Raw genomic sequence first — 49524 nt, forward strand, 5'->3', positions numbered from 1 at the left:
CAGTAGTGGTAACCAGAGTAAAGAACGGGTTAATTCCCGGCGTTGACTCTACACTGGCGAATGCAGAAGTATCCAATGCGAAGATCGCTTTAACAAGAGCGATAGATGTGGAACAGACACAAGCTAATCAACTGGCTGTACTCATGGGCGTACCTGCAACCGAATTCATACTGGATACCGTATTTATTAACCGCATTCCCGCAGCACTGACAGACAGCGTCAATGGAGCGGTACAAGGGCATCCTCTACTGAAATACTACGAAAACCGTATCAAGGTGAGTGATGAACAGACCCGTTACATACATACCCTGAACTTCCCTGCATTCTCTGTATTCGGGGTGATGCAGACCAGAGGTTCCGGTTTCGATGCCAGTTATGTAACAGATCAGACAGCATATAATAAAGGTTACTGGGATGGTGTAAAACCTAACCGCAGCAATTACCTGCTGGGGGTAGGCATAACCTGGAACATTACTTCTCCGCTGAGAGTAAAACACCAGGCAGCTTCCCAGAAATTCATATCAAAAGGCTTACAGGATGAATATGAACTGGTACGTCAGCAACTGGTGGCACAGTTAACCCTGTCGGATACAAGGATCAAAAATGCGCTGACCAACTATGCGGAAGCGCCTATACAGGTCAATGCGGCAACGGAAGCTTACCAGCAAAGGACGGTATTGTACCGGAACGGGCTAAATACGATCGTAGACGTAACACAGGTCTTTTACACACTGAACCGTGCAGAAACAGATCGTGATATTGCCTATACCAATGTATGGCAGGCGCTGTTACTGAAAGCTGCCGCTACCGGCAATTTTTCTCTATTCATCAATGAATTCTAATTAAATGAACCTGATAAGATCAGCATTACGCAAACCAATATCCATACTGGTAATAGTGGCTGCCCTCTTCTTCTTCGGCATAGGCGCCGTAAGAACGATCAAGGTGGACATCTTCCCAAAACTGGACCTGCCGGTGATGTACATCGCGCACCCATTTGGTGGATATACCCCCACTCAGATGGAGGCATATTTCGGTAAACAATATATCAACGTCCTACTTTATGTAAATGGTATCAAAACCATTGAAACTAAAAATATACAGGGGCTTACCCTCATCAAGGTAAGTTTTTATCCCGGCACGAACATGGCACAGGCACAGGCAGAGCTAAGCGCCTTCTGTAACCGTATACAGGCTATCTTCCCGCCAGGCTCACAGCCACCTTTCATTATCCGTTTCGATGCTTCTACCCTGCCCGTAGGCGAGCTGGTATTGAGCAGTGAAAAACGAAATAATAACGAACTGCTGGACCTCGCCAACACTTATGTACGTTCTTCTTTTACGGCTATTCCGGGTCTGGTGTCTGCACCTCCCTTTGGTGGTAACTTACGTACCGTGGTGATCAAGGCAGATCCTGAGCTGCTCCGTTCTCACAATATGACACCGGACCAGCTGGTGGAAGCCCTGCGTATCAACAACCAGACTTCTCCTTCCGGTAACGTACGTATCGGTGATATTAACTTCATCACACCCGCCAATACTGCAATCCGCACCGTAAAAGATTTTGAGAACATTCCCCTTTACAAGGGCGGCGTACAAAACCTCTACCTGCGTGATGTAGCTACTGTAGAAGATGGTGCGGACATTACAGCCGGTTACGCACTGGTAAACGGACGCCGTTCTGTATACCTCAGTGTGGCCAAATCTGGTGATGCATCTACCTGGGAAGTTGTACAGAAACTGAAAAAAGCCTTGCCCAAGTTCCAGGCACTGCTTCCGGAAGATGTAAAACTTACATACGAATTTGACCAGTCAGTATATGTGATCAACGCTGTGAAGAGCCTGATCAGTGAGGGTACCATTGGTGCGATCCTCACAGGGCTGATGGTACTGTTATTCCTTGGTGACCCCAGAGGTGCGCTGATCGTGATACTAACCATTCCAACCTCTATCATTGCCGCGGTACTTTGTCTGAAGGTAGCAGGACAGACCATCAACATTATGACATTAAGCGGTCTGGCACTGGCGATTGGTATCCTGGTGGATGAGAGTACGGTGACGATTGAGAATATACACCAGCACCTCGACATGGGTAAACCGAAAGGCCTGGCCATCTGGGACGCGTGTAAGGAGATCGCTTTCCCTAAACTGCTCATCCTGTTCTGTATCCTGGCAGTATTTGCGCCGGCGTTCACCATGGGTGGTATCCCGGGATCATTATTCCTGCCGCTGGCATTAGCGATAGGCTTTGCGATGATCGTCTCCTACTTCCTGGCACAGACTTTCGTACCTATCATGGCCAACTGGCTGATGAAGGCACATCCACATACAGGTCATGAGCCAGATCATATCCTCAGTAAGAAGGAACTGGCGGAAAGAGCAGACTTAAACAGTAATGGTAAGCTTTCTTTCTTTGAGAGAATACGTAACCGCTTCATGCGTTTCATGGAGCGTGTCATGCCTGCCCGTAAAGTGATCGTATCCATTTACCTGCTGGCAGGTATCGGACTGGCGGTATTGTTGTTGAACACGATAGGAAGGGACGTACTACCCCGTGGCAACGGCAGCCAGTTCCAGTTAAGGATACGTGCACCACAGGGTACACGCGCAGAAAGGACAGAAGAGATCACTATAAAAACGGTTAACGCGATCAAAAGCATTGTAGGACCAGAGAATGTAGCTATTTCATCTTCTTATGTAGGACAACACCCCGGACAATTCTCCATCAGCCCGATTTACCTGTTCATGCCCGGACCACAGGAAGCAGTAATACAGGTTGCGCTGAAAGAGGATTACAAGGTAAACATGGATGAGCTGAAAGACAAGATCAGGGAAAGGATGAGGGCAGAATTGCCGGGTGTTACTCCTTCATTTGAGCCAATAGAACTGACGGACAAGATCCTGAGTCAGGGTTCACCTACGCCGATAGAAGTAAGGCTCTCCGGCAGGAATAAACAAGTCAACGAGCAATATGCGGCGAAAGTGATCGAAAAACTGAAAAAGATCTCCTATCTCCGGGATGTACAGCTTGGACAGTCTACCAAGTATCCTTCCCTGAAGATCACGATAGACCGTGTGCGTGCAGCACAGCTGGGGGTGGACGTGAGTGATATTTCCCGTTCACTGATCGCTTCAACATCGTCTTCCCGTTATACCGAGAAAAATATCTGGATAGATGAGAAAGCCAACCTCAGTTACAGTGTGCAGGTACAGGTACCGGAAAACAAGATGACCGCTATCGAGGATATTGCGGAAATTCCTCTGCTGAAGAATGCCAGCAGGCCGGTATTGGGAGATGTAGCGACGATCACCCGCGATACCACCTATGGTGAAGCAGACAACCTGGGCGCTATTCCCTCACTTTCTGTTACCGCCAATACAAACAATATTGACCTTGGTACAGCCACCGACGATGTGAACAAAGCACTTGCTTCCATCGGGGAACTGCCACGTGGCCTGACTGTGGAACTGATCGGTCTGAGCTCCACACTTACTGAAACGCTGGACAGTCTGCAATCAGGATTGCTGGTAGCAGTGGTAGTGATCTTCCTGATGCTGGCAGCCAACTTCCAGTCATTCAAAGTATCGGCAGTAGTACTGGCATCGGTACCGGCGGTATTAATCGGTTCACTGACCTTACTGCTTATCACCGGATCCACACTGAATCTGCAGTCATACATGGGTATCATCATGTCGGTGGGCGTATCTATATCGAACGCCGTACTGCTGATCACCAATGCAGAACAGTTACGCCAGGGCAACGGTAATGCTTTGCTTTCTGCGAAAGAAGCCGTAGCATTACGTCTCCGTCCTATCCTGATGACCAGTCTTGCGATGGTGGCAGGTATGATCCCGATGGCCAGCGGCCTGGGAGAATCCGGCGACCAGACATCTCCACTGGGACGTGCGGTAATAGGTGGTCTGATTGCTTCTACCTTCAGCACACTATTCATTTTACCACTGGTATTTGCATGGGCGCAGGGTAAGGCTACCACACGGTCGGTATCACTGGATCCGGAAGATAAAGAAAGTAAAAACTATGTACCATCCTTACACGAATAATATGAACAGTTTAAAAGCACTTGCTATCACGATAATATGCAGTTTGCCAGCTACTATGCTGCTGAGCAGCTGTGGCCATACAGAAGGTAAATCAGAAACAACCGAGGCAGCCGCACCTGAAGAAGCGGCAGTATCCGCCCTGTCCCTGCAGAAGGGAAAATTGTCTTCCTCCCTGCAGATACCTGGTGAGCTGATCGCTTACCAGCAGGTGGATATTTATGCAAAAGTGAGCAGCTTCGTTAAAAAGCTGCACGTGGATGTAGGATCTGAAGTAAGCACCGGTCAGCTACTGGCTACCATGGAAGCCCCTGAGATCACTTCTCAGCTGGCTGGCGCAGAATCCAGGCTGAAGGCGCAGGAAGCGATCTACCTGGCCAGCAAAGCGAACTACGACCGTTTGTACAACACCAGCCTGACACCAGGTACGGTATCCAAGAATGACCTGGATATTGCCCTGGCCCGTCAGAATTCAGATAAGGCACAACTGGATGCCGCGAGAGCTTCTTACAGGGAGATCACCGATAACAGGAACTACCTGGAGATCAGAGCACCATTTTCAGGCATTATAAGCGCAAAAAACGTAAGTGCGGGTGCCTATGTCGGCCCGACCGGAAAAGGCTCTGAATTCCCTTTATTTACCCTCCAGGAGCAAAAGAAACTACGTCTTGTGATCTCTGTTCCGGAAGCATATACCAGTTACCTGGCTAATAACAGCGAGGTGAAATTCAATGTCAAGGCATTCACCGGTCAGTCATTCACCGCAAAGGTAAACCGCCTTTCCGGTGCGCTGGATACCAGACTGCGTTCACAGCGTATTGAGATGGATGTGATCAACAACGATAAAAAACTGCTTCCAGGTATGATCGCAGAAGTGAACATTCCGATGAACGGTACTGACAGCACATTCCTTGTTCCAAAGACGGCAGTTGTGAATTCCACGGTGAATATATTCGTAGTAAGGGTAGTAAACGGTAAAGCTGAAAGAGTGCAGGTGCAGACCGGACGCGAGGCAGACGGAAAAATTGAAATATACGGAAGTGATCTCAACGAGGGCGACACCATTGTAGCTGCTGCCACCGAAGAGTTAAGAGATGGCGCAGAACTGAAGCATGTTAAAATAGGCAAGTAAAGAAAGGATGTACATCAACGAAAAAGGCTGTCACATGTGGACAGCCTTTTTACATATATATAGGGAGCCGAATACTATTGGATCAATACTTTCTTCGTATGAACTGCTGCTCCGTTTGTTACCACCAGGATATAGAAACCGCTGGCGATATTGCCGGTTGCAAGAGATACACGTTGTGTATTTGCTTTCTTATAAGCTGCTACTTTCTTATTCACATCCAGTAGCTGCACCTGTACCGGCTTTGACGGATCGTATTTCTCTACCTGTACGGTCAGGGTACCACCGCTGACAGATGGATTAGGGAATACACTGATACCGGTGCTTTCTTCATGTGCCAGGGATTTTTCAGCCGGAGAAAGCGCTGAAATGATCACAGAAGATACCTTGTCATTCCAGGTAGCTACATCCAGTAAAGGCACATCTGAGGTAACGGTGGTGCTTGCACCGGAAAAGTTATCATCCGCGTACAATACGATCTTATAGCCGGATGCTACTTTCAGGGAAGTAATATCATCATTGCGCGCACCATATGCCTTTAGCTGGGCCAGGTTATAAGTACCTGCCGGCAGGTATACGCCATAGCCACCATAGTTAATGTCCTGGAACAGGCTCACCGCTATAGGTGGCGGTGTGGAATAAGTAAAGGGATAGGTTTGCTGGGCCTGTACAAACTGCGATTCATACTGGCTGGTCCAGCCAAAAGCGTTTGTAGCCAGTGACTTCAGGTTCACGCCTGCAGCAGCGCTCCAGAAATGCACGAACTCACCCATGTTCATGCTGTTGTAGTCAGTACCTGATCTTGAAAAATAGAGGGACAACTGGGTAAAATAACGGTTCAGTACCTGTGCGCCACCATATTGGCTGTAGATGGGATAGAACCAGTCCCTGAACCAGGCGGTATTAGCCCTCGGGAAACCGTCACGGTTGGCAATGAACTCATTGTAGGCAGATGTTGCCCTGCTTTCCAGACCTAAGCCTTTGTACACATCATAGATGAAGATCTCCGCCCACTTGCTATCGCCCCATATGCCAAAGGCAGGGGAGTTATGCATGTTCTTTCCTCCTAACTCCACGATATGGCCCACTTCATGTGTAAGCAGGTTGTAATCGCCCTGAGTAGCGCTCGTCCACGGACCAGCGCCGGCATCGATCACATTCCTGTTGTCATGACTGGCATCAAAATAGGTGGATGGATGTCCTCCGCTATATTTGCCGGTATGCAGAATAGCGAACATGTGCGGATCGGTTCCGAAGGAACCATAGGTCTTCTTGGTGTAGCGCCATACATCACCAAGATACTGACGGGGCCAGGTGACGGAACTACTTACGTCACTGTCGAAATAAAGGGCCAGGTCATTGTCGTAAAAAACACGTGAAACAATCTGGTTGTGTTCAAACCAGTGCTCCTGCCATGTTGCAGGAGGTGTTTGTGCCTTTACCTGGATAACGGGAAATGCCAGGCTGGCCAGGAGTACCAATGCGTAGAACTTTCGCATAAAAAACGGGTTGAATGTGAGAAAAAACTGCCGGACAAGCCGTCCGGCAGCGTTATATGAATAAAAAGGACTTATTGTATAACTATTTTCCTTGTGTAATACTTCTTACCGTTTGTTACTGCTAATACATAAATGCCACCGGCTACATTACCGGTGTTAATAGAAACGCCGGAAGCATTTGCTTTCTTATAGACCACTGCGGTCCTATTGACATCCACCAGAGAAATATTCAGCGGAGCAGTAGCCTCGTACGCTGCCAGCTGCTGATGTTCACAGCAGCTGGCGGGAGATTGTGCCTCTGCTCTTTGAGGGATGAGCCCGAGGCCACCGGCGATTGTTGCCAGCATGTAGAATTTGCGCATTCTATTAATGGTTATCATGAGGGAAAATAAACAGCTTACAAAGGGAAGGACTCCCCATGAAATAGTCCTTCCTATATATTATTTTACTGGATCAGTACTTTGCTGGTATAAGTATTTTTACCATTGGTTACTGTCAGTATATAGAATCCGCTGGCCATGTTACCTGTAGGAATGTTCACAATAGCAGCATTGGCTTTCTTATAAGCCACTACCTTCTTGCTCACATCAACCACCGCTACATTTACCGGAGCAGATGCATTGTATTTTTTCACATTTACAACCAGTATGCTGCCTTTTGCAACAGGATTAGGATATACCAGGAGACTACCGTTCGCTTCAACGCTCAGGTCTGTTTTATCTGCCGGTTGTACAGCTGCCATTGTTTTAGCGGTGGCCGCACTAACAACACCGAAAGCAAATGCCTCCCATCCCTGTACAGTGGGTCTTGTACAGGTCATTGCCTGTGTACCGTTCTCAGAAGAAACGTATAAACCGTTGTTGCCCCTAAGTGCTACTTTACCATCAGCAGTTTCTATCCAGTCGAATTTCTCCCATCCCTGGATAGTGGGTCTGTTACAGGTAATAGCCTGTTCACCGTTTTCAGAAGAAACATAGTTGCCGGTATTACCTTTCAGCGCAATCTTACCGTCGCCGGCATCCACTACCTGGAAGAATTCCCATGCCTGAGGTACATTAGCATCACACCACATAGCGCCCACGCCATTCTTGGATGTAACGTATTTGCCATTGAATCCCTGCAGCCATACGGTCTTACCGATAGGCGCATTAGCAGAGCTTTTACCAGGAGCAACGGCTGCAATGGTATTAACGTTCTTTACGTTATTGGCAAATTTGATATTGTTTAGTACAGCGCTCATATTACCAGCACCATCCACCAGGTAAGGAGGAGGAATACGTAATAACGCAGCATTCTCGCCAGCATCGAAACGTTTGTAAGTCCAGTGGAACCAACCCACTCCGGCAGTATTCATGGCAGCGATATTCGCACGCAGCCAGTCAGCGCTGTTCTCACCGGTTTCACCTACTACTACGGGTACGTTATAGGTGTTACGGAAATTGTTGATGTTACCCAGTTCATTGATCTGGTTAGCATCGCCATTGGTGGTAGTAGGAGAAGTAGAAGTACCATAGCGGTGTGCATTGTACACCAGGTTACTTTTGTTGGTGAATGTAAATGGCTCCAGGTAATTATACTGGTTACCCCAGCCGTTCCCTTCGATCATGAGCAGGTGTGTGTCACCTTGTGCACGGACAGCGTTGATCAGTCTTTCGAACAGCGCATGGATCTGCTGATTCGTAGGTACATGGTTCGGCTCATTGATCAGGTCATAAAAAGCGATCCTGTCATCGTTGATATAACGGGCAGAGATACGCTGCCAAAGACGTACCGTGATGTCCTGATAGATAGACTTGTTCCAAAGGTCATTACCCACAAATGCATCAGCAATATTAGCATCAGTACCGGCAGCACCAGGAGCGGCGTGCAGGTCTAATACAACATACATCTTGTTAGCAGCAGCCCATTTCAGCAAACTGTCTGTCAGGCGGAAACCTTCCAGGTTAGCATCAGTGAACAAGGTGTTGCTGTTGTACCAGGATGTCAGTGAATTGACATAACTATTGTAGTTTGACTGGTTACGAGCAACGCCATTTCTGACTGCACGTTGCGCAGATGTAAGGAACAGATCATAATGCAGTGGCAGACGGATACTGTTGAAACCGAGGGAAGCCATGTAGTCAACATCAGCTTTGGTGATGAAGTTGTCGCGCCAGCTCTGATAAAAAGCTTCAACGGCAGCATCACTCTGTCCCTGGTCGTACAGGCCTTTTTTAATAGACCATTGGGTACCACCACCATCGGGCCTCATCATATAACCTTCCTGCAATAACCAACCACCAACGTTGATCCCTTTAAGGATCACTTCCTGGTTACTGGCATTGACAATACGTTTCCCATCGGCCCGCAGGCGGGTCAGCTGGGCATATGCCTGCCCGGCCCCAAGACACAGGGCGAGCAATAGCAGTGAGCAAAATAATCTTAGTTGACGCAAATTTCGTGGAATTACGCACAACCGGCTTGTGTAATGGATCTTCATAGAGGGTATTTAAGGTTTTCATATAAAACATAGAAATGGCTTGGCTACCGGCTACGTACAGCCAGGTTAACATAGTTGTCGCACAAGAAAGGATTAGGTACTACCCAAACGATTGCTTTTTTTAACAGGCAGGAATAATTAACTGATGATCAACGTATAATCATCAGGGCAAAACACGAGTGTTGCAACGGGTATTGAGGGAGGGAAACACCTCGTTCGGGAGTTCTGTTAGAAGGCGGATCTACAAATGAAACAGCTCCTCCAATCGGGCATGGAAGAGCTGTTTCATTTAATGAGATAATTTCAGCAACAACTAATCTTCATCAATCAACTTAATACCTGTCTGTGTGAAGATGATCTTACGTTGTTTATACAGGGCACCGGTAGTCATTTTAAAGGTTTTCTTACTCATGCTGAAGAAGTTGTAGATCTCTTCCGGATCTGACTTGTCATGGTAAGGCAGGTAACCATCATTTTCTTTCAGTAAGCGCAGTATCTTATCTGCTTCACTCTCTACCCTGTCATAACCGGGCTTGCCGGTCACTACATCTATTTTATCACCTTTAATGGATTTGATAAAGCCTTTTAGTTTATCTCCTATATCTACAGGACCAAATACTTCACTGTAATGCAGGATACCTGTATGCTGATTATTGATGATCACAACAAAACCTATCTCGGAACGGCGGTATACGATCATATCTACAACATCCAGCTCTTTTACCGTCAGGTTTTCATTGCTCAGATAGGGATCTATTTTCTCTGTCGCGGCCACCCTGTTGGTCAGTTCATCCAGGTAGATCTTTACCAGGTAATCCTGCCCGGGATGCATTTTGCTGATCTGTTTGGAAGCAGGGACAAACAGGTCTTTCATTAGTCCCCAGTCCAGGAAGGCGCCCTGTTCAGTTACACCAGTTGCTTTCAGGTTGACGATATCGCCTACTATGCCATATGGTTCCTGGTTGGTAGCCGTCAGCCGGTTCTCTGAATCGTGATAAATGAATACTCTCAATTCGTCTCCCTTTTTTGCATCCGCAGGCACGAAGCGTTTAGGCATCAGGATCTCCTGTTCGCCTCCATCCAGGAACAAACCATACTCACTCTCCTTCTTAACCCGCAACAGGTTGTATTCACCTACTTTATACATGTAATCTCTTATTTAACCGCAAATGTACAACTACTTTCCCTTGTTCGCTCTCATCATAGTGGGGTAATCCTGCTTTCGCGCGAGGGCAGTTACCGCCTGTGCAATACGTTTGGCTTTTGTAGGCTCAGTTTTAGCACTTTCGATCCACTTCATAAAATAGTTCCTGTGCCCTTTCGCAAGGCTATTAAAGAACGCAAGTGCATCCGGCTCATCCTCCAGACATTCCATCAGTTCCGGCGAGGAAACCGGGTCCGGATTATCATCCTCTTCGATCTGCACTACCAGCTGGGCCCCTGCCCTTTTGGCAATAGCTTTGCGCATCTCTGCATTCACAGCCATGATAAACGAGCCATCCCCCATAGGCATCAATGCAATCGCCTCAACCGGGTGTTTATCCAGTTTTCCTTTTACCCTGAAAGATTTCCTGTTCCCAGGTTTTAGCTGTTGGGCAATATCCTCAGGAATAACAATATATGTCCACCCTGTTTTCTCCCCCTGCTTGTCAAATTTCAACATGGTAGCAGTATACTTAACCATCTTGCTTTTTTTTGCTAACTTACTTAATCGCTCCGAATTTTAATAACTATAGAAATCACCTTATGCTTGTCTGTGAAACATCCAGATTGATTATCCGCCAGTTTACCATTGACGATGCCCCTTTTATTTTCCGGTTATTAAACACAGAAATCTGGCTCACCTATATTGGTGACAGGAACATCCGGGGATTGGATGACGCCCGCAACTACCTGGTAAATGGCCCATTGGCTAGTTACGACCGTTTTGGCTTTGGGCTGTATCTCGTAGCACTGAAAGGTGAACATACTCCAGTTGGGATGACAGGATTGATCAAAAGGAATGGATTGGAAGAAGTAGACATCGGGTTTGCGTTTCTTCCCGAATACACCGGCAAGGGATATGCTTTCGAGGCAGCCAGTGCTATAAAGGACCATGCTTTAGCAACACTGAAACTGCCCCGTGTAGCAGCTATTACAACAGAGAAAAATATTCATGCAATCAACCTTCTTGAAAAGATAGGCCTTCATCATGAGAAGATGGTACTGTTACCCGGAAATAACACCGAGTTTATGTACTTCGTTAACTAGGCTCAGTGCTTAAGTTTATGCTGTAGCACAACTACCGACCGGGCATCGACATTTATCACTCCCTCGCCGGCATATACTTCTTCTCCGGCTTTTACCTGCAGATCTTTTGTATCCAGCATCTTCTTCCAGTTATGACCATATTTTTCATGTGGTAACCTGAAGTCAAGTGGTTCATAATGTGCATTGAAAATAATATAGAAGCTATCATCCACTATCTGCTCTCCTTTCGGACCGGAAACATGCAGTCCTTTTCCGTTAAAGAATACGGCCATAGACTTTGCGAAATCGTGACTCCAGTGTTCATCAGACATTTCAGCTCCATCCGGCAGGAACCAGGCAATATCCTCCAGGCCGATCCCCTTAATAGGCTGCCCCTGGAACCAACGCCGGCGACAGAAGGCAGGATGTGCTTTCCGCAGTGCGATCAGCTGACGGGTAAACTGCAACAGATCATTATCCCTCTCTTTCCAGTTAAGCCATGACAGCTCATTATCCTGACAATACCCGTTATTGTTACCCTGCTGGGTACGGCCAAATTCATCACCCGCCAGGATCATGGGAACACCTTGTGACAATAACAGTGTGGCGAAGAAATTGCGTTGTTGCCTGCGTCTCAGGGTCAGCACGGCCTCATCCTGCGTAGGCCCTTCTGCTCCACAATTCCAGGACCGGTTATGGTCCTCTCCATCTCTATTGTCATCGAGGTTAGCCTCATTATGTTTATCATTGTAAGAGACCAGGTCGTGTAGTGTAAAACCATCGTGTGCTGTGACGAAGTTGATACTGGCGGTTGGACTACGGTAATCATTCTTGTAAAGGTCAGAACTGCCGGTAAACCTTTCGGCAAACTCACCCAGCATACTGTCAGCCCCTCTCCAGTAGTCCCGGATACAGTCCCTGTACTTGCCATTCCATTCAGCCCATCCTGGCGGGAATTTACCTACCTGGTAACCATCTTCGCCAATGTCCCAGGGCTCTGCTATCAGTTTCACCTGTGAGATAATGGGATCCTGGTAGATAATATCAAAGAAGGCACTCAGGCGGTTCACCTCATGCAGTTCCCGGGCCAGGGCAGCTGCCAGGTCAAAACGGAATCCATCCACATGCATATCCAGTACCCAGTAGCGCAAGCTGTCCATCATCAACCTTAACACGTTAGGCAGGTAGGCATTTAATGTGTTACCGGTGCCTGTGTAGTCCATATAGAAGCGTTTGTCTTCCGTAAGCCGGTAATAAGATGCATTGTCAATCCCCCGGAAGGATAAAGTAGGCCCAAGGTGATTGCCCTCTCCTGTATGATTATACACCACATCCAGGATCACCTCTATGCCAGCCCGATGTAGTGCTTTTACCAGCTGCTTGAATTCGGTCACCTGTTGCCCCAGTACTCCGCTTGCCGCATATCTGGCGTCAGGCGCAAAGAAGCCAATAGTATTATATCCCCAGTAATTGGTCAATCCCTTATCCACCAGGTGCCTGTCTGCTACAAAGTGGTGTACCGGCATCAGTTCAACAGCTGTAATACCCAATTCTTTCAGATAATTGATAGTAACAGGATGCGCCATTCCGGCATAGGTACCTCTTATCTCTTCCGGTATATCCGGATGTTGTTTGGTAAACCCTTTCACATGTGCTTCGTAGATGATGGATTCGTTATAAGGTATCCTGGGCGGCTCATCTCCTTCCCAATCGAAATGATCATCTATTACGACACACTTGGGAATGAACGGTACGCTATCTACATCACTGAAGCTCAGGTCTTCCTCCGGATCGCCCATTTTATAGCCAAATAAAGCATCACTCCAGTTGATCGTACCGGCAATAGCTTTGGCATAAGGATCTATCAATAATTTCTTCGGATTGAAACGATGTCCGTTCTGTGGTTCATATGGACCATGTACACGGTATCCATACAGCTGCCCTGGTTTTACGTCCGGCAGATAACAATGCCATACCTGGTGAGACCGCTCTTTGATCATTACCTTCACCGCTTCCACCTCATCATCAGTGGAATTAAATAAACATAATTCTACTCCTGTAGCATTATCCGCATACAGGGCAAAATTCACTCCTTTACCGTCCCAGGTAGCGCCTAATGGATAAGGACTTCCAGGATAAACAACAGTTTGGTTCATAATGGATGATTGGCCTCCCACTTTCTCTTCCCGCTGTCAGGAAGAGAAAGCCAGGAGTGTTATTTACTTAATCAAATTTTCAGATAGCGAGTTCATTTGATTCCATGCTTGAGTTTTCTTCTTTTATTTTCCTGGCAGGCAGTTCTTCACTATTAGCCTGCGCTTCGTCTGCCAGTGGAGGCAGATCTGTTGGCAGCGGACCAAATATCAGCGCCTGATAAGGCGACAGTGTTACTTCGTTATTCTCAAGCCTGAATGAGAGCATATTATTTACCAGAGGTTCGGTACCGATGTCCAGCACGAATGGTATTTTGTACAACACTTCCTCTTTTGAAAAGTTGAGTACGACGAGCAGCTTTTCTTCATCCAGTGTACGGGTATAAGTATATACCTGCGGATGATCCGGATCCAATAGTTCATATACACCATATGTGAGCACTGGCTTGTGTTTCCGTAGCAACACCAGTTGACGAAAATACTGAAGGACGGATCGTTCATCTTTCTCCTGGAGGGCAGCATTGATGAATTTATAGTTATCATTGATCTTCAGCCAGGGCTTTCCGGTAGTAAAACCAGCATTGGAAGATTCATCCCATTGAAAGGGTGTCCTGCCATTGTCCCTGCCCGTTATCTGAGCATCTTTTAGAAAATGTTCAGTATCTCCTCCCTGACTTTTCACATACTTGTACATATTGATCGTCTCAATATCCTTGTAGTCTTCGATTTTCTCAAAGCGGATATTGGTCATGCCCAATTCATCACCGTAATAGAAAATAGGAGTAGCTCTCATCGTGAGCAGGAAAGTAATCAGCAGCTTCGCAGAAATCTCACGGTATTGCTCCTCATCATTACCCCAACGGCTTACCATACGTGGCTGATCATGATTACCGAGATAGATTGTTCCCCAGCCCTCCTCTTCGAATACTTTATCCCAGTCTGTATATAGTTGCTTGAATTTTTTCAGGTTCAGTCCTCCGGGTTCCAGCCGTTTATACCCTTCCTTTGCAAAGCCCAGTTGCACACCTTCAAAGTGGTACAACATATGTAACTCTTTACGATCTTCTTTTACAAACTGTAATGCTTCGTCTTTGCTGATACCGGAGGCTTCTGCAAGTGTTACTACATCGGGTCTTTCAAGTGTCTCACGGTGCATTTCCTGCAGATACTCATGCAGATGGGGCCCATGTGCGTAATAGTTGGCCCAGTCTGATTTATATTTCTCCTTTACGAGTTTGTCCACCTCAGGCCAGGAAGTATCTTTTGAGATATAGCAGATGGCGTCCATTCTGAATCCATCTACTCCTTTATCAAACCAGAAACGCATTACATCATAGATGGCTTTACGCACATCCGGATTCTCCCAGTTGAGATCCGGCATTTTTTCTGAGAAATAATGAAGATAATAAGAGTCGGTAGCCTTATTATAGGTCCATGCATCACCTCTTGGATCAAAGTGACTATACCTGTGAGGTGGCTTCCCTTTTTCGGCCGGCCACCAGTGATAATATTTATAGTAAGGGTTTTTCCTTGATTTCCTCGCCTCAGTGAACCAGGGGTGTTCATCACTGGTATGGTTCACGATAAGATCCAGCATCAGACGGATCTTCCGATCGTGCAATCCTTTTATCAGTGTATCCAAATCCTCCATTGTACCCATCTCCTTCATGACATCGTAAAAATCACTGATATCATATCCATTATCATCATTGGGTGATTTATAGATAGGATTTATCCAGACCATATCTATACCCAGACTTTTTATATAGTCCAGTTTTGATATGATGCCCTGCAGATCTCCAATACCATCACCATTGCTATCTTTAAAACTCCATGGATAGATCTGATAAATGATAGATTCCTTCCACCAGTTTTTATCCCTGACTACTTTATTTGACATAGATCTACATTTCGGGTTAATGCTTTTCTTTTCTGCAAAAATCCTGCACAGGTCAAATCTGCCACATGAATATTGAAAGAGATCAGTTTTTACCTCCAGACTGTAGAAATTCCGTCGCATTCTTTCCACATTATAGGCGATACCTATCTGGGCGTTCAGGTGCTGTTTATGCTGGCATATTATTTTCACTTTACCTGCAAAAAATTACATTGACAAGTAACTATACTTTTGCCGGGGCTGCTTTGCTGCCTGGTGGCATATGTAAATTCAGTGTTTGGGCGCCCTTCAGGAAACAAATGGTATTATCTGTTTTACAGCCTCAACAGGCATCGTATCCTATGGTACGTGATGATCATGGCTACTGGCATGTAGAGGTAGATAATGTACAGGCAGGCACACATTATAAATATATACCTGACGATGGGCATCCACTTCCTGACCCTGCTTCCCGCTCTCAACCCGAGGGAGTGCACGGTCCATCCGAAGTAATAGATACCCATTTTGAATGGACAGACCATTCATGGACAGGGCTGGCTTTGCATGAGCTGGTTATTTATGAACTTCATACAGGGACCTTCTCTCCGACTCATGATTTCCAAGGTATCATTGATCGCCTGGAATATCTGCGTTCTCTGGGCATTACAGCCATTGAGATCATGCCCGTTGCACAATTCCCTGGTAGTCGTAACTGGGGATATGATGGCGTGTATCCATTCGCTGTACAGCATTCATATGGTGGTGTAAATGGGTTAAAGCGACTTGTTAATACAGCACATCAGCATGGCATTGCTGTGATACTGGATGTAGTGTATAATCATCTGGGACCAGAGGGTAATTATTTCTCACAATATGGTCCATGGTTCACAGAGAAATACAAAACACCCTGGGGGCCGGCGCTCAACTTTGACGACGCCTGGTGCGATGCCGTGAGAGGCTATTACATACAGAATGCCTTAATGTGGTTGGACGAGTTTCATATAGATGGATTAAGAATGGATGCAGTACATGCCATCTGGGATTGTAGCGCAAAACACTTTACGGCCGAGTTATCTGAAAAAGTGGACGAACTGCAAGCCATCCTGAACAAAAAGAAACTGCTTATTGCAGAAATAGATCTGAATAGTCCGCGGTATATCACTCCCCGCCAGGAAGGTGGCTATGGCATGCATGCGCAGTGGATAGATGAGTTTCACCATGCATTACGTAGCATGTTAACAGGTGATTTAAATGGCTATTATGCAGACTTCGGCGGGCTGGCCCCATTAGCGAAGTCATTTCGTGATTCATATGTATACACCGGACAATATTCCACCGTACGTAAAAGGAACTTCGGCGTTTATCCTACAGAAAGGGATTACCACCAATTTATTGTTTTTGCGCAGAACCATGACCAAATCGGTAACCGTATGCTGGGTGAGCGGTTGAACACCCTGATATCTTTCGAGGCACAAAAGCTGGCAGCAGCTGTTTTACTGCTATCGCCCCATGTCCCTATGCTGTTCATGGGAGAGGAATATGGAGAAACAAAGCCTTTTCAGTTCTTCACCAGCCACAGTGATAAAGATCTGATAGCAGCAGTCACAGAGGGCCGCAGAAAAGAGTTTGCTTCCTTTGCCTGGGAAGGCGAAGTACCTGATCCACAATCCGCCGACACTTTCAACAGCTGTCTACTCAATTGGGAAGCGGCGTCTGAAATAGCTAATCCATTAACGGAGCTATACCGTTTTCTGATTGCTTTCAGAAGAACAAGGCAGGCAATGCAGTATACTTCCCGCAACAGTGTAAAGGTGTATACACCGTCAACACATTTATTGGTAGTAAAACGTTCCGGCCCAAAAGATACACTGCTATTGCTTTTCAATTTCAGCGAACAATCAGCGCAATACGTATATCACCAGGAAGGATCACTGGAGAAAAAATTCGACTCCGCAGCAGCTGTGTGGAATGGGCCAGGCAGTGAAGCTCCAGATCAGGTAACATCACCAATAACCATTTCATTACAACCATACTCAGCTATTGTATATGAAGTCAAATAATCCGCCTTCTGCTACTTACCGTTTGCAATTACACGCAGGCTTTACATTTGAGGCGTTAAAAGATATCCTGGATTATCTCCATCTGCTTGGCATTTCTACTGTGTATGCCTCGCCTATATTTACAGCTACACCTGGCAGTATGCATGGTTATGATGTAACGGAGCCTCACCAGATCAATCCTGCTATTGGTACCATCGATCAGTTGCGTGAGATAAAGAAGATATTACAGCAGAAGGGCATGAGCTGGCTGCAGGATATAGTACCTAATCATATGGCTTTTCATCCATTCAATACCCGTTTGTATGATGTAATGGAGAGAGGTCCGTTGTCGCCATATTATGAGTATTTCGATATAGACTGGCAGCATCCCTCACCTGAACTATCGGGTAAGGTGATGGCCCCGTTCTTAGGGAAGCCATTGGAAACGTGTATCGCCGATGATGAAATCAAACTGGTATTAACGGATCAGGGATATGCTATCAGCTATTTTGAACAGGTATATCCGCTGTCTATCTCTGCCTATGATGTACTTCAATCTGTATTGGCAGATAGCGATGCCATACCGGCACATACTTTACTGGATGCACTTTACCAGCAAGCCACTTCAGGAGCAAGCCTGAAAAACTGGCAGCAGGCGAAACATCAATTATATGCACAAACTAATCGGGCCTTGCTGGAAGGAATTGTCTCCCGGGTGAATAATGATAAAGCACTGCTGACAACACTTATGACAGAGCAGTACTACTATTTATTCAACTGGCAGGAAGCTGACAAACGAATCAATTACCGTCGCTTCTTTACTGTCAATGAGCTGATTACGCTTAGGATGGAATTGCCCGCTGTTTTTGACGAATATCATACATTCCTGCACGGTCTTTACAGGGAGGAACTGATACAGGGACTCCGTATTGATCATATAGACGGCCTACGTGACCCCGCTGCTTATATTGAACGTCTGCGAATGTTGTTCGGAAGTAATTGTTATATCATTGCTGAAAAGATCCTGGAAAATCAGGAAACACTGCCATCCGACTGGGCATTGCAGGGCACAAGTGGATATGAATTCCTATCCCTTACGAATCATTTACTGGCCAATTCCACAGGTGAGCAGCAGCTGGTATCATTCTACAACGAGCTACTGCCTGATATGGCTAATTATAATGACCTTGTTTACGAGAAAAAAAGGCTGATTTTAGAGCGATATATGGGTGGCGAATGGGACAACCTCGTCCGTTACTGTTATACCTTAAAATTGGCAGATGCACGCACTAATCGCGAACAACTGAAAGAAGCGCTTGCCCTGTTTATTGCCTGTCTGCCGGTTTACCGCCTCTACCCTTCCCAATGGCCGCTAAACGATTATACGCAGGAGGTTCTCAAAGACACCTTTGCAAAAATCCGGTCCTTTAACCGCATCGCAGAAGCGGAGATAGCATTACTGGAATCCCTCTGGGATGATATTACTGAAACAGAGAAAGCACACAATAGGGTGCTTTACCTACAGCGGTTAATGCAATTTACAGGTGCTATAATGGCCAAAGGCGTAGAGGATACCACTTTCTATGTATACAATGCCCTGCTTTCGCATAATGAGGTAGGCGACAGTCCGGCGACAGAAGGTTTTTCCGTGAATACCTTTCACCAGCAATTGCTTGCCCGGCAACAGCATACTGCCTGTTCCCTGAATGCCACCTCTACTCATGATACCAAACGCGGTGAAGACGCGCGTATACGTCTGAATATGCTCTCTCTTATGCCACATGACTGGCGACTACAGGTTCAAGAATGGAGGGAATTAAACCGGCCTTATATCAATACCCTTACACCAGACGATGAGTATTTCATTTATCAGTCCATTATTGCAGGTTTTCCTGCGGATGGTATTGTGACACCAGTCTACATTGAGCGGTTACAGCAGTACTTCATCAAAGCTGTCCGGGAAGGGAAACTAACCTCGTCCTGGGCTTCTCCAGAAGATGCATATGAAAACGATGGTACCGCCTTTATTCGGCAAATACTGACAGATGAAGCTGGCTTCCTGGCAACTGTCCGCAGTCTCCTTGACAGGATCAATCATTATGCTTTTACCAGCTCCCTGGCCCAGGTGCTGATCAAAATAACCGCTCCCGGTATTCCGGACATTTACCAGGGTTGCGAACTTTGGGATTACAGCTATGTAGATCCGGATAATCGCCTACCCGTAGATTATACTATTCGTAAACAATGTCTCGAAACGATCATTGCAAAAGAAAAGACACCAGGGTTCTTTGACTACTTATCAGAACACCGGCAAGAGGGATTGGAAAAATTATTTGTGACATGGAAGGCACTGAACTTCCGCCGCGCACATGCTGACCTCTTCCTGGAAGGAGATTATCTTCCCTTACAATCCAGTTCGGGGAAGATCGTGGCATATGCCAGGGTACAAAAGCAACAATGGGTGATCGTCATTGTCCCGCTTCCCGGAGAACCGGATACGACAGCGTTTGTATTTTTACCAACAGGCGCACCTATAGTATGGCAGAACATTTTCACCCGTGAAATGTTAGAAAATAAGGGACAGATATTAGTGGCAGATGTGTTTAAAACTTTTCCAATAGGACTGCTGACAAATGAAATTTGAAAAAAAATTTGTTGGTTTTAAAAAAGTTTCTACATTTGCACTCCCTGACACGGAAAACAGATGCCCAGATGGCGAAATTGGTAGACGCACTGTGTTCAGGTCGCAGCGCTCGCAAGGGTGTGCTGGTTCGAATCCAGTTCTGGGCACAAAAGCGGAAAGGTCGGAGAAATCTCCGACCTTTTGCTTTTTAAGGTGGTCAAGATCTGCTCTGGGCCTGCTTATCAGCTCAAGGATGACGTTGGGTTCCGTGGTTCGAAATTTATTATCTGAAAAAATCAGCTTTTCTGCGAAGATCGAACCAATGATTTGTTTTTTGCCGATTGGGGAAGCGGTAATATAGCGATTGGCAATGTTCTTCATGATTTCGCCGCCTTGGGAAAGGTATTCCTGGTAGTTGTCGTTGATGGATAATAGCTTTGTCTTCTTCTTTTCTAATTCTTCGATCTTCTTGGTCAAGTCTGTCTTAATTTCTTTAAACTCTTCTGCTGTAAATTCATCGTCTAAGCGTAAAGAACGAGCATTTTGTATTCTTATATATAGCTTGTCTATTTCAGCCTGTGTTTCCTTTAGCTCCTGCTCCTTTCCCTGGTTATCCTTCTTCAATGACTGACTAATGATCTGGCAGTAATAGTCTATGATAGGTGCATTGACGGCTATCTGACCTAACTGCCTTACAAATGCCTCATTTGCCGTATCTGCCCGGAAACGCTCTTTACATAGCTTTACTGATTGACAATGGTAATAATAATAGATGCCCCCATTACCCTTTGATCCACTCCCGCTTAATAATCTTCCACACCTCGGACAGATTAGGAAGCCTCTTAATGGGAGTTGTTGATCAATTTCCGTGAAAGTGTTGACTCTGACGTTTCGTTTCTTGCCTTTTAGAACGTCCTGAACATCGTCAAATAGACTTTCAGGAATTATCGCCTCATGGATACCCTTTACGCAATGGGCAGGTTCGTTTTTATAGGCAGCTATAAAGACCTTCCCGCAATAGACTGGATTACGGACAAGACTCCAGAACTGGCTACGGCCTATTTTTAGTCCCTTTCTATTTGCCATACGCCGGAGCGTATCAATATCCCATACGCCTCTGGATAGCTCTTCGAATGCCCAACGGACTATTTCTGCCTTCTCATTAGGAATAAGGAATGGCTTATTCTGAGCATCACGCCCGTTCTTATAGCCAATTGGGGCAATTCCCAGGTATCTCCCCTCTTTCTTGGCTCGCCGCATACCATGAAGCGTATTTAAGGCTCTCCGGTCATTTTCTACCTCCGGTGTAGTAAGATAGATAGCCAGCATGATCTTGCTCTCTGGTATATCCATGTCCAAAGGCTGTTCGATGGACTGAGGTTCTACAGAAAGCCTTTTCAGTTTCCCGATCATTTCATAAGCAGCAGCGACATTACGCGAGAAGCGATCCCATTTAGAAAACAGAATCAGGTCAACAATTCCCTTGTTCTTATTGATTACATGTAACATCTTTTGGAACTCTGGCCGGTCAAATGTCTTGGCAGAATGGTCTTCCCTGTAAATGCCGACCACCTGGATATTCTCCTTCTCACAATACCGTATTAAGACTTCTTCCTGATGGGCCAAGCTATAACCGTCAACCTGCTCGTCTGTACTTACTCTTGGATATAGAAATGCTTTTCTTTGCGTGATCATTGTTGTAGTCTTTAATGTGATGGATTTGTGGATTTGATTGTTCATAGATATTCAAATCAATAGCAGCCAGACGATGTATAAAGTCTATTATTATGGTAACTTCCTCATCTGTATAAGCGTATTGATCTGCCTGGAGGATTCTCTTTGCATCCTCAATTGAGGGCTTTGCGGGTAACTGGCGTTGGACTTCATGTTTCATATGATTAAATAAGAAGCCAATGTACAACCACTCGAAAATTCACTTTCCCTCTTTCGCACAGAATGTCATGTTTCGTAACCAAATTGTTCGAATTTGTTCAGATTATTTTCCGTCATTCAATCGTAAATCAATTTCAGGATCATTGAAATCTTTGCAAACTTATTCCCGGTCGATTACAAACCTTGTTGAATAATAGTCGACTTCCATTTGACCGCGAGTTGAATTCCATTTGACTTTTAGTTAAAAAAGATTGAAACAAGTTTAAAAAGAGTCGGGAAATGGTAGATATCGAACCAATCGGATAGTGAATCGTTAGATATTTTGCTCTCCATATCTCCGCTTTAATATTATACCACATGCTTCCACTAATCGAACAATGTCCTCACACAGAATAATATTGAATGATGCATTACAATCCTGATCACTACATGCCATTAAAAGAAGTGATCTCAAATGCTCCCTAAATTCCGGCAACGGATAGGAATGAAAGAAATCTGAAACGACCGACATCGGATCAGCAATCTCTTCCACTGTTAGCTCTAATGGTTTCTCATGCCAATCAGGTAAATTTCTCATATGGATATAGTTATTTTTATGGTTGGTAATAGAAGCCGGCGGAGGAAGAATCCATTGCCGGTGTTTCCTTTAAGATAAACCCTATGTATATTTCATTTATCGATTATTCACAAACATTCACATCAGTCCTCTTTCATAATATGGGTTTGACTTCAATCCCTTCTTGGAAGCATTATTGAGTTAACTTGTGCTTGTCCCATTTGAACGCCCGATCATGTATGTGGCACATAACAAGGGATTCATAGATTGGAATGATGATGCTTACCTGCTTTTTGTTAAAAACAGTATATGTATCATGATCGTTGGCTATAGGCGCCTGCCGATACGAGTCGAATTTATTAGGTTGCCACTTCAAGTTCGAACAAACACATTCTTTGAACAAGGCCGGTGCATTCTCCAACGCGATTGCCAAATCTTTTATTATTGTACTTGAACATGTCTCCGAGGGCTTCAACGTATTCTGAATAGGCCTTTGCGATGTGTTAAACCTTTTCTTCCAGTTGAGGGATCGCTTCAACAGTAACTGAAAGACAATAGAATGCTGATATACTCTTAAAACATGCTCGCCCTCCCTTGGGGAAATTATATCAATCTCCTCTTCCGTATTCGATTTAAACCTTGTTTTGCTCCATCTAAGTCCCTTACAAACGGCACTAGTGAATTCATCCGGTGCATTTTCGAGCGATGTCATCAGGTCATTTAAAAAATTGTTAGAATAGTGTTGTATTTCAGTCATTTTCTTCTGCATTTTTATGTCTTATGTAATTGGTTAGCATTTCTTTGAGATCTTTTCTATTGACAGGCTTGGTTAGTGTACCAATGATGTCTATGTCATGTTGTGGTTTAACTGATTTGATCCTATTTGCATCCGTTAGGATAATTATCGGAATTGTAGCTAGTGGACTATCACTGAAGATGATCAGGAAATCAGGATCAGAAAAGTCTTTGTACCATTCCGAGATAATAAAATTGGGCGGCCCTTTTTGTGTATAACATAAATATTCATCTATCAACTCATAGTAATCGGAACAAACGATTGGTATATAGATGTCCATATTGTCCAGAACATTCCCTAAGTCCCGCCTGGCTAATCGGTCATCATCAACCAAACAAATTGATAGCTTCTTTCTAGCTCTTACGAGAATCATAGTGGGATTTTTACTCCTTGGCTGTACTAAGAATAATGCCTAGGAATTATTAAACAATAGTTTGTACGTCAGCATTAAGCTCTATTTCAGTGGAACATTTTATCTATCCGGTGCACAGAGCGTACATTACAGCCACAGCTATCTCAAAAGGCATGGTAGGCTTGCTTGAATGACTGTTTCATATTTCTCACTAAGTACTCGTATCACGCCACCTAATACGTCAAAACATTTCTTAGCCATATATAAGTTCGCGCCCCAATTATTGGCCAATGTTATCGAACCATTAAGCGGCTTAAACAGATTTTCAACCTCGGCATTAGACATTTGCTTTCCCTCACTTTTGAGGCTAATTGAAAGCCGTTCAGCCGCTGCTTCGACTAATATGAATACCCTTGTCGATTTTCTACTGTGGGCATATGCAACATGTATAAGACTGGAAATTATAATGTCCAGCATGACCTTATCCGTTAGTAGGTTCTGACTTGATTCAACTGTGTTCCTTATTTCAATCACCTTGCCTGTCGCATCTTCGTATAATTTAAATGGAGCTGTAATCTCGTCAACAAAGATTGCCAGATCGAACTTGGTCATATTGGGATTTAACTTGAAGTCACCTCCACCAAACCTTACTTTATGATTAATATCCTGTAATAAATGTCTGCTCCGGGCCACAATCAGGCGAAATGTGCTTATGTAACAGGCTACTTCTGGCCTGGTTGCAAATAGATGAAATTCGTGTTCCTCCATCAGCCTGTTCATCGCGACTTCAGCAAGCCCTAATTGAGCATCAATCATATCTACTATTACTAACAACAGCTTCGCATATATGCAGTTGGTACATTCTTCATCTGTCCGATGCTCTTGTGATGAACATGCCAGAATATGCCCAGCCTAAATTATTCTTTGAAGATCAACATTGAATGATGCCGTAAAAATGCCCTTGATACTATGCAGAATTGACTCTAATCCATACTTTGCGAAAACCTTATTGAATACCTGTAATGGATATTCTGTTTCACTTTTAGTAAGCAATGACTGGCTAGTCCCACTCTTTTCAGAGAAAGTCATTTGTTTCTTCATTTTTAAGATTTACAGCTTTAGGTAATAAAATCCTGGACCAAGATGGATATCCTGGCTACCGTTTGGTTAATCTTGTAAGTTTCGAATGATTTCGGAAGTATATAGGCGTAAGAGGGCTGTACCTTTTCTAAAAGAAAAAGGCGCAAGCACATCTTGCCGCCGTGGAGCCAGTCGAAGGGCTGTATGCAGACAAGAAGGCCCACGCCAATAACGTGAGCACTCTCCTTATCATCCTAGCATACCTGAGAATTTCGACTTTCCACGGGCTGGATTAAGTAAGAAGCGAGCTTCAATAAAATATTTTTGAGGATGTAAATGTACAAAACTATCCTGTATCCGTATTAGTTATACGTATATACTGTTTCATATAGTTAATTTGATAATTGTGAGTCTAAGATAAGAAATAAAAAATACATGGACAAGTACATGTGTAAAATACCTTTAGAATACTTTTATTCGCCGGCAAAAAGATGAACATTAAGTCCCCGCTAGACCAATATGTGATTGAAAAGGTAAAGGAAATGAGAACTGCTAGGAAAGTAAGTCAGATCGATTTGTCGCAGGGGGCTGGATTTAATGATGCGTTTGTCGGTCATTGTGAAAATCCTAAAAGAAGAGAAAAGTATAATCTGCAGCATTTAAATTCTATTGCTAAATTCTTCAACTGTTCAATAAAAGATTTTATTCCTGAAAGACCGATATAACTATGATGCCACAATCACAAACTACTGGCATTAAGGCGACCAATATTGTTTGCATAATGATCAAATCTACGGATAGTTGAAACCCGACAGGCCTAGCTAAGGAGGCGGAATATATTGGATTCTCCCCAAAAAAAAATAATCATACCAGCATCTGACGGTGCGCATAAATTACCTGACAACGATGCAAATCACAAAACCGATTTTAAAAATTTAGTTTGGGAACTAGAAAAGTGTAAACAGAAAAGTATTACATAAGAAGCAAAACTTCATGTTTACCGCTAAATATATCAAAACGACAATTTGATAACAATGGCATCACCTAGAGAATTTATGAAATCGAGAAGGCCAGAGAGCTTTTCCGATACCACAACAATAACAAAAGCCCTCCTTAATAGATCGCTTCTCGAATACAAACTTGATGTAATTACTAATAACAATCAGGAACAGAGCTTTCAGACTTTTTGTTGCAAATTAGCGCAACTAGAGATCGCTCCAAATTTACGGATGCAGACAGGTCCTACGGGGGGAGGTGATAGCAAAGCTGACTCAGAAACATACCCCGTATCCGAATTCAATACACTCTATTTTTGGGAAGGTCTTGCAAATGATAAGGGAGAGAGATGGGCTTTTGCAATCAGTGCCAAAAAGGATTGGGCAACGAAAGTAAAAAGTGACGTGAAGGGAATAATCAATACAAACAGAGATTACAAGCGCATTTTCTTTGTTACCAATCAGTTTGCAAGGGATAAACGCAGGGCGCAAATCGAAGATGAGCTGACAAGGGAATATAACGTTGCTATAACTATTTTAGACAGAACGTGGATCCTAGATAAAGTTTTTGATAATAAGAGAGAAAAATTAGCAATTGATGAATTAGAATTAGGGGATGGACTTGAAGAGACAGTAGTAGTTGGGCCAAATGACAAGGAACGAGAAGAAGCTTTTAAAGAAATAAACTCTGAAATTGAATCATCACTGAGTAATGGATTGATATCAGTTCCTCTCGTTAATAAGGCACTGAATTCTGCGCTATTGGCACGCGGTATGGGAAAACCCAAAGTGCGGGTTAATGGGCTTTTCGATCGAGCAATAAGGCTTGCGGAAAAAATAGGATCTGACGAGCTAATTTACTCGGTAAAATACAACCAGGCCTGGACTCAATTTTTCTGGTTTGAAGACTACAAGAGCTTTCTTGATCTTTTTGAAGAACTTGAATTAATAGCAGAAAGAACGATTAACATAGCTACATTAGAGCGACAGCATAACTTGACTACGCTTTTTCCAATGGCTGCAAAGCTTTACAATGTTTCAGAAGCCATTGTAGAACAAAAGGAACGGCGGATACAACAATGGTTGCAACGATTTGTTGATGATGATACAAAACCTTCAGCGTCAGCTCAAGCTAAAATCCTGCTCACTATTCACAATATGTTCAAAAAATTAGCGCAGGAAAAGGATATTGCAGACGATTTAATCGCAATCGCTAAGATTCTCAAAGTCTCCACCCATTTACTTGGCTTCCCATATGATCAAGTTATCAAAATACTACTAGAAAATGGCGATATATTAAGCGATCAGCCGGAGTATGAAAATCTTGTGAATGATATAGTAGAACTTGAAACGGAGCGTAAAGGCGATTTAGCAGCGGCACACACCCTCCAAAATTTTGGAATAAGTCACCTAGAATCAGAGCGATACCATAAGTCAATTGAATATTTAGGACGCAGCCTTTTCGGATTATATAAGCAGGAGAGCAAAAAAGAGTTCATTTACAGTTTATACTTTATCGCTTATGCATATGAAGCAATCGGATTACGTTGGGCTGCACGGGGTTCATTAATTCACGCGTCATCATATGCATTTAGTGATTTTAAACAACATCAAAAAATTGATTCCCTCCAATACAAATGTTGCAGGAGGCTTAAATGGTTGGAATTATTGCTAGGACGAATAAGCTATGCACTTGAATGGCACCAAACTGACTTGACAATATTACAACAATTAGTAAAAACTCAGGATGAATGGGATTCAGCACTTTTGGATGCGTCCGAAAATTTTGCTGGTGTCATGGGTTGCCTTTTATTAAAAACTGCCCCCAATGAATTAGGAAGACTAGAGAAACTTCCCGATGTCCTCGATAGGCTTCACCTATGGTCAGCGGAAACGGCTATTCTCTACTTGTTGGGCGGAGATAAGTATCTACCCAATGACCTTCTGCAACATATTGGTCGAGATTCAGTCTCAATGTTCTTCAATAAATGGTTGGATCAACCGGCCCAACAAAAGCTTCCTGAACTACCTGAATATAACTTAGGCAATGATGTTACAATTACAACGAGAGTCTTAGGGACAGAATATATTTTCTACGCTGATAACTCTTCACCAGCCGTCGAATTGTGCGAAACTATAGCAGGAGCGTTGGAGGCATTTTTAGCCACAGCCATACAATTAGATGCATTTGGAAAAGTACAAACATTTAAGATAAATGTCAAAGAAGATTCAACACTATCAGAAACAATTATATCCGAAAAAGTAAATCCACTAGAAAATGAGATAACTATTTACTACAGAACCTTCAATCCACACCAATTATCGGTAATAATTCAACAATCCATAAATGAGCAAGTCCAAAACATTGTTATTACAATCATTGCTGAAACTATAGGATTTGCCGATGCACAAAAAACCTTTCAACAGTTAATAGTAAAACAAGAAGTATACAAAAGAGCGTTTAACTTCCTAAGCCCATTTGTGATGCTAGGAAATGTATTAGGTCATAATCCAAGAAGTTCAATAACCCAATGGTATGAGGATAATGATAAACAGTACCAATTTGATGGTATTGTGGATAGAGTAAAAAAGTACTTAACGCCCAATGGCAGTGATGATAGTTATAACAGTACACCAGAATTGAGAGGACATCAAAATATCAAAACTTTGTCAGTCATTAATGAAAAACTTTGGTCGGGACATGCATGGCGAGGCTTTGCATTCTCAATTGATCCTCGGCACGTTCCGCAAATCGCCCCTACCCTTTACTTGATTTTTGACAATGAACAAAAGGTTAAACGAATATTTCAAGAGTGGAAAGAAACATTCGGTTCCAAATTAAGTGACGCCATAAGAATTTCCATAATTAAAGGGATAGATGTGAATGAACCATTTTGGTACAAGGGAATTATAAGCTCCAACATTGAGAACGAAAAAATAGCAAATAACAATTTCGTTCAAGTAATGTCCCAAGTATCAACCATGACCCCTAAAAACCCAATGAATCTAGAGGGTTTCTTAAAAAGTCTGTCGGTTTTTGGGTCATTTGTATTAGCCCCCTGTTGCCTTGATGTAACCACTAACAAACCTGTAATGTATGACGATCTAGGATTTATTATGAAGTCTTTAACTGTGCGTGACGCATGGCAGATAGGACTTAACGACTTGGACATGGTTGCTATCTCAGAGTCAGATAACCCAATTATTCCTATAACCGAAAAAGATCCGCCAGTGATCGAACTTATCAAGTGGAAGAAGTCTAGACAAGGTTAAGATTAGTTATTCTATCTCTTTAGACACAATACACATTATATAAATCTTATAATATTTGACATACTAGGGATCTGCTCTAAAGTTCAACTTCTTGGAATATCACTTCAAAAACAAATACTTAATATCATAACCTTATATTTTGACGATCTTCAATCAGATTTAAACAATTCAAACTCCAAGTTGTTAACCTGTTTTTTAGAGATCTAAATATTAATTTACGAATTATAAATTGTTCATATAAATAAATTTTAAAGATGAATAATGATAACTAAAATAGAAGTAAACGGGTTTAAATCCCTTAAGAGTTTTGATTTGAAATTGAAACAGGGATTAAATATTCTGGTTGGCCCGAACGGTGCGGGAAAAACGAATATTATTATATTTTTTGAATTCTTATCAAATATTGCCAGGCAACAAGTTGGCACCGCAATAAGTAATGTTGGCGGAGCTGGAAGCATTTTTCAAAAAATTGGTAGGGATGACTATGCTGACGAAATTGTTTCAAAAATATATGGAGCTTTTCAAATAGACTCAAGAAAGTTCATTGTTTACGAATATCAATTTACAATTAAGATTTCTTTTGAAAAAGATAATGTTTACTATTCTAATCAGGATTTAAAACTTAGGACTGCAACAAAGTTTTGGGATGACCCTGATAGCAGCAACTACCAAAAGGAATGGGATTTGGACATATTGTATAAAACAACCGATGAGTCGAAGGTTTTAATTGAAGTCGCGAAGTATAATAAGAAAAAATTCAATTCAAGATTTGTTGGAGATGATAACTCAGATATGATTAAAGATTTTCTGAAGAGGCAAAACCCTATGTACTATTCAATAGTTAAGTGTTTAGTTCCAATTAATGACTTCTTGCATAAAATATTTACAGATCTAGTAGGCGGTGAAACCTTTAATGTTGTTCCTAGCAAGGTGAGAGAGTTAGAAGATTCAGCGACCCCTCCTGGTATCAAAAAGGACGGATCAGGGCTAGCCACTACATTATACGCGATGAAAAAAAGTAAAACGAAGCAAAATGAAAGAGTACCTAGATTCTGGTTCTATTACGAGGAAAATGAACGTGAGTATAGTCCAAGCACGCTAGATAAAATAGTCAAATTTTTACGGGCAGCTAACTCTACGATTAAGAGTCTAGACGTTGATAATGATCCATTTAATAATAAATTAATAGTAAAAATTACGATTAGCACAGGTAATTACGAAGCAGTGTTACCGCTGTCCTCAATGTCAGATGGAACCATAAAGTGGTTAACGCTAATTACGGCAATTTTGACATCTAAAACAATATTCTCAATTGAAGAACCTGAAAATTTTCTTCACCCTTGGATGCAGGCAGAAATCGCGAAAATAATGCGGAATCATCTTTCAGAAAAAGCATCACAATCATTTGTGTTGATGACTACTCACAGCGAATCCTTATTGAATCATTCAAATCCAGAAGAGATAATCATTGTAGACCTAAATGATGGCAGGACAAAAGGTCAGCGTATATCGAACCTAAGTATAATAAGAGATGAAATCGCGAATTCAGGCTGTGGTCTAGGTCACTTTTATTTTTCTAATGCGTTATCAAATGAATAATCCAGCATTTATTGTTGACGGATATACTGAATTAAAAATAGTTCAGCAGTTGTGTCCCGGGCGCCCAATTAAACGAACCGATTGTAATGGAAAGGACGTGTCAATTTCCGTAATGGCGAAGAAAATCGCGTCGCATATTAGATTACTAAACAATAGGTACTATCCAATAATTATTTTGGTCGATAAAGAAAATAGAAATATTGAACATGAGGAAATGGTGGAACAAATAAGAGAGGAACTTGTGAGAGAAGGGGTGACAACCCAAGATTTAAGAATAGGTGTTGCTGATAGAATGATTGAAAATTGGATATTAGGGGACTGGGAGGTATTAAATGGAGGCAATAGCGATAGACCTACCAAAACTGACGGATGTAATGGTACATCGATAATAAAAAAGGTTAAAAAATCATATGATAAAACAACAGACGGTGTAGATTACTTTATAGCTGCAAAGCAATCAAGCATATATGTCAATTCTCCAAGTTACAAACACTTTATAGATCAATTGAGTGATATTGCATGCCAATACTTGGAATTTGACAAATGAACATTCCCTTAAGATGATTGGAAGACGTATTCCCAAAATATTCCGTTACACGTTAGCGAACTTATTTAGATTCAATTATCAAATAAAAGCCTTTGATTGCTCAAAGGCTTTATTCTTAGCGGCTGGAAAGGACAATATTCGAACTCGATATTTTTTGATTTGAGAAATTTGCCGTTTTTTTAAGATATTATAAGGTTTATCTAATATAAGACTTCGCGTACATGATTTTTTCCTATTGTATTTTACAAATATAACATATACATATATTTCTGTCTTTCATTTATTTGAATGTTTATGTTGTTCGGAAAGTTTAAACTAAGTACATTTCAATATTATATAGCTATAAAACATAAATATTAAAGATTTAATGAGCGAGCATACAGACGTGAGATTACCCCTACTAGCCGAACTTGAACGCCTTGGTTGGAATAAAAATCAAATTCAATTCCAGCCTGAATGGAAAGTTCCTCGAACCCCTAGCGAAGCTAGCAGAAGAGAAGCTGGGCAAAGTTTTCAAGGATTTCCCGTGGATATTGCAATATTCGACAATGCATCAAATTTGGGGAATTATGAAAATATCCAAATAATTATTGAAACAAAAGCTCCTCTTATTGACGAGGGAATTAATCAGTTAAAAATCTATCTTAGTTTAGAACCTCATGCTTTACTTGGAATATGGAGTAATGGAAGTTCAATATGTTTAGTATATCGCACTGCAGAAGGAGGGTATCATGTTGTTCGAAATGGATCTTTACCCAGGCCCGGCGAATCTCTTGTAAAGTCTGGACCTTCTAAATTGAAATGGAATGATTTAGTTGAACCGACTACCGCCGAGTTAAAAAAGACATTTACTCGATTGCTAAATGTTGTAGTTGCACAAGACAGTAGAAGTACTAGGCGTGATGATCAGCTTAATAATTTGTGTAATGTACTACTAGCGAAGCTAGAAGGCGATAAAATTGCTAAATTTAATCCGCAAGCATCTGTTCCTTTTCAAGTTTGGGACAGTGAATCTGAAACAGCTCAGAAAATCAGGACCCTTTTTCAAGGTATGAAAATTGCGCATGGTGACATTTTTTTGAATGACACTGATAATGATATTCAACTTGATAACCATACAATTAGTTTAGCTGTCTATGAACTATCGAAGTATAAATTAAGAGATGCGTCTTTAAATGCGGTTTCTCAAGCATTCCAGGTTTTTAGAACAGCTAGTTTGAAATCTGCAGAGGGTCAATACTATACTCCATATCCAGTTATAAGAAGCGTTGTTAAATTAATGGAGATTCATCCAAGTGATAAGGTACTTGATCCTGCTTGTGGTACGGGAGGATTTTTACTTGAAAGTTATCGGCAGCTAAGGGAATCGTTTCCTTCAATGGATGATGGCGATGCCAAAGGTTGGGCACAGCGTCATTTGTTTGGAGTAGACAAAGACAGAATAAACGTGAAATTAACAAAGGCTATTATGTTAACAATTGGAGATGGATCTACTCATACCTTTTTGGGCGATTCATTACGTAAACATTTGTGGAGCACTAATTTTCAGGATTTGCAAACTGCCCTGATCCCTGGAACTTTCACATGTATTGTGACTAATCCACCGTTTGGACAGAATCTTAAAATGAGTACTACCGATGCTAGGGCCGCAAATATTAATTTAGCTAAAAAGGCAGTTAAAGGAAGTGATGGAAAATATTCTTACCATGCGACTAAATATGAAGAGCGTGAATTGGGTATTTTGTTTTTGGAACGATGTTACGAGTTACTAACTTTTGGAGGTAGATTGGGAATAATATTACCCGAAACTTATATGTTCTCTCCATCATATTCATGGTTACGCCAGTGGATTATTGAACATTTTATTTTTAGAGCCATACTTAATATCCCAATGGAAGCATTTCAGGGATTTTGTCGAGCGAAAACTAACTTTTATATTTTGGAAAAAAGGAGAATAGAAAATGCATAGACCTAGTTGGTATCAAGAGGGAAGTATTCTAATTGTTAATTCCGCAACATGTGGGATTAATAAAGATGGTCATGAGCAATATATTGTTGATCCGGAAACAGGCGTTCGATCTATTAATAGCATCAATGACAAACTAGCCGAAGCTTGTGAGCAGATTAAAGCAGGTGATTTTAATAACCAAGATATTATTTTTTATCCTGAACTACCTGCAATTGAGAAAGATATTTTTGTTCCGAAATATCATGATGGGTCTTTCAATTCAGAAGTTGTGCGACTCGTTGAAAGTTCCGATTTTTTTACATTAAAGACCTTGGGGGAACTTCTTGATTCTGGTGAAGTTGAAATTACTAATGGACACGGTAGTCCAAGTTCTGATCAAAGACTAGGAGAAGTCCCATATATCAAAGTATCGGATCTGAGAGCTGGCGCAGTCAATATTAACCCTACCAACATGATACCTGTGGCCTTAGCCCAACAGTTTTGGCGTGGGGCAGATTCAGGATTGAAGCCATATGATTTAATCTCTCCAGAAAGAGCTTCAAAAAATATTGGAGAGTTCTGCATTTTGATGCCTGGCCAGCAAAGGGTTGTTCTTACAAAAGAAGTAATTGTTATACGGGCAACGGCGAATGCACCTTTTAGCCAATTTTATTTAATGTGGGCACTGTCCTTGTCCGCTGTAAGAAAACAATGGGAGAGAATTGTGTTTATGCAAACCAATAGAGAGGATGTTGGAGATCGAATGTTAGAAATTAAAATACCTTATACTGATAATAGGGAATTTGCAGCGCAGCTTTCATTACCATTCAAAAGTTATTATGAGTGTTTAGAAAGTGCGAGAAGAGGTTTCATCAGATCTCTTGAAAATTCTCCATATGATCATCACATTCATTTAGGAGAAGATGAAATCGGAAGATAAATTGGATCAGCAATTCTTCAGATAACCACAATTTGGATTTAAAATATAAAACCCGCCCTAGTATTGGGTTTTATATTTTAAGTCATCCGAATTATTTCATAATTAATTAATTCATATACAATTGCCTATTGGTTCGATCTCGAACCACAAACAACATGTTTTTTAACGCACTCAGGAATTCAGCTTGATCCATAATAACCATTTCAATCTCCGGTTATGGCTGGTTTCCAGTACTGTCAGATTGTTGTTGAACATCAGGGGTATCAAATTGTTTTAATAAGACAAAACCACCTGTTAATCCACCAGCGGCACCAAGAAACTTCGCAGTATATTTAACCTTGGACTTAAAATTAAGGTTCTCTAATGTGTATTACGCTTGATGTTGACCACCCCTAACGCTCATCTTGACCACCTTTCCGGATCCTACTCATATTAACAATTGATAATCAGCCAATGCTGCTGGTCAATATGCCGGAACGACATAAATTTAATTAACGTAGGTGGTCAACATGCCGGAACGGCATATTGACCACCCCTAGTTCCTCCAGGATTGTTTGCTTTGGGATACAAAACCCCACGGAAGATGGCCGGAGAAACTATCAGCATGACTAAACTAAAACAGATCTTTTTGCATCGCAGGAATGGCATGGCCCTGGAAGCCATTGCCCGGTATCCCCACGGGCAACTGCATATAAGTAAGACGGGATGTTAGGCTTAGTTTTGTGTAGGTTTCCAGTTGTGAGGTAGCAGATCTTTGATTTTATTAACCGGATACTCGGCGACTATAGCAAGTACATCTGCCAGCCACTCGGTAGGATTAGTCCTGTGCATTTTGCAGGTTCCAAGTAAGCTGTATAACATTGCTGACCTTTTTGCTGCTTCGTGTGAACCTGCAAAGAGGTGATTTTTGCGGCCAAGGGCTATCGGACGGATAGAGTTTTCTATCAGATTATTATCCGGCAAGAGATTTCCAGTCCTGGCATAGAGGCTAAGTTTAGCCCATCTTTTGATGCTGTAGGCTAATGCCTGTCCAATTGGACTTTTCGGTAGCACCTGAGCATATTGATCGGTCATCCATATTCCAAGTGCGCTTAAGACAGGGACAGCCTTTTCAAGACGGTAATCTTTACGAGTGTTGTAGTCGAACTGCTGAGATGTACAGTGTTGTTCAATCTCATACAGTAGCTGGATCTGTTGCAGCGCATGTTCTGCCCTGTTACGATCATCCTCTAGTGCATCAATAAAATATCTTCTTGCATGTGCCATGCAATGTACCAGGGTGATACCACTACTCTCCGCAATGGTGTCATGTCGGATAGGCAGGGAGCATTACTGCTCCCAACCCTCCTAAGAACCGAACGTGCGAGTTTCCCAGCATTCGGCTCAAGTAAATTTAAGTAAGTGCGCTCTTTGCACTCACCGGCAATAACTTGTTCGCCGTAATTCGATCCATCACATGCTTATGACAGGTATTATGTAAAAGAATCAGATTTTGAAGATTTAATTGTCCTCCATTTAATCTTGATTTCCTATAATGTATCACCCCCTTTTTACCTCTTACTGATAATGTTTCATTACATTCAGGGCAGACGCCCTTTTGTGTAATGCGTAACCTGTTCAGCATGTCTCTTCCCGCTTTATTATGATGCATACTTTCTGATTTCCTATTCTCGTAATATGCCTCATATTCTTTATCAAAAGGATTAGCTTTTGGATGTATGACTGTATGTCTTCTTATTTTCAGATTTTGAGCACGAGCAAGAACTATATTTCTTGCTTTGCTATCATCATCATAAACAATACAACTAAAATCCCTGTTGATATCACCGTTCATATGGAAGTATCTTGCACTTATCCAGTGTCTGTTTTTATTAGGATGTCTCCTTGCGGCCCATTTCCATAATGCAATCCAGATTTGATAGTCAACATGCTTAAATGTTTCGGTTGATACCACATGCTTGTGATAGTTAGCCCACCCCGTTATCATAGGATTTAATCTTCTAATCAGTAATTCCTGTTTATCAGAGGACATTTCCTTAATAGCTGACCTAATTGACTTGAGAAAGTTGCGAACGTTTTCTTTTGATGGTTTAATCAAAAGTTTACTGCCTCCATTTCTTAATAAATATCTCCGCACATTTTGTCCCAGGAAGTTGAACCCCTTTGTTGTATGAGTGATGATTGTTTTCTCTGTTGAGAGTTCAAGTCCTCTTATTTTCAAAAATGATTCTATTAGAGGTTTTACCCTTTCTTCCAGTAATGTCTTGCTGGTTCCTGTTACAATAAAATCATCGGCATACCGGCATAGTTTCACACCATTGCTATGCACGAGTTTCCGCGCATGAAATGGAACACGTGAGCTTCTGTTTGCTGTACTGCCAAATTCTTTATCTAATATCAGTTCCAGTTTGTCAAGAACTGCGTTAGCCAAAATGGGTGAGATAATTCCGCCTTGAGGTGTGCCATCATTTGTAGGAAAAAGTTCTGCTTTTTCAACATAACCTGCTTTGAGCCATTTGCGTAGAATAACTTTATCCGTTACGACGTTTTCTATTAACCATTCATGACTGATATTATCAAAACATCCTTTTATATCTCCTTCCAGTATCCACTGAGGATCCGCTTTCCTATTTATACTTCCGTATATCCGTTCTATTGCATCGGCTGTCGATCTTTTTAATCTGAAGCCGTAGCTGTACCGATCTGCCAATGTTTCTGCTACCGGATTTAGTGCAAGAGTATGTAATGCCTGCATTGATCTATCTTTCATTGTTGGTATTCCAAGAGGGCGATGTTTTTTACCACCAGCTTTTGGAATATAAATACGTCGTAGTGGTTGAGGTTTGTAGTTTCTCCGGTTCAGTGATAATATCATTTGATATTTCTCTTTCGCTGATTTTAATACAATACCATCAACTCCCGGTGTTCGTTTTCCCTGATTAGTTACTACTCTTTTTACTGCAAGGCATTTTGCATAGTAAGAGTGAGTTAACAACCATTGCAATGATTTCACTTTGTTCCATCGACCTTGTTTTGTTGCCTTGGCGATACGCACTTGCAGTTTAATTACTTCGCAATTAGCTCGCTTCCAGTTAATGGACTGCCAGTTCTTTGCAGCAGAGACCGCACCATTGTTGTTAAACATTGTCATTTGCTTGTTCTCTTTAATTAAATTCTACAAGTTCTCTCACCATAATTTACCACATATGCAAGTCTGCTGACTTTCGTCACGGAGCGATCGTTTCATCTCCTATACGTTTCATTACAAAACGTCATTCGCTTTTTGCATGATCCTTTACCCACTCACTTATCAACTTCTCTTGCGATCCGTCTGCCTTTGCAGGCAAGTGATTGGGCTTACCTTGTTCCGTTAATTCAACAATGTATGGAGGTAGGCGCTGTCTATTCACCGGCAGATATATTGTCTGTGCAATTTGAACGTCTAGCAAATTGACCATCTGCTTTGCCTTTTGGCCGAAGCCTCTCAACTTCTTTGGCTCCTTCGGATTAACGATGTTTATCAACAGTTCACATATGTTCGCCATGTCCACCAGCCTAGCTCTATCTGTAATGAAGTTTCACAGTTCTTCTTATCATCGCTGACCAGAAGACAACCTTGCGGTTTTCGATGCATTGTCTCTCAGGCTTCATACCCGGTCATTACTAACCACGCATGCTGAGATAGGCTACTGATTACAGAAAATCAGGTTCTGTCAATTAAATAATTAAAAGCAGAACAATTAAATTAACGACTTCAAGTCGCACAAACAAGATATCCGTCAGTCTGTATAGTTCCTTTATAGGTTGCTAACATCTTAGCAGGACCTTCTTTATTGCGCCCTTCCTGATAGTCGAAAACTACAAGTTTATTGATGCTATCCTGATATGCCCAAAAGAAGCCTCTGTGAGTCTTGCCCTTCTTGTCTTTATCCAGAACTGGCATTGGAGTCTCATCACACTGGATATAATCAGCGCTCAACACATGACTGACTAACGATTCGTAAAGAGGCGTGATCAGATTAGCAGCGGCACTGACCCAGTCAGTTAAAGTAGAATATGGAAGTTTTACGCCAGCGCGTTCGAAGCGCTGCATCTGACGATGGAGAGGCAAGTGATCCACGAACTTATCGATGATCATCTGTGCTAACAGGCTTGATCCTGCAATGCATTTAGGCAATGGCATATTGGGCAACGGAGCTGTGATAATGTTAGACGCTGTGGCATCTGATTCCGGCGCCAGATATTTGTAACGAATATATTTTTTGACGTACAGTTCTGCTGCTTTATATTCCAATACTTCTGTTTCCAGTTGCCCTATTTTCTTACTTCCTGGTGGAATATGAGCAGGTTCAATAATGATTTCTTCCCTACGCAGGTGATCGGGCAATTTGTTTCTGCCAGGATGTGAAGACGGTTCGGTATTGACCTTGGAGCGTGTGTATGTGATTCTTTGAGCTGCAATAACATTACTGGTAAATGTCTGCTCAGGTTGGATGTCAAGTGACAGCTGTTGCGGTGGGACATCATTAGACATGAACTTCTCATGACGGCTTCCGAAAATCATTTTCTTCAATACAGCCAACTCATGCTTTAACTGACCGATAGTTTGTTCGGCCTGTTCATAACGTTGCTTATAATCAATGTTGGGGTTTGACTGCATTGCGAGTGCAATGATAGTAAACACTCTTGTAAATAATGTTAGCGCGATGTTAACGTACTGATGTTTGTTGGCCGTACCTCTTTCGATAATGAACTTTTTGGAGACTGATGCCCTGTAGAATCAATACCAGCTGACTGTAAGTAATTACCACATGTCTTTGGTCGTGGAGGAACACCGGCAATTCAAAGGTACCCGCCTCCAGGCGCTTATGGAATATAGCAAATCCATCTCCCTGCCAGACCAGCAATTTAATTTGATTACGCCGGTTATTTAAAAACATGAACACATCTCTGGAAAGCGGGTCTGTGCCTATTTGTTCTTTGACAATGGCAGCCAGTTTATAGAAGCTTTTATTGATATTGATGGGTTCACGATACAAGAAATATCGGCAATCGGGGCTTAGTGTAATCATTTTGATATCCCCAGCAACTCTTTTAAGAAAGCGGAAGACACTTGCTGATTGATCACAAGTCGACTGTTATGTAATGATTCGGTTCTCGGCATCGATGAACTAATCAAGCCAGACCCTACCTTTGCATCGGTTATTTCTTCTTCCAGTTGTGAGGTAGTAAGTGGATCAACTGATTGGCAGGGCAGTCATGCAGACGATCGTATATATCGCATAGGTATGTAAATGGATCAATGTCATTAAGGTGGCATGATTCAATCAGAGAATAAAATAAAGCAACCCGCTCGGCTCCATGTTCATTGCCTGCGAACATTGAGTTCTTGCGGAAGATGGTTACAGGACGGATTACTCTCTCCACACCATTGTTGTCAGGGTCGATATATCCATTTTCGGCAAATGCTTTTAGGCGAGGCCATTGCCCTAGTGCATAATTGACTGCTTTAAAAATAGGAGTTCCTGGCAAATGATCCTGGTTTTTCTGTTCCAATAGCCATGATTTGATTTTATCCAGGAAGGGAACAGTATATTTCCGCCGAAGTTGTAGGCGCTGGTCAGGAGTTAATTTATTCCTGTCAGCATAAGCTTCTATCCGGTAGATGACATTGAATAATGTCAATACCGGAGCTACGAGTTTTTTATCATATTTTTCAGCCTTCTTAAAACCACGGCGGATATGTACCAGGCAACTCATCATCGTGACCTGATCATTATTTTTGAAGGCAGCAGTGTATGACCCCAGACCATCAGTCTGAAGTATACCTTTAAAATCTTTCAGCACTTCTCCCGGTATATGTTGGCTTCGGGATGGGTTAAATTCAAACAATACTAACTTATGTTCTGGGGAGAGGAACACCCATAACCAGCCATTAGAGGGTTTTCCTTTGCCTACATCACTTAAATATTTAAGCTTGGTCTCATCAGCCTTGATATATGTTGACTGCATGATCACTTTCCGCAGGCATCGCAACAGCCGTTGTAACTTCTTATAGGCGACCTCTTCCCATCCGTCGACTGTCGATGCTGCAAAGTCTACACCTGTGGTGTTTTTAATAAATCTCAGTTGACGGTAATATGGATCTCCATATCCAAAACGGCGGCTATGCAGGTGAGCAAGTAATCTGTTCCCAACAGTACCTTTTTCTACCATCCGTGGTTTTACGGGCTCACAGATAATCTTACTCTCCTCATTGATATACTGTAGGTGCTCTTGCTGTACTTTAATAATTTTGCCTGGTTGGTAATCATAATAGGTGGTTACCTTTTTACCCATTGGCTTGAGACCCGTTTTATCACCACTGATATCAATAGTTTCAGTTTGAACTTCCAGCCATGATGGTTGTACTCTTCTTCCAATATGAGCCTTGTATCTTTTCTTCTTCCGGTTGCCTTTGATTATTTCCTGATTTGCCTGGTGTATATCCGCAGGAGTTACAGCAATGCTAATGATCTCCTCTATTTCCTGCGTATCAAACTCACTACCCAAAGTTTGTTGGATGGCAACATTAATAAGTGATGATTCAGGAACAAATTTCTCCGATTTCTTTCCCATCAGCATATCGCAAAACTCCTGCAACTGAACTTCCTTACGCAGACCTGCTTCCGCCTTATCTCTCATATCTGCATTGGCCTTCTCAAGGATCAAAATCCGCTCCTCCAGTTCTTTGATTACCTGCTCTCTGTCCAGCATGATTTCATGCGCCTGATGAAGATACCTGTTCAATTTGATGCATTCTTCCTTCTTTGCTTCCAGCTGGTTAGTCAGGTCATATATGATTTTTCCGAAGGTAATCCGCTCCCGCATGAGCGATTCTGACAGCTCGGTGTTTGCCCCTGTCAATGTGGAGATTTGTTGTAAAGCGTCTGTTATGGAGGTAATTAATTCGGGGCGCACTGCGTTGTAGTCGTGGTTACGGCTATATAAACGCAGATGATATTATAATGGTTTGGTTACAGCAACATTTTTTCGCTCATATCTTTTCCTGTACCTGATTTCAACACCTTCCAGGATCAGCATTACATCCTTCTTTTCCAGTATAACTGATCGTGTAGCCTGATCATACACCGGTGTCCCAAATGTACCCTGCGCTAATCTTTTATGATATAGTGCGTGGCCATCACCTTCAAAAACCAACATTTTGACCTGCGTGCGTCTACCATTGAAGAAAAGATAGATCACTCCACGGTTCAATGGATCCTGGTCCATCATATTCCGCACGATCCCGGATAATCCGTTTATGCCCATCCGCATATCAGTATGATGGGTGTACAAATAAAAATTATAACCTGCAAGAGACAACATGGATCAACGATTTATCAGCTTGAGTAAATATTCTGCAGGAACAGGCTGGTAGATCTTTATGCCCATCAGTTCAGCAAACAGAGGTTGACACTCACCTGGAATACTGATCGATTCAATATTGATGGGTAAAATGGATGGCTTGCTTAATACCGCCGTATCGGTTTTTCTATATTTGCGAAGCCAGTAGTAAAAGGTCTTCTCTTTGATCTTATTAGCTGCGCAATATTGTGCAACTGTTTTGCCAGATGCAGGATACCCGCTGACAATCTCCTTCATTCTGTCTGCCTTGGTGGCGAGATGTTCATTCCTTTTAACAATGGTCTTTTGCATAAAATTGTTTTTTGCAAAAGTCTGCCGTTTTTAATTCACTTCGGGAATGGTCAGCTCCGAATCATTACACTGTTATCTGGCAGCAGATACTCTGCAAATGGGGTCGAATAGGTCGATTTCTCAGGAATAAGCGCAACAAACGATGGTGCTTTAACTATCCCGGATTTACGTTTTCTTCCCATGTCAAACTGTTTAATCCAGGTCTTCAAACCAGACACCGATATACCTTTTTGCTCGCAAAACTCTTTCATCTTTAGAGAACTCTGTTGCCACTCAGATAGCAATCGCTTCTTTTCAGTAACAGATATCCGGGGCTTGGGAGATCCCTTGCCGACACTTGATATTGATTGGTCCATGTTCCAAAACTACAACCAATAAATACTATCGGAAAGATGCACTTGGACGTAGGGATACAGGAAACTGAAAAGTAACTAGTCCGATTTTACCTATTTTTGTTTTAAATAATACATCTTCCACAAAAAGTATGGGAGGCCTGCCTTCGGCAGGAATTAAGTTTTGTCAAAGCGGGTGGTCAAGATACCGTTCCGCTGGTCAGCATCTCCGGAATACACACTCTAACATTGTAATTGCAATCTGCCGGGGAGTATCAAAATAAATATTGCATAAATTCCTATCGTGAATTTCGGTTACAATATTATCTAGATCACTCGCTATTTCTAAAGCTTCTGTATAAGTCAATTTATAATCAACCCCTGTAACTCCATATTTTTTTTGCGTTACAACTTAAAAACATTCCTGGAATTCCCATGAGGTCCTTCTCTATATTTTCCAGCTTCATAGTAGTTCCGTCAGGAAAATAAAAGTTGCCCCTATCATTATGGCCTATGATCGTAAAACCTATTCTCGGAAGATACTCATCATAATTATCTTCATTTCCTTTGCTCATAATATATTTCATTATTATTCCTAAATCAGATGATTTCTTAATGATATAGACATTCTTTAAGTCTTCATGCTGATTCAATAAGGTAACAATGTTACCCAATTCACCTATTCCCGGTTTCCTTTTAAAAATATTAAAAAACTCCTCTTCATTGGCAGGCATACTGAGAAGCATAATTGTATTGGGCCTATCAAAAAGAGTTAATTTCTGCCCATATGTAAAATCAATTAACAGAATGGCTAAAAATGCTATAAATACCGCTTTCATAAAAAGCCGCGACCAGAATAAATGTAGTTGGGGTCATACATTAGATTTAAGTTGGAAGATTATATTTAACCCTATTGCATACTAGATATGTAGTATAAGGCCACCAAGGTGTTCATTGACAATTATCAATAACTACAACAACATAAGAATATGCTTTTTGAAGACTAGTCCTTGGAGGTGAAGTTGCGCAAACATTAAACAATTAACAATACCAACTAGTTTGTATTTTTCACTTCTCTTTTATCCAATTCAAAATAGGTTCGATTTTCATCTATTTAATTTTTCTAGCAAGACCTTTATTCCCATCATAAACAAAAGCATTTTGAATATAAAATTTATGTTATAAGCAGTTTAAATTGTTTTATAACCAATTTAAACTGCTTATAATCAATATTATTTGGTTCGCAAACATTCCGCTACTGGGCACTTGGCGAAAAGCCGGAGAGAATTCTCTTCGGCTTTTTTATGTATATATCCCTCTTAGGCTAGCGCGATCAGTACAGTAAAACTATAACTAACACTTCCGAGGAAACAAATCCGCTACATTAATCATAACTATTCCCTGTACAGTATGTATAAACAATCCTCCCTTAACACCCTGTAAAATTTTCAGAATAATTGACCGCAGTTCTATAGTGTAAAATCCTTCTAATTCTACACTCCAAAATTTTAGTGTACCAGCGGTATCTCCAGAGATAATAAAACTGTTAACTCCCTGGTCAAAAAATAAAAGTGCTGTAATTTTAACCGGATGCGCATTAGCTAACTCATAGACTATTTGTCCGGTTTCAAAATTAAAAATAGTTATATGGCCGTATTCAGAAGCCGAAACCAATATTTTCCTATTCCCCCAATCGCCAGAAACCAGGCATTCAATATATTCACCATCATTTCCAAATGTATACCATGACGCTAAATATGATTCGAACGTAATGATATCCTCATAATCCCCAACATTGACCATTCCATATTTACTTGAGAACGCAATCCGAAGTTTATTATTAAAAACCATCCCTGTAAGACCTTCTATAGTTTTGTCCTCCTGACCTGAAATTAACCTAAATTGATCATTAGCCGGAATTTCTTCGCTGGTTGTAATATTCCATATGCGAACAGACCAGACATGGTTTTCCTTGACAGCTGCAAGCAATATCTGTTGCCCATCTCTTTTAAGTATGAAAATAGTTTGTATAAATTCTGCTTGAAACAACTTCCTATAATTAGATAGTTTAGCATTATCTTGATTAATATCTATTAGACCTAAATGAGAGTTGTCTGTCACACAAATTAATTTCTCCTCATTTGTAGTAATAGCTAATGATGTTATCCGCCCTTCCAGGGGAATAGCAAATTTTTCTAAAACCAAGCCTGTAGATACATCAATTAGATTTATACCATTAGAGCGACTACCTCCATAAACTACTGAGAATCTTTTCAATTTAACAGCAATAGTTGTGATTTTATCATCTTCAAGCTGCGTGGATGAAAAAGCCATCTTGCTACCCTGAATTGAAGCAATATCCCAAAGATGCAAAAAAGTTCCATTGTCATCTTTTGTAAGTAGCTTCTCTCTTCCTGAAAGTTGAATAACCCTATATGAATTACCATATATTCTTATCCCAGGATACCATTGTCGATCGCTAGCTATAATGCTACGCGATTCCGAATCGTAATTAATCGTAGAGCTATACAATTCTCCCATATATATTGACAACAGAATAGATTTCCCTTCATTTGCAGATATCCATGAATATGCAGTAGTATATTCATCTCTAAATAATACATTCCTGGCTTTAAGATCCCATATCTCTGTTGGCCCCCAACTATCCTGAGACACTACAGCCATTGTTGAATTGTATATATTTAATACCTGGAAGTCTAGAAATACACCTCTATTATCAGAAGGATTATGCCAGACTGTAGAAAAATCTTCCAGCGAAAACAAGTATATATTACAATTTGATCCATCTTTCTCAATGTTGAGATGGTCCCCAACAGTTAACAAAAATTTCTCCTGTCCTAACTGCACACAATCCATATTATAAGCCTTGGTTTCCATTATCTCATCCCGCTGCATTACTAATGCTAAATCAGGTAATGTCCGCATAACTAAACTAGCGGGTTCCTGGTAAAGGATACAAACATTTTCTCCTTTCCTTTTAGTAACCTCCATTAACCGTACCTTTCCACCGCTTTGGGTCGTATTAACCCACTGGGAATTCAAATTAATGGTCTTGACAAGCCCATCCAACCATGCAAGCACCAACAACAAACCAGAATCATGTTCTGAGAAACAAAGGGCTCTTGCACCTTTGTTTGTACTCGTATCCCATTCATATGTTTTGTCATAAGTCTCCAGGTTCCAAATCTCCACCACCCCACGTTCACGACAAACTGCCACCACATTTTGTCCCTCCCATTTACCATGAGCTATTGCAGTAATATTGGATTTGCCATGCGCAATTTCATGACTGGAAAATTGAGGATTCCATATCGCCCAATTTACCCGCCATGGGGTCTTTAATACTTTCCACGCATCATGAATTATTAAATCACACTGTCCATATTTCCAGGAATTCAATTTTAGATAAACCGCGGCCTCTGATAAATCTTTATTCCTGATATGATGTATCGAACTTTGATACACATTCGCTAGAATAGGATCAATCTGATTGCTTTGCGATAATAGTATTGCATGCAGCTTGATAGGATTAGCATATAGCAAGAAAAGGGGATCTATAACCAGGCGTTCCAGGTCGCCGCTAATAGCTGCATGATCGGGTAAGTAATTGAGCAAATAAGGATGAGCTAATCGCCAGTCGTGATTATTCTCTTGAGCAGGGAGCAAAGGAACCGTATTTATCAACGCGTTTACAATTATCGTGTGTGCTTTCCTTTCACTTATTTCACCCCTAAGGTATTCCCTCATTGCTTCATGATACAGTTTAAAAACTGACCTATTGTTCTCTAGTACTTCTAGGATGAATGCACCTGCATTCTCTATCACCCAGCGAATATCCTCATCCTTGTATTGTATCTCAGAAAATACATTTACCAATGTAAGCCAGATCTGATCCCAGGGAATACCATTTCCTTGAGCCCATGCCAATGGAAGTAAAATGTCTCTCACTCTTTTCTCCTGCTCATTAAAACTTTTTAAGTACAAGGTAAATGCCTGGTTCACTGTAGAAGGATACTCAAAAGCCTGTTTATTGAATACCTCTAAATCTGCATCTCCCGTTAAAAAGGCTGCAGTCGCCAAACGTCCGATCAGAAAATTAGGATAAGCTTTAGCAGTTATCATACTTGCGGCCTGCAACCGCTCTTTATCGCTAGAAATTCCAACCAACCGCTTTAATACATATTGCTCAAATTCCGCTTGATTAATGTAATCTCCATCATCTGTACTAATGATTTCAAAATCAGCACGCGTTTTCCAAATAGTATCTGGTCGCGAGCCTATGATCAATTTGACATTCGGCAATTTACTTAAAGGTGCCAATAGCAGGTTATAAATACGTTCTTTATCTAACGACTCGTCCAAACCATCCAACAGCATAAAGTAATGACTGACACTTTCGAACGCATGGATAACGGTTTTTAGGGAAGGCTCAATATTGAGTGACTGGGCCACAATCTGAACAATATCCTGTAAGTTTTTCCCTCTTGCCAACACAGCCAGATCTAACTGTTGAAAGATCGGTAAATAAGTCTTAAGATCAACAGGAACCTCTGCCTGAGGTTGTGCTAACAAAACGATCATCGACAACATAGTAGATTTACCAGAACCGGGAGGTCCTGTAACAATCAACATTTGAGAACTCCGCACATTCAACCAACCCGCAATGGCTGAAAGCATTTTCGTTCTCCCTGTAAAATACCAGCCCGATTCACTATTCGTAGATACCCCTCTGGCATTCGGTTCCCAGAAATACTTGAAATCATCAGGATTTGCTGATCTTAAGATGGACCGATTCGTAGTCGTTGTAGTTGTAGTCGATGTGGTATACTGTATCCCAGCTATATAGTGAGGATTAGGAAAAAACTGTTGCTCTGTATCTGGTGATGCCGCAGTTACAAAAAGTGGCTTATGTGTTAATAGTTTATTATATATCGCCGGAATGATCTGATCAAAATATATATAAGATTGCTCCTTAGACTTTTTTCCAACCTCATCCACTGCTGCTATCAGTGCCCTTGACAAACCACCTGCTCTTGCTTCCTCCTCTGGAAAAGATGCTGCAAGAATATAAAACATATTCCCGTAATTCCCACGTTCAAAGGTATTCTGTAAAACATCGGATAAATTTTCCACTCCCGTTCCTGAGAAACATGTATCCAAAATAAATAACATTCTCCTGGTGTTTCGTTTTGCTCCTCCCGCAGTGATTCCTGCCACCATTTCCCCAATTTGCCTAACCGAAACCGCTGTATTAGTATGTCTCCCCGTTTTATAATCTCTTGTCAATAAATACAAACTATTACCACCAACAATCTCCCCATGCCCAGTATAATAAAATACTACCCAATCATCAGCACAACGACCCGGGTCAGCTAACCAGTCATCCATTTTCATTCTTAGGTCATTAGAAAGTGGGTTAATACTGATCTCTTCCAGCTCCAGGTCATATTTCAATTGTTTGCTAAAAGTGGTCTTGATGTCTTTTACAATTTCTACAATCTGGGGGCGTTGCTGATCGGGAAGAAGAAAATCATATTGAGAAGTGCCAGAAGCAATTAATATCTTTCTCATAAATTTTTGGTAATTATTTTGCCAATCTGTGATGTAGATAAATAATGTTGACCGCTATGTGCGTCCGAACCGTTATTAACAATGAGATCCCTTACCCTGTTCCCGAACAAGCCACTCAAAGTTTTATCCAAAGCTACTACATCCCCTTTATCTGCCACATTCAACCAGGAATCTACTGGCGGTACCAGACCTTGACCCTTGGTCGGTCTGGGATTTAGTTTGTCAAAAATAAGGTTCCGGATTCCAAGCGGAGAACCCATTGTAATAAAACACACCACATTATGATCGTTTCTGAATAGACTTTCATAAGCAACCACCGATCCAAGGGAATGTCCTATAACTATCTTGACATCAGCGGTTAATTTTTCTAATACCCTATTGATTATAGCATCATGAATATCTTTGTTATTCATATAACTAATCACTTGTTTCAAATCGCCCATCATCATATTCTGAGATAACCTGACAAAAAATTTACTTTTGGACAGACTATTTAACGCTCGTTGTATCCATTGTGGGGTGGAGCTTAAATATTCTCCCTCAAAATCTGATTTGGAAGGTACCTTGCCAGGCTCTATTTTCGCTGCTTCTTCCCATAGGTTTTCGAGTAAGTGGATTTCTTCTTCATTCAGATCTTCTGGACGGTAGATTGGATCAGGACCTAAGTGATCTCCCCTTCTAAACAAATCTCCATAGAATGGGCATACCAAATCTAAGGGATTGAGTTCTCCCCCGGCCTTATGTACGCCACTTAATAAGTATGGCCACCATTCATCATGAATAACAGCATCTCCTTTGAATTGTTGACCAATACCGTGAACAGCAAGAATTTTTGGCATGCGGATAGCATTTATAGTTAAAGAAAGGAATATCCGAATTGGAGCTTATATTGTAGGAATAAATACAAACAGTATTGTATAAATCATTTTATACAATTGCATCATCACGGTTTAATTACCGATAATATGCAATACGCAGCGCCAATAAAAAATATAGACAATTAAATAGGTAGTACATCCAAACTAAAATAAAATGAGGAATTTGAGGAAATTATGTCAAGTTACTATTTCGAGGCCTTTGATAAGGGGAAACACTTGTTAAAGCAATTCTAAATGAATTGTCAACAATAACCAAACCTTAATACATATTTTTTATTTCATTATTTGGATGAATTATTAGAGCTCTGCAACAGGCAGAAATGTAAAACAAAATCTTGAAAAGGCTGTCGGCATCTTCTACAAGGAAGACAACAAATATTTAGGTTCATAAAAAAACATCAAGCTGCATTTGATTTTGAGGCGATGTAGAAGGTATTCAACGTAAGCCATAGTGTTTACTATAGCCAGCTTCAATGGAAACCATCATTATCAGCAACAAGCAATGAACTGATCTGCAAAAAAGTAGAAATAATCTATCATCAAAGTAAGGGACGGTATGGAAGCACTAAAATCTCAAAAGAACTTAAATCCTTAAGTGATTGAGATCATAAAGATTTGGTAATTTGAGACAATTGGATGAGAGATGAGAGTTTTTTCCATATATCGTTATAAAACATTAATTTACAAATTCAATAACGACCATCCATTATGAGATAATCTTTATTTTATTTGCTCCAATAAACATAACCTATTAAATACTAGTACCAGTTGGTTCGATAACCTACCGCTACTGGGCACTAAAAAAAGAGGGTGTCTCAAAAATAAAGAGGCACCCTCTTTATTTTTATATACGGCAGTATAGATTGCTATATATTGATTGTTATTTATCTGGGACAAATCTAGCTGGAATGCGGTATAGTGTATTATATAGATATTGGGCAGATATTTGAGTATTATTT

The 49524-nt window shown here is 41.7% G+C and carries 34 protein-coding genes, 1 tRNA gene and 1 pseudogene (1 of these 36 only partly in view); 13 read left to right on the top strand and 23 right to left on the bottom strand.

What is annotated here, in order from left to right; genetic code table 11:
- The 3 genes in view from CLV42_RS20390 to CLV42_RS20400 are tightly spaced (at most 4 nt apart) and all read left to right on the top strand, a layout consistent with a single transcriptional unit that may run on beyond the window.
- Positions 1 to 842 carry the 3' portion of a TolC family protein gene (locus tag CLV42_RS20390; protein WP_106603783.1) on the top strand. The gene continues 559 nt to the left of window position 1, outside the view, so 842 of the gene's 1401 nt are visible here — the last part of the coding sequence; its start codon lies beyond the left edge, outside the window; the stop codon is at positions 840 to 842.
- A gap of 4 nt (positions 843 to 846) precedes the next feature.
- On the top strand, positions 847 to 4062 hold the full coding sequence (locus tag CLV42_RS20395) for an efflux RND transporter permease subunit (protein WP_106603784.1): 3216 nt from the start codon (positions 847 to 849) through the stop codon (positions 4060 to 4062).
- 1 nt (position 4063) lies between these two features.
- Positions 4064 to 5191 (top strand): efflux RND transporter periplasmic adaptor subunit, encoded by a 1128-nt coding sequence (locus CLV42_RS20400; RefSeq protein ID WP_245901701.1) that lies wholly within the window; start codon positions 4064 to 4066, stop codon positions 5189 to 5191.
- Positions 5192 to 5265: 74 nt separating this feature from the next.
- Here the strand turns inward: CLV42_RS20400 and CLV42_RS20405 are convergent, their stop codons facing one another.
- The 5 genes from CLV42_RS20405 to CLV42_RS20425 form a co-directional block, all read right to left on the bottom strand.
- Complete coding sequence (locus CLV42_RS20405) at positions 5266 to 6687, bottom strand: T9SS type A sorting domain-containing protein (protein ID WP_106603786.1); 1422 nt, start codon at positions 6685 to 6687, stop codon at positions 5266 to 5268.
- A 71-nt stretch (positions 6688 to 6758) separates the two neighbouring features.
- Complete coding sequence (locus CLV42_RS20410) at positions 6759 to 7049, bottom strand: T9SS type A sorting domain-containing protein (RefSeq protein WP_245901702.1); 291 nt, start codon at positions 7047 to 7049, stop codon at positions 6759 to 6761.
- Positions 7050 to 7132: 83 nt separating this feature from the next.
- On the bottom strand, positions 7133 to 9121 hold the full coding sequence (locus tag CLV42_RS20415) for a cellulase family glycosylhydrolase (RefSeq protein WP_211303497.1): 1989 nt from the start codon (positions 9119 to 9121) through the stop codon (positions 7133 to 7135).
- Between the two features lie 358 nt (positions 9122 to 9479).
- Entirely contained in the window at positions 9480 to 10313 is an 834-nt protein-coding gene (locus CLV42_RS20420; RefSeq protein WP_106603789.1) for a CvfB family protein, read from the bottom strand.
- 30 nt (positions 10314 to 10343) lie between these two features.
- The gene (locus tag CLV42_RS20425; RefSeq protein WP_106603790.1) at positions 10344 to 10850 is read right to left on the bottom strand and encodes a YdeI/OmpD-associated family protein; all 507 of its coding nucleotides are present in this window, start codon (positions 10848 to 10850) and stop codon (positions 10344 to 10346) included.
- A gap of 62 nt (positions 10851 to 10912) precedes the next feature.
- Here CLV42_RS20425 and CLV42_RS20430 point away from each other — a divergent pair, with 62 nt between their 5' ends.
- Positions 10913 to 11416 carry a GNAT family N-acetyltransferase gene (locus tag CLV42_RS20430; protein ID WP_106603791.1) on the top strand — a complete coding sequence of 168 codons (504 nt, stop codon included), beginning with the start codon at positions 10913 to 10915 and terminating at the stop codon, positions 11414 to 11416.
- Between the two features lie 2 nt (positions 11417 to 11418).
- Here the strand turns inward: CLV42_RS20430 and glgX are convergent, their stop codons facing one another.
- Positions 11419 to 13551, bottom strand: coding sequence for a glycogen debranching protein GlgX (gene glgX, locus CLV42_RS20435; protein ID WP_106603792.1), 2133 nt, complete (start codon positions 13549 to 13551; stop codon positions 11419 to 11421).
- A 79-nt stretch (positions 13552 to 13630) separates the two neighbouring features.
- Positions 13631 to 15448, bottom strand: a complete 1818-nt coding sequence (locus CLV42_RS20440; protein ID WP_106603793.1) for a glycoside hydrolase family 13 protein — start codon at positions 15446 to 15448, stop codon at positions 13631 to 13633.
- Between the two features lie 209 nt (positions 15449 to 15657).
- Between CLV42_RS20440 and treZ the strand changes: the two genes are divergently transcribed.
- From treZ to CLV42_RS20455, 3 genes are all read left to right on the top strand, one after another.
- Complete coding sequence (treZ, locus tag CLV42_RS20445; RefSeq protein ID WP_211303498.1) at positions 15658 to 17484, top strand: malto-oligosyltrehalose trehalohydrolase; 1827 nt, start codon at positions 15658 to 15660, stop codon at positions 17482 to 17484.
- Positions 17471 to 20107, top strand: a complete 2637-nt coding sequence (gene treY, locus CLV42_RS20450) for a malto-oligosyltrehalose synthase (protein WP_106603795.1) — start codon at positions 17471 to 17473, stop codon at positions 20105 to 20107. Before treZ ends, treY begins: the two co-directional genes overlap by 14 nt.
- A 62-nt stretch (positions 20108 to 20169) precedes the next feature.
- Positions 20170 to 20253 (top strand) — tRNA-Leu (locus CLV42_RS20455).
- A 532-nt stretch (positions 20254 to 20785) separates the two neighbouring features.
- Here the strand turns inward: CLV42_RS20455 and CLV42_RS34320 are convergent.
- The 5 genes and pseudogenes from CLV42_RS34320 to CLV42_RS20485 form a co-directional block, all read right to left on the bottom strand.
- A pseudogene (locus CLV42_RS34320) lies at positions 20786 to 21826 on the bottom strand (recombinase family protein); the annotation flags it as partial.
- Complete coding sequence (locus tag CLV42_RS20465; protein ID WP_106603796.1) at positions 21723 to 21980, bottom strand: hypothetical protein; 258 nt, start codon at positions 21978 to 21980, stop codon at positions 21723 to 21725. The gene CLV42_RS20465 and the pseudogene CLV42_RS34320, both read right to left, overlap by 104 nt.
- 312 nt (positions 21981 to 22292) lie before the next feature.
- Entirely contained in the window at positions 22293 to 22556 is a 264-nt protein-coding gene (locus CLV42_RS20470; RefSeq protein WP_106603797.1) for a hypothetical protein, read from the bottom strand.
- A 728-nt stretch (positions 22557 to 23284) separates the two neighbouring features.
- Positions 23285 to 23704 (bottom strand): response regulator, encoded by a 420-nt coding sequence (locus CLV42_RS20480; RefSeq protein WP_106603798.1) that lies wholly within the window; start codon positions 23702 to 23704, stop codon positions 23285 to 23287.
- 138 nt (positions 23705 to 23842) lie between these two features.
- The gene (locus CLV42_RS20485) at positions 23843 to 24499 is read right to left on the bottom strand and encodes a histidine kinase (RefSeq protein ID WP_245901703.1); all 657 of its coding nucleotides are present in this window, start codon (positions 24497 to 24499) and stop codon (positions 23843 to 23845) included.
- Positions 24500 to 25254: 755 nt separating this feature from the next.
- Between CLV42_RS20485 and CLV42_RS20490 the strand changes: the two genes are divergently transcribed.
- The 6 genes from CLV42_RS20490 to CLV42_RS20515 all read left to right on the top strand — a co-directional run bounded on the left by CLV42_RS20490 (position 25255) and on the right by CLV42_RS20515 (position 34065).
- A complete protein-coding gene (locus tag CLV42_RS20490) occupies positions 25255 to 25488 on the top strand; it encodes a helix-turn-helix domain-containing protein (protein ID WP_106603799.1) in 234 nt (77 codons plus the stop codon).
- Positions 25489 to 25797: 309 nt separating this feature from the next.
- A complete protein-coding gene (locus tag CLV42_RS20495; RefSeq protein ID WP_106603800.1) occupies positions 25798 to 29031 on the top strand; it encodes a hypothetical protein in 3234 nt (1077 codons plus the stop codon).
- A gap of 261 nt (positions 29032 to 29292) precedes the next feature.
- On the top strand, positions 29293 to 30630 hold the full coding sequence (locus tag CLV42_RS20500; RefSeq protein ID WP_106603801.1) for an AAA family ATPase: 1338 nt from the start codon (positions 29293 to 29295) through the stop codon (positions 30628 to 30630).
- Positions 30623 to 31177 (top strand): DUF4276 family protein, encoded by a 555-nt coding sequence (locus tag CLV42_RS20505; protein WP_170117585.1) that lies wholly within the window; start codon positions 30623 to 30625, stop codon positions 31175 to 31177. Before CLV42_RS20500 ends, CLV42_RS20505 begins: the two co-directional genes overlap by 8 nt.
- A 367-nt stretch (positions 31178 to 31544) precedes the next feature.
- A complete protein-coding gene (locus CLV42_RS20510) occupies positions 31545 to 33146 on the top strand; it encodes an HsdM family class I SAM-dependent methyltransferase (protein ID WP_106603803.1) in 1602 nt (533 codons plus the stop codon).
- Positions 33139 to 34065 carry a hypothetical protein gene (locus CLV42_RS20515; protein ID WP_106603804.1) on the top strand — a complete coding sequence of 309 codons (927 nt, stop codon included), beginning with the start codon at positions 33139 to 33141 and terminating at the stop codon, positions 34063 to 34065. The genes CLV42_RS20510 and CLV42_RS20515 overlap by 8 nt, the downstream gene beginning before the upstream one ends.
- Positions 34066 to 34779: 714 nt before the next feature.
- Here the strand turns inward: CLV42_RS20515 and CLV42_RS20520 are convergent.
- From CLV42_RS20520 to CLV42_RS20575, 11 genes are all read right to left on the bottom strand, one after another.
- Entirely contained in the window at positions 34780 to 35388 is a 609-nt protein-coding gene (locus tag CLV42_RS20520) for an IS66 family transposase (protein WP_317048007.1), read from the bottom strand.
- Between the two features lie 70 nt (positions 35389 to 35458).
- On the bottom strand, positions 35459 to 37216 hold the full coding sequence (gene ltrA / locus CLV42_RS20525) for a group II intron reverse transcriptase/maturase (RefSeq protein ID WP_106603806.1): 1758 nt from the start codon (positions 37214 to 37216) through the stop codon (positions 35459 to 35461).
- A 603-nt stretch (positions 37217 to 37819) separates the two neighbouring features.
- On the bottom strand, positions 37820 to 38749 hold the full coding sequence (tnpC, locus tag CLV42_RS20535) for an IS66 family transposase (protein ID WP_146154439.1): 930 nt from the start codon (positions 38747 to 38749) through the stop codon (positions 37820 to 37822).
- A 25-nt stretch (positions 38750 to 38774) separates the two neighbouring features.
- Positions 38775 to 39137: an IS66 family insertion sequence element accessory protein TnpB gene (tnpB, locus tag CLV42_RS34610; protein ID WP_106603809.1), complete on the bottom strand. Its 363-nt coding sequence runs from the start codon at positions 39135 to 39137 to the stop codon at positions 38775 to 38777.
- Between the two features lie 130 nt (positions 39138 to 39267).
- The gene (gene tnpC, locus CLV42_RS20545; RefSeq protein WP_146154440.1) at positions 39268 to 41025 is read right to left on the bottom strand and encodes an IS66 family transposase; all 1758 of its coding nucleotides are present in this window, start codon (positions 41023 to 41025) and stop codon (positions 39268 to 39270) included.
- A gap of 42 nt (positions 41026 to 41067) precedes the next feature.
- Entirely contained in the window at positions 41068 to 41433 is a 366-nt protein-coding gene (tnpB, locus tag CLV42_RS20550; RefSeq protein WP_106603811.1) for an IS66 family insertion sequence element accessory protein TnpB, read from the bottom strand.
- Between the two features lie 3 nt (positions 41434 to 41436).
- Complete coding sequence (gene tnpA / locus CLV42_RS20555) at positions 41437 to 41763, bottom strand: IS66 family insertion sequence element accessory protein TnpA (RefSeq protein ID WP_106603812.1); 327 nt, start codon at positions 41761 to 41763, stop codon at positions 41437 to 41439.
- A gap of 50 nt (positions 41764 to 41813) precedes the next feature.
- The gene (tnpA, locus tag CLV42_RS34615; protein WP_106603813.1) at positions 41814 to 42119 is read right to left on the bottom strand and encodes an IS66 family insertion sequence element accessory protein TnpA; all 306 of its coding nucleotides are present in this window, start codon (positions 42117 to 42119) and stop codon (positions 41814 to 41816) included.
- A gap of 350 nt (positions 42120 to 42469) precedes the next feature.
- Positions 42470 to 42934 carry a hypothetical protein gene (locus CLV42_RS20565; protein WP_106603814.1) on the bottom strand — a complete coding sequence of 155 codons (465 nt, stop codon included), beginning with the start codon at positions 42932 to 42934 and terminating at the stop codon, positions 42470 to 42472.
- 514 nt (positions 42935 to 43448) lie between these two features.
- Entirely contained in the window at positions 43449 to 47687 is a 4239-nt protein-coding gene (locus CLV42_RS20570) for a caspase family protein (RefSeq protein WP_106603815.1), read from the bottom strand.
- On the bottom strand, positions 47684 to 48526 hold the full coding sequence (locus CLV42_RS20575) for an alpha/beta hydrolase family protein (RefSeq protein WP_106603816.1): 843 nt from the start codon (positions 48524 to 48526) through the stop codon (positions 47684 to 47686). The genes CLV42_RS20570 and CLV42_RS20575 overlap by 4 nt, the downstream gene beginning before the upstream one ends.
- Positions 48527 to 49524: the final 998 nt, after the last annotated feature.

Source organism: Chitinophaga ginsengisoli (assembly GCF_003014595.1).
GTDB lineage: Bacteria > Bacteroidota > Bacteroidia > Chitinophagales > Chitinophagaceae > Chitinophaga > Chitinophaga ginsengisoli.

Bases quoted from the DNA above. Each gene is read 5' to 3' on its own strand.
- CLV42_RS20500 (WP_106603801.1), top strand. From the start codon at position 29,293: ATGATAACTAAAATAGAAGTAAACGGGTTTAAATCCCTTAAGAGTTTT.
- CLV42_RS20570 (WP_106603815.1), bottom strand. From the start codon at position 47,687: ATGAGAAAGATATTAATTGCTTCTGGCACTTCTCAATATGATTTTCTT.
- CLV42_RS20485 (WP_245901703.1), bottom strand. From the start codon at position 24,499: ATGATTGATGCTCAATTAGGGCTTGCTGAAGTCGCGATGAACAGGCTG.
- tnpA (WP_106603812.1), bottom strand. From the start codon at position 41,763: ATGCAAAAGACCATTGTTAAAAGGAATGAACATCTCGCCACCAAGGCA.
- CLV42_RS20515 (WP_106603804.1), top strand. From the start codon at position 33,139: ATGCATAGACCTAGTTGGTATCAAGAGGGAAGTATTCTAATTGTTAAT.
- CLV42_RS20505 (WP_170117585.1), top strand. From the start codon at position 30,623: ATGAATAATCCAGCATTTATTGTTGACGGATATACTGAATTAAAAATA.
- CLV42_RS20480 (WP_106603798.1), bottom strand. From the start codon at position 23,704: ATGATTCTCGTAAGAGCTAGAAAGAAGCTATCAATTTGTTTGGTTGAT.
- ltrA (WP_106603806.1), bottom strand. From the start codon at position 37,216: ATGACAATGTTTAACAACAATGGTGCGGTCTCTGCTGCAAAGAACTGG.
- CLV42_RS20575 (WP_106603816.1), bottom strand. From the start codon at position 48,526: ATGCCAAAAATTCTTGCTGTTCACGGTATTGGTCAACAATTCAAAGGA.
- tnpA (WP_106603813.1), bottom strand. From the start codon at position 42,119: ATGGACCAATCAATATCAAGTGTCGGCAAGGGATCTCCCAAGCCCCGG.
- CLV42_RS20400 (WP_245901701.1), top strand. From the start codon at position 4,064: ATGAACAGTTTAAAAGCACTTGCTATCACGATAATATGCAGTTTGCCA.
- CLV42_RS20420 (WP_106603789.1), bottom strand. From the start codon at position 10,313: ATGTATAAAGTAGGTGAATACAACCTGTTGCGGGTTAAGAAGGAGAGT.
- tnpB (WP_106603809.1), bottom strand. From the start codon at position 39,137: ATGATTACACTAAGCCCCGATTGCCGATATTTCTTGTATCGTGAACCC.
- CLV42_RS20565 (WP_106603814.1), bottom strand. From the start codon at position 42,934: ATGAAAGCGGTATTTATAGCATTTTTAGCCATTCTGTTAATTGATTTT.
- treY (WP_106603795.1), top strand. From the start codon at position 17,471: ATGAAGTCAAATAATCCGCCTTCTGCTACTTACCGTTTGCAATTACAC.
- CLV42_RS20470 (WP_106603797.1), bottom strand. From the start codon at position 22,556: ATGAGAAATTTACCTGATTGGCATGAGAAACCATTAGAGCTAACAGTG.
- CLV42_RS20410 (WP_245901702.1), bottom strand. From the start codon at position 7,049: ATGCGCAAATTCTACATGCTGGCAACAATCGCCGGTGGCCTCGGGCTC.
- glgX (WP_106603792.1), bottom strand. From the start codon at position 13,551: ATGAACCAAACTGTTGTTTATCCTGGAAGTCCTTATCCATTAGGCGCT.
- CLV42_RS20490 (WP_106603799.1), top strand. From the start codon at position 25,255: ATGAACATTAAGTCCCCGCTAGACCAATATGTGATTGAAAAGGTAAAG.
- CLV42_RS20465 (WP_106603796.1), bottom strand. From the start codon at position 21,980: ATGAAACATGAAGTCCAACGCCAGTTACCCGCAAAGCCCTCAATTGAG.
- CLV42_RS20425 (WP_106603790.1), bottom strand. From the start codon at position 10,850: ATGGTTAAGTATACTGCTACCATGTTGAAATTTGACAAGCAGGGGGAG.
- CLV42_RS20510 (WP_106603803.1), top strand. From the start codon at position 31,545: ATGAGCGAGCATACAGACGTGAGATTACCCCTACTAGCCGAACTTGAA.
- CLV42_RS20440 (WP_106603793.1), bottom strand. From the start codon at position 15,448: ATGTCAAATAAAGTAGTCAGGGATAAAAACTGGTGGAAGGAATCTATC.
- CLV42_RS20495 (WP_106603800.1), top strand. From the start codon at position 25,798: ATGGCATCACCTAGAGAATTTATGAAATCGAGAAGGCCAGAGAGCTTT.
- CLV42_RS20430 (WP_106603791.1), top strand. From the start codon at position 10,913: ATGCTTGTCTGTGAAACATCCAGATTGATTATCCGCCAGTTTACCATT.
- tnpB (WP_106603811.1), bottom strand. From the start codon at position 41,433: ATGTTGTCTCTTGCAGGTTATAATTTTTATTTGTACACCCATCATACT.
- CLV42_RS20395 (WP_106603784.1), top strand. From the start codon at position 847: ATGAACCTGATAAGATCAGCATTACGCAAACCAATATCCATACTGGTA.
- CLV42_RS20405 (WP_106603786.1), bottom strand. From the start codon at position 6,687: ATGCGAAAGTTCTACGCATTGGTACTCCTGGCCAGCCTGGCATTTCCC.